We start from the raw sequence: 40473 nt of genomic DNA, 5'->3' as shown, positions 1-40473 counted from the left end.
CGCCTTCATCAACAAAGACGGCCGCGCCATCGCGCCACGCAGGTTGATCGAGCGACCCCATCCCCATTTCCTGCGCTGGCACAGGGAGCATTGTTTCAAGCCGTGAAGCGGAGGCTCCCTATGAAGCTTCCGATCACTGCACAGCAGTTCCGCCGTTCGCCTGTCGTTGCACGCTACGCTGCGAAGCGGATCGAATCCTGTTGAACCGGCCTAATATCGGGCTCTTTTAATCATCCCCGACCGGGATGAGATCGTCATGACCCCGGCATTGTCGGGGTTGAGATGGCGGCAGCACATCATCATCAGGGCTTTGCCCGCGGCGCACGGATGCTGCGCACGGCGCTGGGTCCGGCGATCGCCCGGCACCTGGAAGACCCGTCCGTCGTCGAAGTGATGCTGAACCCGGATGGGCGGCTGTGGATCGACCGGCTCTCGGAAGGGTTGGGCGACACAGGCGAGAAGCTGTCGCCCGCTGACGGCGAACGCATCGTTCGCCTCGTCGCGCATCATGTCGGCGCGGAGGTTCATGCGGGCGCCCCGCGTGTTTCGGCCGAGTTGCCCGAGACGGGAGAACGTTTCGAGGGCCTGCTGCCGCCGGTCGTGGCGGCCCCGACATTCGCCATCCGCAAGCCCGCCGTCGCGGTGTTCACGCTCGAAGACTATGTCCGCGCCGGGATCATGTCGGCGTGGCACGCCGACGCTTTGCGCCAGGGTGTTGCCTCTCGCGCCAACATTCTCGTCGCGGGCGGCACCTCGACGGGCAAGACCACGCTGACCAATGCGCTGCTCGCCGAGGTCGCGAAGACCTCCGATCGCGTTGTTCTCATCGAGGATACGCGCGAGCTGCAATGCGCGGCGCCGAACCTCGTCGCCCTGCGCACCAGAGACGGCGTCGCCTCGCTCTCGGACCTCGTCCGCTCGGCACTGCGGCTGCGGCCCGACCGTATCCCCATCGGCGAGGTGCGCGGCGCGGAGGCGCTCGACCTATTGAAGGCCTGGGGCACCGGCCATCTAGGTGGCATCGGAACCATCCATGCCGGCAGCGCGCTCGGCGCGCTGAGGCGGATGGAACAGCTCATCCAGGAAGCTGTCGTCACCGTCCCACGCGCGCTGATCGCCGAGACCATCAGTCTCGTGGCCGTGCTCTCCGGCCGCGGCTCCGCACGCCGGCTCACCGAACTCGCCCGTGTCGAGGGCCTCGGCCCCGATGGCGACTACCGCGTCACCCCTGTCCTTACCGGAGATCCCACATGATCCGATCGCTCCATCGCGCCCGTAGCGCAGCCCGGCTGGCCGCGTCTGTCACCTGCATCAGCCTGATGGCCACGGCCAGCGCTTATGCCTCCGGTTCCTCCATGCCGTGGGAAGCGCCGCTGCAATCCATCCTTCAATCGATCGAAGGGCCGGTCGCCAAGATCATCGCCGTCATCGTCATCATCTCGACCGGGCTGGCGCTGGCCTTCGGCGACACGTCGGGCGGCTTCCGCCGGCTGATCCAGATCGTGTTCGGCCTCTCGATTGCCTTCGCCGCCTCGAGCTTCTTCCTCTCGTTCTTCTCCTTCGGCGGCGGAGCGCTCGTCTGATGGGCGAGCCGATTGAGGTCCCGGGCTTCAACGTACCGGTCCACCGGGCGCTGACCGAGCCGATCCTGCTCGGCGGCGCGCCGCGTGCCATCGCCATCGTCAATGGCACGCTCGCCGGGGCCGTGGGCCTTGGCCTGCGCCTGTGGTTGGTCGGCCTCGCCATCGGAATGATCGGACATGTTGCGGCGGTGTGGGCGGCAAAGCGTGATCCGCTTTTCGTCGAGGTGGTGCGTCGGCATCTGCGCATCCCGACGCACCTCTTGGTCTGAGCGGGGTGCCATGATGATCAACCTCGCCGAATATCGCAGCCGCAATCGCCGCCTTGCCGATTTCCTCCCCTGGGCGGCACTGGTCGCGCCGGGCATCGTGCTGAACAAGGACGGCTCATTTCAGCGCACTGCGCGGTTTCGTGGGCCGGACCTCGACAGCGCCGTTCCCGTCGAGCTCGTCGCGGTCGCCGGGCGGCTGAACAACGCCTTTCGTCGCCTTGGTTCGGGATGGGCGATCTTTGTGGAGGCGCAGCGCCATGCCGCCGCGGCCTATCCGGCGAGCGCCTTCCCCGATGCCGCCTCCGCTCTGGTCGATGCCGAGCGGCGGGCCGACTTCGAGCAGGCAGGCAGCCATTTCGAGTCGAGCTACTTTCTGACCTTCACCTTCCTGCCGCCGGCGGAGGATGCGGCACGGACCGAAGGCTGGCTTTATGAAGGGCGGGACCAGGCGGGTCTCGATCCCCATGAGACATTGCGCGGCTTTACCGACCGGACCGATCGGCTCTTCAACCTTATCGACGCCTTCATGCCGGAATGCCGCTGGCTCGATGACGGCGAGACGCTGACCTACCTGCACAGCTGCGTCTCGACGCATCGGCACCGTGTCCGCGTACCGGAGACGCCGATCTATCTCGACGCGCTGCTTGCCGATCAACCGCTCACCGGCGGGCTGGAGCCGCGCCTTGGCGACCAGCATCTGCGGGTGCTGACCATCACCGGATTTCCCACGGTGACGACGCCCGGCCTGCTCGATGAGCTGAACCGGCTGGCCTTTCCCTATCGCTGGTCGACCCGGGCAATCCTGCTCGACAAGACGGATGCGGTCCGGCTGCTTACTAAGATCCGCCGCCAGTGGTTCGCCAAGCGCAAATCCATCGCCGCCATCCTGAAGGAGGTCATGACCAATGAGGCCTCCGTCCTCGTGGACTCCGATGCCGCGAACAAGGCTGAAGATGCCGACCTCGCCCTGCAGGAGCTTGGCGCAGACCATGCCGGCATCGCCTATGTCACCGCGACGGTGACGGTGTGGGATGCCGATCCGCGCATCGCCGACGAGAAGCTGCGGCGAGTCGAGAAGGTCATCCAGGGCCGCGATTTCACGGTGATGACCGAGACCATCAATGCCGTGGACGCCTGGCTGGGAGCTTTACCCGGCCACGTCTATGCCAATGTCCGCCAGCCGCCGATCTCGACGCTCAATCTCGCCCATATGATCCCGCTGTCAGCAGTGTGGGCCGGCGAGAGCCGTGATGCGCATTTTGATGCACCGCCGCTGCTGTTCGGCAAGACCGAGGGCTCGACCCCGTTCCGGTTCTGCCTCCATGTCGGCGATGTCGGCCACACCCTCGTCGTGGGCCCCACCGGCGCGGGCAAGTCCGTACTGCTGGCGCTGATGGCGCTGCAGTTTCGGCGCTATGCGGGCGCGCAGGTGTTTGCCTTTGATTTCGGCGGTTCGATCCGGGCCGCGGCGCTCGGTATGGGAGGCGACTGGCACGATCTCGGCGGCGGCCTCAGCGAGGGGAGCGCGGATAGCGTTTCGCTCCAGCCGCTTGCGCGCATCGATGAGGCTGCCGAGCGCGCCTGGGCCGCTGACTGGCTTAACGCGATCCTCACCCGCGAAGGCGTCCCCATCACGCCGCAGGTCAAGGAGCACATCTGGACGGCGCTGACCTCACTCGCCTCCGCGCCGGTGGAAGAGCGCACCCTCACAGGCCTCTGCGTCCTCCTGCAGTCCAACGACCTGAAGCAGGCACTGCGTCCCTATTGCCTGGGCGGAGCCTGGGGCCGGCTGCTGGATGCGGAGAGCGAGCATCTGGGCTCGTCCACCGTTCAGGCGTTTGAGACCGAAGGACTGATCGGGACTGAGGCCGCGCCGGCGGTGCTGGCCTATCTGTTCCACCGGATCGAGGACCGGCTCGATGGATCGCCGACCCTCCTCATCATCGATGAAGGCTGGCTGGCGCTGGATGACGAGGCCTTCGCTGGCCAGCTGCGCGAATGGCTGAAGACGCTGCGCAAGAAGAACGCCAGCGTGATCTTCGCCACGCAGTCGCTCTCCGACATCGATGGCAGCGCCATCGCCCCGGCGATCATCGAGAGCTGCCCGACACGCCTTCTGCTCCCCAATGAGCGGGCCATCGAGCCGCAGATCACCGCCATCTATCGCCGCTTCGGCCTGAACGACCGCCAGATCGAGATCCTCGCGCGGGCGACCCCAAAGCGCGACTATTACTGCCAGTCGCGGCGCGGCAACCGGCTGTTCGAGCTGGGCCTCAGCGAGGTCGCGCTGGCGCTATGCGCCGCGTCCTCCAAGACCGAACAGCAGGCCATCGGCAATCTCTTAGACGCGCATGGCCGCGACGGCTTCCTGGACGCCTGGCTGCGTCATCGCGGCCTCGGCTGGGCCGCCGACCTCCTTCCCAACCTCACCAATCTGGAGACGCAGCCATGACGCAGTCCCATCCGCGCGCGCTCACCGTCGCCGTCGCGCTGCTGACCGCGCCGCTCGCCCTCGCACCCGTGCTGTCCCCGCCCGCGCAGGCCCTCACGGTCTATGACCCGTGGAACTACGCGGAGAATATGATGTCTGCGGCCCGGGCGCTGGAGCAGATCAACAATCAGATCACCTCGCTGCAGAACGAAGCGCAGATGCTGATCAACCAGGCGCGCAATCTCGCCAGCCTGCCGCACTCCTCGCTGCAGCAGATTCAGCAATCGGTCCAGCGCACCCAGCAGTTGCTCGGGCAGGCGCAGAGCATCGCCTTCGATGTCGGCCAGATCGACCAGGCCTTCCAGCAGCGCTACGGCAACATCCCGCTCTCAGCCTCCGATGCCGATCTCGTCGCCGGTGCGCGCTCGCGCTGGCAGACGACCGTCGGGGGCCTGCAGGACGCGCTGCGGGTGCAGGCCGGCGTCGTCGGCAATGTCGATGCCAACAAGGCCGAGATGGCGACCCTCGTCGGCCAAAGCCAGGGCGCCACGGGAGCCCTTCAGGCCACCCAGGCCGGCAACCAGTTACTCGCTTTGCAGTCGCAGCAGCTTTCCGACCTGATCGCGGTGATGTCCGCCAATGGGCGCGCCGCGGCGCTGTCCGAGGCGGAACGCGCGACTGCCGCCGAGCAGGGACGCGAGCAGCGCCGGCGCTTCCTCACCCCGGGCGCCGGCTATCAGGCCGGCAATGCCCGCATGTTCAGCAACTGAGGGAGGCCGACATGGACGGAGCCATGCTGGCCCGGCTCGGCGCGGTGATCTTCGTGGCCATCGCCGGTACGGCGGCGGTTGTGGAGATGAGCCGGGAGGAAAAGGCGCCGGAGCCTTCACCCACTCGGACGGTCGAGGCCGAGCACGATCCGCTGCGCGATGAGCAGTGGCGGTGTCAGCAGCTTGGAGAAGCCGCCGCGCAGGACGCCGCGTGCATGAAGGTCTGGGCGCAGACGCGGGACCGGTTCCTCGGACGTCCCGCGCCGAATGAAGGTCGCTGAGATGGGTGGCACCGGCGTCATCGACACTTTCCTCGGGGTCTTCACCTCCTATATCGACAGCGGCTTCGGCCTGCTTGGCGGCGAGGTTGCCTTCATCGCCACCACGCTCATCGTCATCGACGTGACGCTGGCGGCGCTATTCTGGTCCTGGGGTGCGGATGACGACGTCATCGCGCGGCTCATCAAGAAGACCCTGTTCGTCGGCGTCTTCGCCTACATCATCGGCAATTGGAACAACCTCGCCCGCATCGTCTTCGAGAGCTTCGCCGGGCTGGGGCTGAAGGGCTCGGGAACGGCATTTTCCGTCAGCGACCTGATGCGTCCGGGCAAGGTGGCGCAGACCGGGCTCGAAGCCGGTCGGCCGCTACTCGACTCCATCTCCGACCTGATGGGCTGGGTCGCCTTCTTCGAGAACTTCATCCAGATCGCCTGCCTGCTGTTTGCCTGGGCGCTGGTGCTGCTCTCCTTCTTCATTCTCGCGGTCCAGCTCTTCGTCACCTTGATCGAGTTCAAGCTGACGACGCTCGCCGGCTTCGTGCTGATCCCCTTCGGCCTGTTCGGCAAAACCGCCTTCATGGCCGAGCGGGTGCTGGGAAATGTCGTCTCCTCCGGCATCAAGGTCATGGTGCTCGCGGTCATCATCGGCATCGGCTCCACCCTGTTTGGCCAGTTCACCGCGGGGTTTGGGGGACAGACGCCCACCATCGATGACGCCATGGCCATCGTGCTGGCTGCCCTGTCCCTGCTCGGCCTCGGCATCTTCGGCCCTGGCATTGCCGCGGGCCTTGTCTCCGGCGGCCCGCAGCTGAGCGCGGGGGCCGCGGTCGGCACGGGCCTCGCCGCCGGTGGCGCGCTGATGGCGGCCGGCGGTGCCGCAAGCCTCGCAATCCGGGGCGGCGGGGCCGCGCTCTCCGCGACGGCGGCTGCGGCGCGGGGTGGAGCGACAGCCTACAGCCTCGGTTCCGCCGGACAGTCCGGCATGGCGGGTGTCACCTCGGGGCTGGGTGGCGTCGCGCGAGCCGCAGGCTCCGCCGCCGTGACCCCGCTGGCGAACGCCGTCAGCGGTACGGCCTCAGCCTCCTCCGCCGGCGAGGTGCCCGATTGGGCCAAGCGCATGAAGCGCGGCCAGTCGCTTCGCCACGGCGTCTCCGCCGCCGCCCATGCTGTGCGCTCCGGTGACAGCCATGCCGGCGGCTCTTCCGTCTCCCTGTCTGAGAGCGACCGCTCATGAGCCTCTTCAAGCGACACGCGACCCATTACGGAACTTCGCCCGACCCCGTCACGCCCTATCAGAAGGCAGCACAGGTGTGGGACGAGCGCATCGGTTCGGCCCGTGTGCAGGCCAAGAACTGGCGGCTGATGGCGCTTAGTAGTCTGTTCCTCTCGGCCGGCTTTGCCTCGGCGCTGATCTGGCAGTCGACGCGGGGCACCGTCGTGCCCTGGGTGGTCGAGGTCGATCGTCTCGGCCAGACGCAGGCCGTTGGACCCGCCACCGGCGATTATCGCCCCACCGATCCGCAGATTGCCTGGCATCTCGCCCGCTTCATCGAGCAGGTGCGCAGCCTGCCGGCCGATCCCGTTATCGTGCGGCAGAACTGGCTCAGGGCCTATGAATTCACTACCGATCGGGGTGCTGCCGCGCTCAACGACTACGCCCGCGCCAATGATCCCTTCACCCGGGTCGGCAAGCAGCAGATCGCCGTTGAGCTCTCCAGCGTGATCCGGGCCTCTCCGGATTCCTTCCGCGTTGCGTGGGTCGAGCGGCGCTATGAGAACGGCCAGCTCGTCGCCACAGAGCGCTGGAGCGCGATCCTGACCCTGGTGATCCAGCCGCCACGCGATGCCGAGCGCCTGCGCACCAATCCCCTCGGCATCTATGTGAACGCCATCAGTTGGTCGCGGGAGATGAGCCAGTGAAAACACCTCTCCGTAAACCTGCATCTCCGGCTTTCCGCCGATCCGCCTTTGCGGTTCTCCTGCTCTCGGCGACGATGCTGGGCGGCTGCGCATCGGCACCGAAGCCGCCGCAGATCAGCTATGACGGTGACGTTCCGGCGCTACCGGTGGTGCCCGCCGTCGTCACTGATGAGCGGCCGCGCCCGCTCCACACGCCTCCTGCCTGGACGCCCGCCAAGGGCGGCACGGATGCGAAAACGCCCGTCGCCCGCGTCGAGAACGCCAACGCGGCAGCCCGCGTGGAGCCGCGCCGCGAGGGCTATTATAACGCCATCCAGATCTATCCCTGGAGCGAGGGTGCGCTCTATCAAGTCTATGCAGCGCCCGGCCAGATCACCAACATCGCGCTGGAGCCGGGCGAGAGCCTGACCGGCAGCGGACCCATCGCGGCGGGCGACACCGCGCGCTGGATCATCGGCGACACCGAGAGCGGCGAAGGTGCAAACCGGCGCGTGCATGTGTTGGTGAAACCGACACGGGCGGACATCTCCACCAACCTCGTCATCACCACCGACCGCCGCAGCTACATGATCGAGCTGCGCGCCGGCGAGAAGCCCTATATGCCGGCCGTCGCCTGGGCATATCCGCAGGTTCCGGGAGCGCAGCGCTCCAGTGTTCCAGCGACGCCGGTCATTCCGGCCTTCACTGTCCGCAACTACCGTTATGCGCTCACCGGCGACACGCCGCCCTGGCGGCCGATGGCCGTCTATGATGACGGGCGCAAGGTCTATGTCGAGTTCCCGCGCGGCATTGTCCAGGGCGAGATGCCGCCGCTCTTCGTCATCGGGGCAGATGGCGAAGCGCAGATCGTCAATAGCCGCATCCACCAGAACATCCTGATCGTCGACCGGCTGTTCGGTGCGGCCGAGCTCCGCCTCGGCGGCGGCGAGCGTCCGCAGAAGGTGCGGATCGAGCGCACGGACGGGAGGCCGGCATCATGAGCGGCCCCCAAAATCATGACCTCGAGGCCGATCTTGGAGCTCCGACCACCGATCACGCCGCCGCCATGCGGCTGCGTCCCGAGCCGCCGCGCGTTACGCGCCTTTCCCGCAAGGTGCTGGCCGGCGCCGGGCTGGTCGTCAGCCTCGGCATTGGTGGCGCGTTGATCTATGCGCTGCAGAGTCGCGACAAAGGAACCGGCGGCGAGGAACTTTATTCCACCCAGAACCGCTCCACGGCCGATGGCCTTGCCGGCCTGCCGCGCGACTACACCGGGCCGATCCTGGGTCCGCCTCTGCCGGGCGATCTCGGCCGGCCGATCCTTGAGGCACAGAACCGCGGCCAGCCCGTGGTGCCGCCGACATTGACAGCGCCACAGGTCGATCCCGAGCAGCAGCGGCGTCTTGCCGAACAGGAAGCCGCGCGGACCAGTCGCGTATTCTTCCAGGCTGCGCAGGCCCGCGCGCCGGCGTCGTCAGTGACGGGTGCCTCCGGCTTCAGCGGCCTTGGCGCCGTCGGGCCGGGCGGTACACCTTCAGCCCAAGACCGCCAGCTTGCCTTCCTCAATGCCGCCGTCGATCGACGCGTCGTCGCGTCCGATCGCGTCATGGCACCGGCATCGCCCTACGTGATGCAGGCCGGCGCTGTCATCCCCGCCGCGCTCATCACCGGCATTCGCTCAGACCTGCCCGGCCAGATCACCGCGCAGGTGACCGAGAATGTCTATGACAGCCCGACCGGCCGGATACTGATCATCCCGCAGGGGACCCGGCTGCTGGGCCAGTACGACAATGGCGTCGGCTTCGGACAGCGCCGCATCCTGCTGGTCTGGAACCGGCTGATCTTCCCCAATGGCCGCTCCATCGTGCTGGAGCGCCAGCCCGGCACCGATGCGCAGGGCTATGCCGGCCTCGAGGACGGCGTCGACATGCACTGGTGGGATCTCGCCAAGGCGATCGGCCTCTCGACCCTGCTCTCCGTAAGCGCCGAACTCGCCATGGACGACGAGGACGAGCTGATCCAGGCGCTGCAGAGTGGGGCGCAGGACACCATCAATAATGCCGGCCAGGAGATCATCCGCCGGCAGTTGAACGTCGCGCCGACCCTGACCATTCGGCCCGGCTTCCCGGTGCGGGTCATGGTCACGCGCGACCTCGTCCTCGAACCCTACAGGTACTGACCATGGCAAAGCTGAAGCTCGGACCGATCACGAACGACAAGCCGGTGAAGGTGGCCCTGTCACTGCCGGGCGCGCTGCACCGCGATCTTGTTGCCTATGCCGAGGTGCTCGCGCGGGAAACCGGCGAGCCCGCCCCGGATCCAGTGAAGCTCGTCGTGCCCATGCTGGAGCGCTTCATCGCCACCGATCGCGAATTCGCTAAGGCGCGCCGCGAGGCTGGCGGCGCTGCGAGCATCAGCGCGTCGCAGCCTGCTCCCGGGCCATCTTCCGTGTGAGGCTGAGCAAGGTGCGCACTGCCGGGTTGTCGTTGCGAGGCGAGTAAATCACAGAGAACGGGATCGCCTCGCCGGCGAGAGGGCGGAACACCACCTCCGGCAGACCGATGACCGTTTCCGACTCAAGCACCGGCACGATTCCGCGTCCCGTGGCGACCAGACCGAGAAGGCTATAGCGCGCGACCTGCTGCGTGCTGATGCGCGGCGAGATGTCGAGTTCCCGAAACTTCCGCTCAAGAAAACCGCGCACCTCATTGCCGGAGCCTTCGGTGCGGACCAGAAAGGTCTCATCCCCGAGATCGCGCCAGGACAGCACGTGCCTCTGGACCAGAGGATGAAGCCGCGGCAGCGCGAACAGGAGCGGTTCGCTCCACGAGGAAATCGCATCACAGTCCGGCCAGCTTTGCCGGCCCAGCACGAATGCAGCGTCGAGATCGAAGCGCCGTATCGCGGCCGCGTGACTTTCGGCAGGCGCTTCGACAAAGTCGATGTGAACGCCCGCATAGCGGCTGTCATAGGTCTGGAACAGGTCGCGCAGAAAGCCGGAGGACAGGTTCGAAAATAGCCCAACCCTCAGGTGCCCTTCTTCCGCCCGGCCGAACGCCGCGGCCTCCTCGCCGGCTTCGCGAATCTGATCCAGCGCCTGGCGTGTCCGGCTGAGATACCTTTGCCCCGCCAGAGTGAGGTTCACCCCGCTCGAATGCCGGATGAACAGCGAGACGCCGACCTCATCCTCCAGATCCCGGACGCTCCGGCTGATGGACGATTCCTTGACCTCAAGTGCCACCCCCGCCTTGCGGAAGCTCCCGTGCTCGGCGGCGGCCACGAAATAGCGCAGGTGGCGCAACTCGATCGAGGGTGACAACAGCGCAGCCATCCGGGCTCCGGCGTGTTAAAGAGCTCCTGGATATTGATACCCAAAGTTATGGGGAGGGTCGAGAGTCGCATAGCCGGCGGCACCGCCCTCGCGACGACGCCTAGACATGCTCGATATGGGGACTTTCTAAAGCGCCGCCTATCGTGGCGTTTGGGCGCTTTCTGACAGACTAAATACCGCTCGTTTTGACGGACATAGTCCCTTGAGAACCGGCGCAATCAAAAGTTGCAGTGGCGCACCCGACACGATTCGAACGTGTGGCCTCCGCCTTCGGAGGGCGGCGCTCTATCCAGCTGAGCTACGGGTGCCTGCTGCTTACGCAGTGCTTACTCGGATTTCCTGCGAAAGTGAAGCCCTCAGCCGAACGCTCGCAAGTCATTGAGTTCCAGAACGCTTTTCTTCACACTTTTCACATCGGCCGGCTTGACACGTGCCTTCTGAGGGCAGCGCTCTATCCAGCTGAGCTACGGGTGCCAGGCGCCGGTGCCAAGACCGACGCAACGCCGTTCATAGGACAAGTCGCGCCGGGCGGCAACCGGGGGCGACGGAGAGCATACCTTTCCACAGGCAAAGGTGTCGCGAACCCCGTACTCCGGGGGCTATAGCCCGGAAAAAACCGCCTGCCCCCACGCAGAGGCGCATGCCCCGCCCCATGCTGATGGGGCGCAGGGGCTCTTCGGCCCAGCGCCCTGCCGCGCCCTCACGGGGCGCGGGTGATGAGGATCTCGCGCTTGCCGGCATGGTTGGCCGCGCCGACGATGCCCTCCTGCTCCATGCGCTCCATCAGGCTGGCGGCCTTATTGTAGCCGATCTGCAGGCGGCGCTGGATATAGGAGGTGGAGGCCTTGCGGTCGCGCAGCACCAGCGCGATGGCCTGCTCGTAATGGTCGCCCTCCTCGCCCAGGGCCGATTTGTCGAACACCGCGCCATCGTCCTCGGCGGGGGCCTCCTCGTCATCCTCGGAGGTGACCGCATCGAGATATTCCGGCCGCCCCTGCAACTTCAGGTGCGCCACAACCTTCTCCACCTCATTGTCTGAGACGAAGGGGCCATGTACGCGCATGGTTCGCCCGCCGGAGGCCATATAGAGCATGTCGCCCTGGCCCAGCAGCTGCTCGGCGCCCATCTCGCCGAGGATGGTGCGGCTGTCGATCTTGGAGGTCACCTGGAACGAGATCCGGGTGGGAAAATTGGCCTTGATGGTGCCGGTGATCACATCCACCGAGGGACGCTGGGTGGCCATCACCAGATGGATCCCGGCGGCCCGCGCCATCTGCGCCAGGCGCTGGATGGCGCCTTCGATTTCCTTGCCGGCTACCATCATCAGGTCGGCCATCTCATCGACGATGATGACGATGAACGGCAGCGCGGAGAGGTCCATGGCCTCTTCGTGATGCTGCATCTCGCCCGTCTCGCGGTCGAAGCCGGTCTCGATGATGCGGGTGATGATTTCGCCCTTGGCGCGGGCTTCCGCCACGCGGGCGTTGAAGCCGTCGATATTGCGCACGCCGAGGCGGCTCATCTTGCGGTAGCGGTCTTCCATCTCCCGCACCGCCCATTTCAGCGCGGTGATGGCCTTTTTCGGGTCCGTCACCACCGGGGTCAGCAGGTGCGGGATGCCCTCATAGACTGAGAGCTCGAGCATCTTCGGATCGATCATGATCATCCGGCAGGCTTCCGGCGTGTGCCGGTAGAGCAGCGACAAGATCATGGTGTTGATGGCCACCGACTTGCCCGAGCCAGTGGTGCCGGCCACCAAGAGATGCGGCATGCGGGCAAGATCGGCGATCACCGGCTCGCCGCCGATGGTCTTGCCCAGGCACAGGCCGAGCTTGGCCCGCGCCTCGCTGAAATCGGGATTGGCCAGCAGCTCGCGCAGCCACACGGTCTCGCGGACCCGGTTGGGCAGCTCGATACCGATGACATTGCGCCCCTCCACCACCGCCACGCGGGCGGAAATGGCGCTCATGGAGCGGGCGATGTCGGCGGCAAGGCCGATGACCCGGGACGACTTGGTGCCGGGCGCCGGCTCCAGTTCATAGAGCGTGACCACCGGGCCGGGATTGGCGTCGATGATTTCGCCGCGCACGCCGAAGTCGCGCAGGGTCTGCTGCAGGATGGCGGAATTCTGCTCCAGGAATTCCTCGGAGAGATCGAACGGCGGCTCGGTCACCGGCGGCTCGGCCAAGAGCTCCAGCGGCGGCAATTCATAGTCGCCGGTAAACAGCCCGGCGACGCGGGCGACCGGCTCGGCGTCCAGCTCCGGCCCGTCGGCGGCCGCGTCATCACTGTCGTCGGCGACTAGATCCGTGGCGGATGCGATGGCCTCCGGCTCCACCTCGGCGTGCGCGGCAACGATCGCGGCCACCGGCGAAACCATCGCATGGACGCTCTGGAGATAGGGCTGCCATCCCAGCGTGGCGGTCACCACCACGGCGGGAGCGGCGGCCACCGCCAGGACGGCCTGCGGCGCGGCGACGGACGCGGGCTCGGCAGCGGCTTCAGGTTCGTCCGCCGTCAGATCCATCGGGACCAGCGGCATGGACTCGGCGGCGGTGGTCTCCGTGAGATCGGGCCGAACGGGCTCAGCCCTATGCGCCGGGGCCTCAGCCTGCGCGTCGCACGCCAGTGGCGTGTCGTCGCTCAGCGCCAGCGTGGCGTCGGCCATGGGCTCGGCCACGGCTTCGGCATCTACCGACACGGCCAAGAGCGTCGAGTCATCAGCATCACGATCATCCGGGGCCGCTGCGTCGGCGGATACGATCGGATCATCGGTCAGGACATCGGTGGCCGCAGCCGGCCCGTCGGCGAGATCATCGCCCGCCGCGGCCAGATCCATTGGAGCGCTGATTTCAGACGACGCGACATCCACCATGGCGCTATCCGCCTCCAGGGCGGTACCCGGTGCCAGCGCGATCTCCGACACGTCCGCAAGCCCGGAGGCGAGCTCCGCCCCGCCCGCGGCAAGCGCCATCGGCAGAAGATCCTGATCGGCGGCGACGGGCGGGTAGGCGCCATCCCCCACCACGATCAGACGGGACAGCCGTCGCAGCTGCTGCGGCATCACCGGCGGAACCGGGGAAGGGGCTGCGGCCACCGCCTCACCCAAGGCGGTGGCCGTATCCAGCGCGGCGTTCCGCGAGAGGTCGACGTCTGAAGGCGCATCGGCAGCCACGGGCGTCTTGAGCGACACGGCGCCGGCGCCGCCATCAGCGGTTTCCGGCGCAGCCGCCTCGGCGGCGCCAAGAGGAGCCAGAGCCCCAACATCCGCAAGGGCATCAAGAGCGTCATCTGATGCGGCCTCGTCCGAAGCGCCACTATCGTCATGGGCACCAAGCGCAGGTTCCGCGTCGTCCGACGTCGCCGGCACTGCGGCGATCGCCTCCTCGGCAGGCGGCGCCATCGCCAGGTCCGGGGCGAGATCCCCATCGCGGGGCGCCTGGATCGATGCGGCGATCTCGGTCATCTCCGCCATTTCCTCCGGCGCCGGCTCCCAGTCCGGGCCCAAAGTGGTGGCGGCGATGGCCATGGGAACGCTGTCGATGGGCTCGTCGCCGCTCTCCACCGCCAGGAACGACCAGGGCCGCATGCCGAAACCGAAGGTATCGGGAGGCGAGGCCTTGCGCGGCGGCAGCGGCGGCATGGGCGGCATGTCCAGCGCGTCGCCGGGCCGGCGGCTGCGCAGCAAATGGTCGGGCGTGCGGGTGAAGCGGGTGTTCTCGTCCAGGGTGAACGGCACCAGCCAGCTGGGCACCAGATCGCTGGCGATCCACGGCGTGACCGTCAGTTGCGCCACCACCGGCGCTTGCACGCGGAAGGACATCGGCCCGGACAGCGGCAGGCCGCGGGCGGTGCCCGCCTCGGAGCCGTTGGAAAACGAAGATGCGATCGATTTCGGAGGGTGATTCGAAGAAGGCATGTGCGTCCAGGACCCAGCAGGCCGCGCGGATGGAGCGGCCGGTTCCCCAAAGCCATAGCCGCCGGTGCGTTAAAAGGAGGTTTGGACCGGCCGGCGAAGCGCACCTTTGCTGTGGGTGGGATCGGCACGCCGGCGCAAAAGCGGCATCTGATACCTCCTTAAGAGATAACCCAAAGAGGTTCCCCACAGGCCCCCGGCCCGATCGGACGAGACCCGAAGCGTTGCCATGGCAGGCGTTCGGCACTGCGACCTTGGACGTGGGACTGTGACGTTTGGACAGAGGCCGGCAGGTCCGTCCCTAAAAGCACAGGGGCAGGAATTTATGAGCGCCGCCCCAGCGCAGGCCAAGCCGGGCACGCAGGACAGGCGACCGGCCCCCGCGCGCCCATCGAGCGGGAAGAGGTCATTGCGCGCCGTTTCCCATGGGGGCCGCGGGATCTTGCCGGGACCGAAGAGCCCGCCCGACTCACCCTCGCGCGGTCGCATCGAGGCGGCGGCGCCTTTCAGGTGCGGGCGTGGCGCGACCAGAAGGCGGTGAGCGCCGCCCCGTCCTTGTCGCCGAGGCCGGCGCGGGAGGCGGCGTCATAGACCTCCAGCGTGCGGGCGGTGACCGGCAGCTCCATATTCTGCTTGGCGGCTTCCGCGATCATAGTGCGCAGGTCCTTGCGGATGGCGTCCACCGCAAAGCTCGCCGGCCCGATGTCCTCGCCGGCCAGGGCCTTGGCGATGGGATCGCGCCGGGCCTTCAGCACATTGGCGCCGCCGGAGGTGTCGGAGAAGAAGTCCACCAGCCATTCGGTGCTCAGCCCCAGATGCCGGCACAAGGTGAAGGCCTCGCCGAAGGCCTGGTAGAACACCAGCAGCGGCAGATTGATGGCCAGCTTCATGCTGGCCCCCGCCCCCACCGGCCCCACATGCTCCACCCGCCGGCACAGCTGATCCAGCATCGGTCGGGCGCGCACGAAGTCCGCCGCCTCGCCGCCGGCAAGCCCCAGCAGCTTGCCGGTGCGCGCCGGCCCCACCGTGCCGCCCACGGGACATTCCAGGAACGCGCCGCCCTGGGCGCGCACCTTGGCCGCCAAGGCGATCTCGTCATCGGGCAGCACCGTGCTCATTTCGATGATGAGCTTGCCATTCAGCGACACCGAGAGCAGGCCCTGCGCCCCCTCATAGACCTCGGCCAGAGCGGAGGCGTCCAGCAGGCTAGAGATGATCACCTCCACCGCGCCGGCCAGGGCGGCCGGCGTCGCGGCGGCCTGGGCACCGGCCTCCAGCAGCGGGGCAAGGCGGGCCTGCGAGCGGTTCCACACATGGACCTCATGATCCAGCTCCAGCAGCCGCAGCACCATCGCGCCGCCCATCCGTCCAGCACCGGCGATTCCGATCTTCATGGCGACCTCCCCCGTTGGGCTTCAAGCCTCGCGTTTTGGGCTTGTAAATTATCGAACGATCATTAGCATGCTGGATGTAAGCGCAAAAGCATAAGGCGCGACCAAGACCAAAAAATCTCAAGGAGGATCTGCCCGTGCGGATGACCGAACCCGGCATCGCCGCGCCGTTGGCGCACACGCCATCCCCTCTCCGCACCCGCACGGATTTGCGTGACGGCATGCGGATCATTTGGGACTTGCCCATCCCCATGGACGACGGACTGGTGGTCCGCGCCGATGTGTTCCTGCCGCCGGACGAGGGCACCTATCCGGTCCTGCTCACCTATGGCCCCTACGCCAAGGGCCTTTCGTTCCAGGAAGGCTATCCCAGCGCCTGGGAGCGCATGGCGCAGAAACATCCCGATGTGCCCGCCGGCTCCAGCAACATCCATCAGGCCTGGGAAGTGGTGGATCCGGAGAAATGGGTGCCGGAAGGCTATGCCTGCGTGCGGGTGGATTCCCGTGGCTGCGGCACCTCGCCGGGCTTCATCGACCCCTTTTCGCCGCGCGAGCAGAAGGACTTTTACGACTGCATCGAGTGGGCGGCCCAGCAACCCTGGAGCAATGGCAAGGTCGGACTCAACGGCATCTCCTATTTCGGCTCCAACCAGTGGCACGTGGCCAAGCACAAGCCGCCGCATCTAGCCGCCATGTGCATCTGGGAGGGCTCCGCCGACTGGTATCGGGACATGACCCACCACGGCGGCATCCTCTCCACCTTCTGGGCCAATTGGTACGACATGCAGGTGAAGACGGTGCAATACGGCATCGGCGAGCGCGGCCGGCGCTCCAAGGCGCACGGGCAATTGGTCTGCGGGCCGGAGATCCTCTCGGAGGAGGAACTGGCCGCCAACCGCATCGATTTCGGCGCCGACATCCGCGCCCATCCCCTCGATGACGCCTATCACCAGGATCGCTCGCCGGTCTGGGCCGATATCGAGGTGCCGTTTCTCTCCGCCGCCAATTGGGGCGGCCAGGGCCTGCATCCGCGCGGCAATTTCGAAGCCTTCGTGCGCGCCGCCTCCAAGGACAAATGGCTGGAGGTCCATGGCATCGAGCACTGGACCCATTTCTACACCGACTATGGCCGCTCCCTGCAGTTGCGCTTCTTCGACCATTTCCTGAAGGGCGCGGACAATGGCTGGAACCGCCAGCCCAAGGTGCTGCTGCAGGTGCGCCATCCCGGCGAAGTGTTCGTGCAGCGGGCGGAGCACGAATGGCCCCTCGCCCGCACCCAATGGACCAAGCTCCATCTGCATCCGCGCACCGCGCGGCTGGCGCCGGAGCCGGTGGCCAACACGACCGAGGTCTCGTTCGCCGCTCTGGGCGAGGGCCTCACCTTCCTGACCCCGCCGCTGGATCAGGACACCGAGATCACCGGCCCCATCGCCGCCAAGCTGTTCGTCTCCTCCTCCACGGCGGATGCGGATCTGTTCCTGGTGCTGCGGGTGTTCTCGGCGGACCTGAAGGAAGTCACCTTCCAGGGCGCCATCGATCCGCATACGCCGGTGGCGCAGGGCTGGCTGCGGGCCTCGCACCGCAAGCTGGATCCCACACTCTCCGAGCCCTATCGGCCCTACCACAGCCACGACGAAGCGCAGCCCCTCACCCCCGGCGTGCCGGTAGAGCTGGACATCGAGATCTGGCCCACCTGCATCGTGGTGCCGAAGGGCTATCGCATCGCCTTGTCCGTGCGCGGCAAGGATTACGAATGGCCCGGCGGCTCCGGCGGCAAGCTGTCCAACTTCAAGAACGAGCTGACCGGCTGCGGGCCGTTCCTGCACAACGACCAGCTGGACCGGCCGGAGGCCATCTTCGGCGGCACCACCACCCTGCACTTCGACCCGCAGCATGAAAGCTATGTGCTGCTGCCGGTGATCCCGCAGGCCTGACCCGCCGCCGGCCGGGTGCCGGCGGCCCCCACCCGATCCCGCCCCGCGCGCCAACGCCGGGCGGGCGAAGGCAACGGCCCGCGCCAACGGGCCGCAAACACCAAACAGAACGATCCCCGGCCCCTGCCCGCGCCCGAGGCAAAAACGGCCCGCACGCGCAAGATGCCGGAGCAATCGTCCAGAGCAGACAGAGGCGGACCAATCCGCCCGTTGGGGAAACGCCAGGGAGACAGACCATGACTTTTGATCGCAGAAGCGTTCTGAAAGGGATCGGCGCCGGGGTCGGCGTGGCGGCCATCGGCATGCCCGCGGTGCTGCGGGCCCAGACCAAGCCGTTCCGCATCGGCTTCATGACCGTGAAGACCGGCCCGCTGGCCTCCGGCGGCATCCAGCTGGAGCAGGGCCTCAATATCTATATGAAGGAGCGCAACAACATCCTCGCGGGCATTCCGGTGGAGGTGTTCACGGTGGATACCGGCGGCGCGCCGGCGGTGGCCTTGACCAAGATGCAGGAACTGGTGGAACGCAACCAGATCTCCTGCCTGATCGGCCCGCTCTCCACCCAGGAGGCGCTCGCCCTCGACGACGTGATCCGCCAGACCAAGACCCCGACCGTGAGCGTGGCCGCCGCCGACGACATGACCCAGCGCCGCGCCAATCCCTGGTTCGTGCGCGTGACCGCCACCTCCTCGCAATGCAGCCATGTGATGGGCGACTATGCGGCCAAGGACCTGAAATATAAGCGCGCGGTGACCATCGCCGACGACATCGCCTATGGCCACGAGCAGAACGCCGGCTTCCAGCAGGTGTTCGAGGCCGACGGCGGCAAGGTGGTGCAGAAGCTGTGGCCGCCCTTGGCCGTGCCCGACTACGGCACCTATATCGCCCAGCTGAAGACCAATGTGGACTGCGTGTTCGCCGCCTTCGCCGGCTCCAACGGCTTCCGCTTCTTCCGCCAGTTCAATGAGTATGGGCTCAAGGGCAAGGTGCCGCTGCTGGGCGGCATGACCGCCTTCGACGAGGCTTTGCTGCAGCAGATGGGCGATGACGCCATCGGCCTGCTCTCGGTGAACTACTATTCCGCCGAATTGGATAATCCGGCCAACAAGAAATTCGTCGAGGCCATGCGCCGCGACTACAAGGTGGACCCCGGCTATTACGGCGCCGCCACTTATACCGCCGCCGCCGTGCTGGAAGCCGCATTGAAGACCGTCGGCCCCAAGGGCATGGACGACAAGGAGGCGCTGATGAAGGCGCTGCGCACCAACAAGGTGGAGGACACCTGCCGCGGGCCGGTGAGCTTCGATACCTACGGCAATGTGGTCGGCAACGTCTACATCCGCAAGGTGGAGAAGAAGGGCGGGCGGCTGGTGAATTCCGTGATCAAGACCTACGAGAATGTCTCGCAATTCTGGAATTACGGCCCCGAGGCGTTCCTGAAGAACCCGGTCTATTCCCGCGACTATCCGCCGGCCAAGAATCTGGAGCCGTGACCGACGCGTGAGCGGGCGGCGTGCGCTTGCGCCCGCCGCCCCTCCGGCACCGCCCCCATCCGCATTTGGCCTTGGCCCGTCCTTGGAACGGAGCGCGCAATGCAATTCTGGCTGATCCAGACCTTGAACAGTGTCGCCTTCGGCGGCCTGCTGTTCCTGCTGTCGTCGGGCTTCTCGCTGATCTTCGGATTAATGCGCATGCCCAATCTCGCCCATGGCGCCTTCTTCATGCTGGGGGCCTATTTCGGCGCCAGCTTCCTGGCGTGGGGGATCAATTTCTGGCTGGCGGCGCTGCTCTCGGGCCTGGCGGTGGGCGCGCTGGGCCTGATCATGGAGCGCGGCCTGCTGCGGCGGCTGGCCGGAAACGGCCAGGGCCAGGTGCTGGTGACGCTGGGCATCTCCTTCATCATCGCCGATGTGTGCCTGATGGTGTGGACCGGCGACCCGGTGCCGGTGCCGGCGCCGCAGGGGCTGCGGGCGCCCACCTTCTTCATCGGCTATGCCTTTCCCACCTATCGGCTGGTGGTGCTTGGGGTCGCCATCCTTGCCGCCATCGCGCTGCACGTATTGATGGAGCGCACCCGCCTGGGCGCCATGATCCGCGCCGGGGTGGACGACATGGAAATGGCCCGCGGCGTCGGCATTCCGGTGTCGCGGCTGTTCATGCTGGTGTTCCTGCTGGGGGCGGCGCTGGCCGGTCTCGGCGGCACTATCGGCGGCCCGATCATGTCCGCCTATCCGGGCCTGGACGCGGACATGCTGCCGCTGGCGCTGGTGGTGGTGATCCTCGGCGGGGTGGGCAGTCTGGCGGGGGCGTTCGTCGGCTCGTTCATCGTCGGCTTCATCTATAATTTCGGCACCGCGCTGTTCCCCGATTTTGCCTATGTGATCCTGTTCCTGCCCATGGTTCTGGTGCTGGTGCTGATGCCGCAGGGTCTGTTCGCGGGGGCCGCCCGATGAACCGCCCCCTCCTCGCCTGCCTGATCGCCCTGGTATTGCTGGTGGTGCTGCCGCACCTCGGCATGGGTGACTACTATATCAACCTGTTCAGCCAGATTCTGATCTTCGCTTTATTCGCCGCCAGCGTGAACCTGATCGTCGGCTATGGCGGCATGATCTCGCTCGGCCATGCGGCCTATCTCGGCATCGCCGCCTATAGCTGCACCTGGTTGGTGACCCACGGCTACGGCCAGCTCACCGCCGCGCTGGGGGCATTAATGCTCACCACCCTGGTGGCGGCGGTCTTCGGCATGCTGGCGCTGCGGGCCACCGGGCTGAGCTTCCTGATGATCACCCTGGCCTTGGGCCAGATCGTCTGGGGGCTGGCCTATCGCTGGGTGGCCCTGACCAATGGCGACAACGGAATGGCGCTGCCCGCGCGCCCGGCCCCCTTCGGCATCTCGCTGAACGGAGCCACCAGCTTCTATTATTTCGCTTTGCTGGTGTTCGCCTGCGCCATCTTCTGCATCTGGCGGATGGTGCATTCGCCCTTCGGCGCCGCGCTGAAGGGCGCCCGCGACCAGCCCCGGCGCATGAGCATGCTGGGCCATGACGTGTGGATGATCCGCTGGCTGGCTTTCATCCTGTCCGGCTTCTGGGCCGGGGTGGCCGGGCTGCTGTTCATCTACTACCAGAAGTTCGTCAGCCCCTACGCGCTCTCGCTCCAGCAATCCGCCGAAGTGCTGCTGATGACCATTCTGGGCGGCGCGGGCACGCTCTCCGGCCCGGTGGTGGGGGCGGTGATCGTCACCTTGGTGAAGAATGTGGCCAGCTCCTATGTGGAGCGCTGGAACGCTCTGCTGGGCCTCATCTTCGTGGTGGCGGTGATGTTCATGCCCCACGGCATAGTGCCCGGCCTGGTGCAGTGGCGCCGCGCCGCGACCCGGCGCAAGGCCAAGGCGGTGGGGCTGGTCCCACCAACCGCTGAGCCGCCGCGTGCCGATACCCCACGCCCCGCCCCCGACGCCAAGCTGGAGCGCTCCGCATGACCGGCCCCGCTCTGGAGATCACCGGCCTCAACAAGCGCTTCGGCGGCCTTCCGGTGACGCGGGACGTCACCATCACCGTGGCGCCCGGTGAACGGCGGCTCATCATCGGGCCGAACGGCGCCGGCAAGACCACCTTGTTCAACCAGATCACCGGCGACCTGCGCCCGGACAGCGGCTCCATCCGCCTGTTCGGGGAGGAATTGGTGAAGGTGAAGACCAGCACGCGGGTGGCCAAGGGCCTGTCGCGCACCTACCAGATCCTCACCTTGTTCCCGCAGGATACCCTGCGGCACAATGTGGTGCTCTCCCTGCTGGGGCTGCGCGGCGTGCGCTGGAACCCCTGGATCTCGCTCAGCGGTCGGCGCGATTTGTTCGCCTTGGCGGAAGAGGCGCTGGCCTCGGTCGGCCTGGGCGACGGCGGCACGCGCCTCGTGGGCGAGACCTCCTATGGCGAGCGCCGCCGGCTGGAACTGGCCATGGCGCTGGCCCAGCGCCCCAAGGTGCTGCTGCTGGACGAGCCTTTGGCCGGCCTGTCCCAGAATGAGCGCAACGGGGTGAGCGAACTGCTCACCACCATTCCCCGCGACGTGGCCATCGTGATGATCGAGCACGACATGGACGTGGCGCTGGCCTTTGCCGAGCAGATCACCGTGCTGCACTTCGGGCAGGTGATCGTCCAGGGCACCCGTGCCGACGTGGTGGCCGATCCGCGCACCCGGGAGATCTATCTTGGCGAGTGAGATCCTCGAACTCAGCGACGTGGACGCCTATTATGGCGACAGCCATGTGCTGCACGGCATCGCCCTCTCGCTGCGCGAGGGCCGGCTGCTGGGACTCTTGGGGCGCAACGGCGCCGGCAAGACCACCTGCATGAGCACCATCATGGGCTTCCTCACCCCCCGGCGCGGCACCATCCTGCTGGACGGCGCGCGGGTGTCCGGCGCCACGCCGGAGGCCATCGCCGCCAAGGGCATCAGCCTGGTGCCCCAGGGGCGGCGGGTGTTCCGCAGCCTGTCGGTGAAGGAAAATCTCCAGGTCGCGGCGCAGCGGGCCAGCCGCATCGCCGCCGCCCGCAACACCCCGGCCTGGTCGCTGGAGCGGGTGTTCGAGATCTTCCCCCGCCTCAAGGAGCGCCAGGCCCAGGGCGCCGGCCTGCTCTCCGGCGGCGAGCAGCAGATGCTGGCCATCGGCCGCGCGCTGATGGGCAATCCCCGCGTGCTGCTCATGGACGAGCCCTCGGAGGGGCTGGCGCCGCAGATCGTCGCCGATGTCGCCCGCATCATCGCCATGCTGAAGGGCGAGGGCCTGTCCATCATCCTGGTGGAGCAGAACATCAAGATGACCCTGAACCTCGCCGACGAGGTCATCATCATCAATACCGGCGCCGTCGCCTTCGCCGGCACCGCCGCCCAGGTGGCCGCCGACCAGGAACTGGTCGCCCATCATCTCGGCGTGTTCTGAAATCCACCCTCCCCGTCAAGGAAAGTCGCGATGACACAGGTCTGGAACAGCTACGGCCCCACCGCCGCCCGCGCCCATGGCAAGCCCGGCCGGGAGATCCGGCCCAAAAGCCTGACGCTCGACATCCACTCCCATGTGGCGGTGCCGGCGGCGGCGAAGATCGTGGAGGGCCATATCGACTGGTCGCAGATTCCGCTGGCCCATTTCGCCAATGCGGACACCAAGGCGCTGAACCAGCAGCAGGACGCGGACCGCACCAGCCGCATCACCCAATATGATGAGCGCCTGCGCGACATGGACGAGGCCGGCCTCGACATGCAGCTGGTGATGCCGCCGCCGCCGCAATGCTATTACACCGTGCCGGTGGAGATCGGCATCAAGGCCATCGAGGTGGTCAACGACGGCCTCGCCGAATATGTGGCCCGCCGGCCCGATCGCTTCCGCGCCTTCGGCACCGTGCCCATGCAGGATGGGCACGCGGCGGCGGCGGAACTGGAGCGGATCACCAAGACCCACGGCTTCAAGGGGGTGCAGATCCTCACCACCATCGCCGGCAAGGAACTCTCCGACCCCGCCTTCGCGCCGTTCTGGGCCAAGGCGGAGGAACTGGGCACTGTGGTGGTGCTGCATCCCAACGGCTTCACCCACGCCGAGCGAATGACGCGGTTCTATTTCAACAATGTCATCGGCAATCCGCTCGAAACCACCATGGCGCTGCATTATCTGATCTTCGACGGCGTACTGGAGCGGCACCCGAACCTGAAGATCCTCTCGGTCCATGGCGGCGGGTTCGTGGCCGCCTATTCCGGGCGCATGGACCACGCCTGGGGGGCGCGCTCGGACACGAGAGGCACCTTGCCCCACGCCCCCACCACCTATCTCAAGCGGCTCTATTTCGACACCGTGGTGTTCACCCCCGAGCAACTGGAGGCGCTGGTGCGGCTGGTGGGGCCGGACCATGTGTTGATGGGCACCGATTATCCCTATGATATGGCCGACAGCGACCCCATCGGCCATGTGGTCGGCTCGGCGCTCGATGCCGATGCCATCGCCGCCATCTGCGGCGGCAATGCCCGGCGGCTGCTGGGGCTCTAGAGCACGCGCCGATCAGCTTGCATCGCAAGCTGATCGGATAACGCGTTCTCTATCAATAGATGAGCCGCAACCTTGGCGCGGACGGATACGGGAGAGGGATCATGGGCATGCGGCTCTATGGCTTCTGGCGCTCCATCGCCACGTTCCGCGTCCGCGTCGCCCTGAACCTGAAGGGGCTCGCCTTCGAGGAGGTGTCGGTCAACATCCTCGACGGCACCCAGTTTGCCGCCGGCTATGATGCGGTGAACCCGGCCCATGCGGTGCCAACCCTGGTGCACGATGGCCATCGCCTCACCCAGTCCCTGGCGATCCTGGACTATCTCGACGACATTCAGCCCGAGCCCGCGTTGCTGCCGCGCGCGCCGGCGGAGCGGGCCTATGTGCGGGCGCTGGCCCTGCTCACGGTGGCCGACACCCACCCCTTGATGGTGCCACGGGTGCGCGACTATCTGCGCGCCGAGCTGGGCGCGGACGGTGAGGCGGTCAATGCCTGGGTCCGCCATTGGATCAGCACCACACTGAGCACCTACGAGCGCCTGCTCAGTGCCCGGCCCCCGGCCCCGTTCGTGGTCGGGGAAACACCGGGGCTGGCGGACATCTGCATCGCCGGGCATATGTTGAGCGCGCGCATGTTCGCGGTGGATCTGGCCCTCGCCCCCAGGGTCGCGACCCTGGCGGACCGGTGTCTCACGCTGCCCGCCTTCGCCGATGCCCACCCCTTGCGCCAGACCGGCGCTCCGGACGCCTGAGCCACCACTCAAGGCCGCGCGGTGCGCCGGGAACGGCGGATCGCCCGGCGGTGGGCGCGGGACAGGCCCGCCATCAACGCATATCACTCCACCGAACAACAGTTGCTTCATCGCCCGCAAACCGAGCATGGTGGGAGATATTCCGCGTCATCGGCCGGGCGCGAGCGCCAGTCTCGGCCCTATCCGAAAGTATGATTTTATTAATCTATAGCTCAAGATGTATTGACTATGTTGTCAATAGATCCACTTGGAGGTAATTGTAGCTCCGGGCGCCCGTGGAGGCGCCTGAACGACAGGCAAGGACCCTTCCCGTGGCCATCCGTAAATCTCCCGCCCCGCGCGCTTCCGTCAAGGCCCGGACCGCGAAAACTCCAGCGGCCGAGGCTTCGGTGAAGGTTCCGGCAGCAGCTCCGGTGACGGCGCCCGTGGCCAAGGTCGCCTCGGCCAAGTCCGCGCCGGCCAAGTCTGCGCCCGCCAAGTCCGCACCCGCCAAGTCTGCACCGGCCACGGCGGCCCCCCCCAAGACCCAGAGCCCGAAGGCGCCAGCGAAGCCCGTCATCGCCAAGCCCATCGTTGCCAAGCCCATCGTTGCCAAGCGGCCTGCAGCCAAAACAGTGGTTGCCAAAGCCGCGATTGCCAAAGCCGCGATTGCCAAAGCCCCGGCGGCGAAAGCTCCCGCATCCAAGGCCCTCCCCGCGAAGGCCCTCGCCGTAAAGGCCCCTGTCGCGAAGGCCCCGGTCGCGGTGACCGCCGCACCTGAGGTGGCGCCCCCGAAGCCGCTGCGCGGCAAGGCGCCCAAGGTCGCCGCCGCCACCAGCGCGCCGACTCCCACGCCCGCCGCCGCTCCCACCGCCAAGGCAGCGGCAAAGCCGGCCGCCAAGCGGGCGAAGACCGCGCCGGTTGCCGCCCCCGCACTGCAGGCCCCCACGCCCCCGGCGCAGCCCGCCGCTGCCAAGGCCACACCCGCCAAGACCGCAGCGCCGCGCGCCGCCCGCACGGCCGCCCCGGCTGCCCCGGCTGCCCGTCGCCCGCTGGTCGCCCGCCCCGCCCCCAAGGTCATGGCCCCCGCCGCCGCGAAGGCGCGGCTGCCCAAGGTCGCAGCGCCCAAGGCCGTCGTGGCCCAGGCCAATGAGCCGCGCCGCAGCCGGCTGGCCCCGCAGCTGCGCGAGCAGATGATCCTGGAAGCCGCGGTGGACTTCTTCGCCGAGCACGGCTTCGAAGCGCAGACCCGGGATCTGGCCGCCCGCCTCGGCATCTCGCAGGGCCTGATTTTCCGCTACTTCAAGACCAAGCAGGTGCTCATTGAGCAGGTCTATCAGAAGGTGTTCGTGCAGCGCTGGTCCAAGGAATGGGAAGCCGGCCTGAAGGATCGCGACGTGCCGCTGCAGGTGCGGCTGGAGCGCTTCTACCTGTCCTATTTCCAGGCGGTGGACGAGAGCCACTGGATCCGGGTGTCGCTCTATGCCGGCCTCTCCGGCAGCGACATCATCACCACTTATATCGAAACCCATGTGAACCGGCTGCTGAAGGTCATCCAGCGCGAATTGCGGGTGCATCGCGGCCTGTCGGACCGGGTGACCACGGACCCGCTGGAGTTCGAGCTGGTCTGGCACCTGCACTCCACCTTCATTTACTTCCTGGTGCGCAAGCACATCCACCATCAGCCGGTGATGGAGGACAAGGCGACCTTGGTGGCCCGCATCGTCTCCACCGTGCTGAACGGCCTGCCCACCGAGGCGGACGCGACGGCTCCGGTGGCGGCGATCCCGGCGGCGGAGGCGCCCGTCGCGGCGATCGCGGCCCCCGTGCCCGCCAAGGGCAAGGCCAAGGCCGCGCCCAAGGCTGAGATCAAGGCTCCGGTACCCGCCGTGACTGTCGCCCCCAAGGGTGTCGCCAAGGCCGCTGTGGCCAAGGCACCCGCTGCCAAGGCTCCTGCGACCAAGGCACCCGCCGCCAAGGCCACCCGCCCGGCCGCAGCCGTGACGGCTTCGGCCAAGCCGGCAGCCAAGGCCGCGCCCGCGGCAGCCCCGACCAAGGGGAAGACGGCTGCGGCACCCGCCGCCTCTGCCAAGCCCGCCGCCAAGCCGGCGGCGCCGGCGCGGGGCAAGCGCCGCTGAGCGCGGACGCAGCAGCGGCCGCAGGCCGGATGCACGCGCGGCGCAGTTGAACTGCGCCGCGAACCAGGGTTCCATGGGGGCAAATCGGAGCCCCCATGACCACTCCTCACCTCTCCTCTTCTCACCTGCCCCGTCCCGTCCTGACCCTGTACGAACTGGCCGGCGCCGACGCGGCGCTGCGCTTCAGCCCCCATTGCTGGAAGAGCCGCATGGCGCTCGCCCACAAGGGGTTGGAGGTGGAGCGCCTGCCCTGGCGCTTCACCGACAAGGCCGAGATCGCCTTTTCCGGCCAGGGGATGGTGCCGGTGCTGCGCGATGGCGACGACAGCATCGCGGATTCCTGGCGCATCGCGCTCTATCTGGAACAGCGCTATCCGGATCGCCCGTCCTTGTTCGGCGGCGACCAAGGTCAGGCGCTCACGCGTTTCATCAATGCCTGGGCCGATACCGCAATGGCGCCCCTGCTGGCGCCGGTGCTGGTGCTGGAGATCCTCTCGCGCCTGGATGCCAAGGACCGCGACTATTTCCGCACCACCCGGGAAGCCCGCTACGGCCGGCGGCTGGAAGAGGTCTGCGCCGATCGCGAGGCCCGCGTCGCCGACTTCCGCAAGGCCCTGACGCCGCTGCGCACCCTGCTGAAGGAGCAGCCCTTCCTCGCCGGGGCGACCCCGGCCTATGCGGATTATTGCGTGTTCGGCATGTTCATGTGGGCGCGCTGCATCAGCGACGTGCAGCTGCTGGAGGCGGACGATACCGTCTATGCTTGGCGCGAGCGGCTGCTGGATGCGTTCGACGGCCTCGCCCGCGGCGCACCCGCCGTGGGCGCCATCGCCGCCTGACGACGACCCCGCCGGCTCACGGCGGGGTCATCAACTCCTGCGCCTCGGCGGTACCGCCGGCCTTGCCGTAGAGGCAGGCAAAGGTCGCCTTGGCATTCTTCATGTGCGGCTGCGGCCAGCGGCCCGACACCAGCACCAGAACGCGGTCGGAAAAGTCCGTGGGCTTGCCGATGGCGCGGGTGTCCTTGAGGCCGCTGGCCTTGAAACAGGCCGTCTGCGCCTTGGCGAACAGCTCGGCCCAGGCGTCGGGGCTGGAGGCCGCTGCGGGCGCTGCCGTCAGCATCAGGCCGGCGGCGAGCAGCGCGGGGATGGTGCATCTCATGCGCGGGCGTCCTCCAAGATCATGCGCGCCCCCTTCTCGCCGATCATGATGGTCGGCGAATTGGTATTGCCCGAGGTGATGGTGGGCATGATGGAGGCATCCACCACCCGCAGGCCGGCGATGCCGAACACCCGCAGCCGCGCATCCACCACCGCCATGGGGTCGCTCTCCAAGCCCATCTTGGCCGTGCCCACGGGGTGGAAGATGGTGGTCCCCACATCTCCCGCCGCCTTTCCCAAGGCCACGTCGTCATCGCTGGAAATGCTGGCGCCGGGCAGAAGTTCCTCCGGCGCATAGGGCCGCAGCGCCGGCTGGGCGACGATGCGGCGGGCGACGCGGATGGAATCCGCCGCCACCTGCCGGTCTTCCGCCGTGGTGAGATAATGCGGCGCGATCTCCGGCGCCGCGCGCGGATCGGCGCTCTTCAGCCGGATGCTGCCGCGGGAGGTGGGGCGCAGGTTGCACACGCTCATGGTGAAGGCCGGGAAGCGATGCAGCGGATCGCCGAACTTGTCCAGCGACAGCGGCTGCACGTGGAATTCCAGATTGGCCCGCTCCTGGCCGGGATCGGACTTTGTAAAGATGCCCATCTGCGAGGGCGCCATGGTGAGGGGGCCGCGCCGCAGGAAGGCGAACTCCAGCCCCATGCCCATGCGCCCCAGCAGCGAATGATAGCGCTGGTTCAGGGTGCCGATGCCCGCCACCTTGTAGATCAGCCGCAACTGCAGATGGTCCTGGAGGTTGGAGCCGACGCCCGGCTTGTCCAGCACCAGATCGATGCCGCGGGCCGCCAGATGTTCCGCCGGCCCGATGCCGGACAGCATGAGCAACTGCGGCGAGCCCAAGGCGCCGGCGGCGAGGATCACCTCGCGCCGGGCATGCAGGGTGCGGCGGCCGCCGGGGCCGGAGAGGGTGACGCCGGTGGCCCGGCGATCCTTGGTCTCCACCTTCTCCACATGGCCGGCGGTGATGAGGTCGAGATTGCGCCGGTTCAGTACCGGCTTGAGGAAGCCGCGTGCCGCGCTCCAGCGCAGGCCGCGCTTCTGGTTCACATGGAAATAGGAGGCGCCTTCATTGTCGCCGGTATTGAAATCATCGATGGAAGCGATGCCCTCCTGCCCCGCCGCCTGGCGCACCACATCCAGCAGCGGCCAGGTGATGCGGGGGAATTCCACATGCCATTCCCCGCCCTTGCCATGATGGGCATTGGGGCCGAGGAAATGGTCCTCATGGCCCTTGAACAGCGGCGCCACGTCGTCCCAGCCCCAGCCCGGCAGGCCGAGCTGGCGCCAGTGGTCATAATCCGCCGCCTGCCCGCGCATGTTGATCATGGCGTTGATGGCCGACGAGCCGCCGATGGTCTTGCCCCTGGGATAGGACAGCGCGCGCCCGTTCAATCCGGCTTCCGGCTCGGTCTTGAAGCACCAGTCGGCGCGGGGATTGCCGATGGCGAACAGATAGCCCACCGGGATGTGAAACCAGATCCAGTTGTCCTTGCCGCCGGCCTCGACGATGGCCACCCGCACATTGGGGTCGGCAGAGAGCCGATTGGCCAGGACACAGCCGGCGGATCCCGCGCCGACGATCACATAATCATAGGTATCCGATCCCTGGGCTGCCTCAGGCATGCCACGTCCCTTCCCAAGCCGCCGGCTTGCTGCCGGCCTTGGGCGTGACAGTGACCGGGCATCGCCAGCGCGGCAAGTCCTACCATGGGAGGCCTCCTGCCGCAGGCCGGGGGCGACCCGCGCCCCCGTCGCACCGGATGCCGCGGTCCTAGATGATCAGGTAGCCGGAGGTGTCGTGGACCGCGAACACCACGTCCTGGAAGTCATTGTCGCCGGAACTGCGCGCCAGATCCTCAAAGCCGATCAGCAGCGAACTCCCATCCGCTGAAACACCGCTCAGCACGTGATCCAGGCCATCGGCATTATAGGCGGAATCGGCGTGATAGATGGTGGCATCCGACAATGCGCCGCGGCTCTGGCTGAACAGGGTGGGGATCGTCCCGTCGCTCTGAAGGAACGACAGGTCGTTGGCCAACCCGCCGAAGCGGCCGAAGCCGTCCTGGATCAGGAAGAAGCCCACGTGGCTGCCATCGGCCGGCGTGCCCAGGTCGACGGTTGCCCCCTGGCTCACCGCCAGCGTGTCGGAAAACAGGATCCGGACGTTGGAAATGGTCCCGTCCACCGAGATGTTATAGGCGCCGACCGTGTTGTGGTAGGCGGACCCCGCCGACTGGAACTGCACCGAGAAGCCCACCTCGCCGTCGCCGGTGAGGAAGTCCGTATTGTCGATGCCGTTGATGCTGTCGGACTGGACCTGCACGGATTCGGACAGGCTCGGCAAGAAGGTCTCGAAACTGAAGGATGTGTGGCCCGCGTCCTTGGCCCCACGGGCCACCGACATGAATGTGCCGGTGGCGAATTCGCCATGGATCTGGAAGCTGGTGCCGCCGGAGCTGAGGGTGGCAAACCCGGCGCCCTTGGCAATCGAGAAGCCGGTATGGGCAATCTCGGAGCCCACGACCTCGATCTTGGTGGTCAGCGAGAAGCCTTGGACCACATCGCCATTGAGGTCGGCGAGCGTGTCGAACAGCACATCGCGGCCGCTGCCGAACACGATGGTATCGGCACCCGCCCCGCCGCTGACGCGATCATTGCCCGCGCCGCTGAAGATATAGTCCGTTCCGCCATTGGCGCGGATGATGTTGTCGAAATCATTGCCGGTGATGGTGTCGTTGCCATTCCCGGTGATGAGGTTGCTGATGGCCGAGCGCGCGTCACCATTATAGAGCAGGGAATTATAGACGTTGCCCCGCGCCTGATATTCCGGCGTGCCTTCGGCCGCCGCGGAGTTCAGGTCCGCGATCTGCGCCCGGGAAAAGGTCAGCCACTGGCCGGGCCGCATGTCGTCGACCTGATTTTCGTTGAACGCGCTCAGGTCATAGGTGGTCAGCGCGCCCTGGGTCCAGACGGTGCTGAAGATCTTGCCGGTATCGGTGACCCCCATAAGGGGCGCGGCCACGCCATTGATGCTTTGCTGGCCGGTGGTCGGGTCCCAGGTATAGACCGCGGTGGTGCCGACCTTGGAGAAGTTCGCGCCGTAATAGGCCTGCAGCGCGGCAATATCGTACATCATGAAGCTGATGGGCGAGGAGCCGACCCAAGTTGTTGTGGCGCCTGCGGTATCGGCGCCGAGATAGGCGGCATAGGTCATGGCCGAGAATTCGTAATCGTTGAAGCCGGCCGCCAGGGCTCCGTTGTAGTCGGGATCGTGGCCATGCTTCAGGCCGAAGGCGTGGCCCATCTCATGGGCAATGGTCAGGAACTCGTCGGTGCCGAAGAAATTGCCCGCCGTGTTGCCGTTTTGACCGAGCCAGGTGTCCGCCGCATTGCCGCTGTCCGAGGGCGCATAGGTCCCTTGATTGGCGGGGAAATCCGATTCCGAGCCGCCGGCGGTATAATTGGCGAAACGGAAAGTGGCATCGGTCGCCGAAGCCGAGGCGGCCTCGGAAAAAGTCACCCCGGTGTAGGCGGTGATGAGGCCGAAGACGGTGAGGACCGCCTGTTTCTGCGAGGCGCTCAGTTCCGTCGCCGTTGAGGCCAAGGCAGGGCCGACATATCCACCCGGGACGTCGGTATAGTCGCTGGGGCCGGTGGCGAACGCATAGGTGAAGTGGCCCGCCGCCTGCGTGCCTCCCAGGCTCGTGGTCCAGCGATAGTCCATCATCACCGAACGCACGTTCGGGTCCAGCTGGCTGGAGTCATACCATCCGCCGTAGAGCCCGCCCTTGGGGTCGGAGACGTTCGGCTGGCTTGAGGGTTGGCCGGTGTCCGAGTCGCTCATCTTTAGCCTCGCTTCGATCCCCACCACGACGCCGCCCCCTCTGGCCTGCTGCCCGCGCCCGCACGAAAGGCGGATCGGCAGGCTGCTCAGGCCAGCATGGGACGTGGCAACGTCATCTCACCGGCGGCACGGCGAAGCCGAGTCTGACCTCGGCGCGCTCGCCACCCGCGCGGGTCCAGCTTACGCGGCGGCGATGCGCATTTCATTGTTCCCACGTCCCAGAGATAGCCGATGCATCCCAAAATGCGGGCCGAGCCAGCGCGGCGCAGCTCGCATGGGGCGTGGCAGTGGCGCAACGGCCACCGCAGGTCTGTGGCGGTCGGGAGGGAATGACATTGCGGGAGATGTCGGCATGCCCCGGACATCGGCAACGCCCTGCGGAACGACCGCCGTGCGTTTTTGCAAATAATTCGCAATTGCATTGACAGGGAAGCGTGGCTTCCGCATCTTAATGAGAAGAATTTCAGTCTAGGACCGAACCATGCTGGACCACGTGACCAAAAACGCCGACGGCTGGCGCAATCCGCGCGGCGAACCGGCGCTGTCGGATGTGCATGGCTCAGTTCCGGTGTCCCACCGCAGCAAGATCGGCCGGATGTTCGCCTTCATCGGCCCCGGCTATCTGGTGGCCACGGGCTATATGGACCCCGGCAATTGGGCGACGTCCTTGGCCGGTGGCTCGCGCTTCGGCTATGCGCTCTTGTTCGTGGCGCTATTGTCCAATGTCATCGCCATCCTGTTGCAGGCGCTGTGCTCGCGCCTCGGAGTGGCCAGCGGCCGCGATCTCGCCCAGGCCTGCCGTGACAGCTTCCCGCGCCCGGTGTCCTTCGTGCTGTGGATCCTGGCGGAATTCGCCATCTGCGCCACGGATCTGGCGGAAGTGATCGGCACCGCCATCGGGCTCAATCTCCTGTTCGGCATTCCGCTGGAACTGGGCGTCATCATCACCGCGTTGGATGTGTTCCTGATCCTCGGGCTGCAGAAGCTGGGCTTCCGCTTCGTGGAGGCGCTGGTCATCGCTTTGCTGGCGGTGATCGCCGCCTGTTTCTTCGTGCAGATCGGCTTGGCGGACCCGGACTGGGGCGCGGTGATCCGGGGCTTTGCGCCCACCACGGAGATCGTCACCAATCCCGACATGCTCTATCTGGCCCTGGGCATCCTCGGGGCGACGGTGATGCCGCATAATCTCTATCTGCACTCGGCCATCGTGCAGACCCGCAAGCATGACACCAGCGAGCGCGGCATCCGCGAGGCGATCCGCTTCGCCACCTGGGATTCCACCTTCGCTCTGATGTTCGCTCTGACCATCAATGCCTCGATCCTGATCCTCGCCGCCGCCGCCTTCCACGGCAACGGCTCGGGCGAGGTGGCGGACCTGGGCAAGGCGCACGAATTGCTGAACCCGCTGCTGGGCAGTTCGCTGGCGCCCACCTTGTTCGCGGTGGCGCTGATCTGCTGCGGGCTGAACTCCACGGTCACCGCCACCATTGCCGGCCAGGCGGTGATGGAGGGCTTCATCCACATCAAGCTGCAACCCTGGCTGCGGCGGCTGATCACCCGCTGCATCGCCATCGTGCCCGCCGCCATCGTCACCATCGCCTATGGCGAACAGGGGGCCGGCACGCTGCTGATCCTCAGCCAGGTGGTGCTGTCGCTGCAATTGCCCTTCGCCATCGTGCCGCTGGTGATGTTCACCGCCGACAAGCGCAAGATGGGCGCGTTCGTGGCCCCGCGCTGGCAGACCATCGGCGCCAGCGCCGCCAGCATCCTGATCATCACCTTGAACATCAAGCTGGTGGTGGACTTCTTCACCGGCGCCTGAGGCGACCGCGACCGGCGATCAACCGGCGCGGGCCAGGGCCTCGGCTTCGTCCTGAAGCGCGGTGAGCAAGGTGAGGAAGCGCTCTCCCTGCACCAGCACATGGGCGCGCAGCCGCTCGGCGGCGAGATCCCCCTGCCCCGTCACCAGGGCGTCCAAAATGCCCTGGTGCTCGGCAAACGAGGCGTCCATCCGCCGGGGCACCCGCAACTGCAGCCGGCGATAGGGCTGGAGCAGGCGCTGGTGCCGCAGCGCCTCCGCCGCCAGGGTGCGGTTGGCGGTGGCGGCATAGATGGCGGCGTGGAAGCGGGCATTTTCGATATAATAGGTCTCGATGTCGCCGCAGGACACTGCATGGGCGCAGTCCGCATGGGCCACTTCCAGCGCGGTGCGGTCCTCCGGCGTCATGCGCCGCGCCGCCAGCCGGCCGCAGGCCGCTTCCAGCTCCGACATCAATTCGAACGACTCGATCAATTGGCGCGGCCCCAGCAGGGCCACATAGGCCCCGCGCCGGGGCCGGATCTCCACCATGCCGGAGGCGGCCAGTTGGATCAGCGCCTCGCGGATCGGCGTGCGCGACACGCCGAAGCGCTCGGCGAGCCCCACCTCGTCGAGCCGCTGGCCGGGCTTCAGCCGGCCGGCCAGGATGTCGTCTTCCAGGGCTTCCCGCAGCCGCGGGGTCGCATCGCCGCGCATGGCGCCTCTCAAATGCAACGCTTGCGATCTTGCATACATGATTATTGACAGCTGATGCAAGTCACCTTCTTATAAGCTCAGAAGGGTTGAGACCCCTGCCGCATGCTGTGTGCGCCAGGGATCGAAAGGCGGATACGTCGCCGTGCCTTGCCAGGGCCGGAATGACGCTGTCCCATGTCTCATTCCTCAACCGACGAGACCGGCGCCATGAGTTCCAACAGCTCGTTCTTCGGCGATCTCCTGACCACCATCGCCGACCGTGGCCGCGCATTGCTCGACCGCTCCGGCCGCACCACCGGCGCCACCCGCGCCGCCACCCTCGTGGATCGCTGCGAGGAATTGCTCACCGGCCGCGGTGAAGCCTCCGGCGTCGCCTTGGCGGCCGAGATCCTCTCCCGCTACGGCCAGATGAAGACCGGCGACCGCATCGCCTTCTTCGAGGCGCTGCTGGAGACCTTCGGCCCCGATGCGGATCGCCTGTCCAAGGCCATCGCCGCTTACACCGCCAATCCCACCGAGGCCGCCGTCTCCGAACTGCACGGCGCCAGCGAGCCGCGCCGGCAGGAATTGTTCCGCCGCCTGAACATGGCGCCGGGCGCCACCGCCGATCTGGTGCACATGCGTGAGCACCTGATGGACGCGCTCAGCCGCCGCCGCGACCTGGGACCGGTGGATCGCGATTTTGGCCATCTGTTCTCATCCTGGTTCAACCGCGGCTTCCTGGTGCTGCGGCGGATCGACTGGGCCACCCCGGCCAATGTGCTGGAGAAGATCATCCGCTACGAAGCGGTGCATGCCATCCGCGACTGGAACGATCTGCGCGCCCGCGTGGACAGCCCCGACCGGCATTGCTACGCCTTCTTCCATCCGGCCCTGGTGGACGAGCCGCTGATCTTCGTGGAAGTGGCCCTCACCCGCGAGACGCCCGGTGCCATTGCCCCGATCCTCGACCAGTCCCGCGATCCCATCGCGCCGGGCACCGCCACCACCGCGGTGTTCTATTCCATCTCCAATTGCCAGCGCGGACTGGCGGGGGTGAGCTTCGGCCATTTCCTCATCAAGCAGGTGGTGGAGGAAATCTCCCGCGAGATCCCCTCGCTCACCACCTTTGTCACCCTCTCCCCGGTGCCCGGCTTCCGCAAATGGCTGGAGGGCGAGCGCCGCTCGGAATCCTCCATCGCGGTCACCGCGGCGGATCGCCAGTTGCTGGAACTGCTCGACACCCCGGAATGGGTGGAGCAGGAGGCGGTGCGGGCGGAACTCACGCCGCTGATGAACGCGCTCGCCGCCCATTATTTCCTGATGGCCAAGACCGCCAAGGGCCGCCCGGTGGATCCGGTGGCGCGCTTTCATCTGGGCAACGGCGCCCGGCTGGAGCGCCTCAACCCCATGGGTGACCTGTCCGAGAAGGGCATCGATCAGGCGCTCGGCCTGATGGTCAATTATCGCTACGTGCTCAGCGACATCGAGAAGAACCACGAAGCCTTCGCCGGCAAGGGCGAGGTGGTGGCCTCCTCGGCCGTGAAGAAACTCCTGCGCGGCGAAGCCGCCGCGCGCTCTCTGGTGCCCATCCCATGACCACGTCCACTCCCACCGAAAACCACTTCTTCGCCGCCATACGCGCAGCCATGCCGGATCTGGCCAAGCCGCTGGCCATCCATCCCGATGGCGCGCACGAGAGCTATGGCGATGCCCTCGCCCTCTCGGCGCGGCTGGCCAACCTCCTGGTGGCGCGCGGCGTGAAGCCCGGTGACCGGGTGGCGGTGCAGGTGGAGAAGTCCTGGACCGCATTCGTGCTCTATCTGGCGGCGCTGCGGGCCGGCGCGGTCTATCTGCCGCTCAACACCGCTTACACCTTGTCGGAGCTGAGCTATTTCCTCTCCGACGCCGAGCCGACCGTGGTGGTGGTGCGCCCGGAAACCGCCGAGGCGGTGAAGACGCTCGCCGCCAGCCTCAACGTGCCCCATGTGGAGACCTTAGGCACCGACGGCGCCGGCTCCCTGACCCAGGCCGCCGCCGGCCTGCCCGAGACCTTCACCGACGTGCCGCGCGGCCCGGACGATCTGGCCGGCATCCTCTACACCTCCGGCACCACCGGTCGCGCCAAGGGCGCCATGCTCACCCACGCCAATCTGTTGTCGAACGCGGAAACGCTGCGGGATTACTGGCGCTTCACCTCCGACGACGTGCTGATCCACGCTTTGCCGATCTTCCACACCCACGGATTGTTCGTGGCCGGCGACATCGTGCTGATGGCCGGCGCCACCATGATCTTCTGCCCGAAGTTCGATGCCGCCGAAGTGCTGCGCCTGCTGCCCAAGGCCACCACCCTCATGGGCGTGCCCACCTTCTACACCCGCCTGCTGGACCAGGCTGGCCTCACGCGCGAGGCGACCGCGCACATGCGCCTGTTCGTCTCCGGCTCGGCCCCCTTGCTGGCAGAGACCCATCGCGCCTTCCAGGCGCGCACCGGCCAAGCGATCCTGGAACGCTACGGCATGACCGAAACCGGCATGAACACCTCCAACCCCTATGACGGCGCCCGCATCGCCGGCACCGTGGGCTTCCCACTGCCGGGCATCTCCGTGCGCATCACCAATCCCGAGGATGGCACGGTCCTGGGGGCCGATGAGATCGGCTCCATCGAGGTGAAGGGCCCCAACGTGTTCAAGGGCTATTGGAAACTGCCGGAGAAGACCGCCTCCGAATTCCACGATGGCTATTTCATCACCGGCGACCTCGGCAAGATCGATCCGGCGGGCTATGTGCACATCGTCGGCCGCGGCAAGGACCTGGTGATCACCGGCGGCTTCAACGTCTATCCCAAGGAAGTGGAAGGCGAGATCGACGCGCTCCCCGGCGTGGTGGAGAGCGCGGTGATCGGCGTGCCGCACAAGGATTTCGGCGAGGGCGTGACGGCGGTGATCGTGCGCACACCGGGCGCCGGCCTCACCGAGGCGCAGGTGCATGCGGCGCTGGAAGAGAAGCTCGCCAAGTTCAAATTGCCCAAGAAGGTCTTCTTCGTGGACGAACTGCCGCGCAATACCATGGGCAAGGTGCAGAAGAACGTGCTGCGCGACACCTACAAGGACATCTACACCCCCGCCGCCTGACGCCGACCCGGCGCGACCTTCCGGTCGCGCCGCAAAGACATCCGGTCCAAGACCCCGATCAATCGGGGCGACCGGGAGGAAACGCCAATGAAGGCCGCGCCGCCCGCGCCGGCCGCAAGGAGGATACGCCATGATTCTGTCCCGTCGCCATATGCTTGCCGGCGCGCTTGCCGCCCCCGCCGTGCTCAGCTTCTCCCGGCTCGGCCACGCCGCCACCACGCTGAAGATCTCGCACCAGTTTCCCGGCTCCACCGGCGATGACGGCGACTTCCGCGACCGCCTGGTGCGCCGCTTCGCCGCCGAAGTGGAGAAGCGCTCCAATGGCGATCTGAAGTTCGAGATCTATCCCGGCTCGTCGCTGATGAAGACCAACGCCCAGTTCTCGGCGTTGCGCAAGGGCGCGCTGGATTTCTCGCTCTACCCCATCTCCTATGCGGGCGGCGAAGCCCCCGAGTGCAACATCGGCCTGATGCCCTGCCTGGTGTCGTCCTATGCCCAGGGCCTGGCGTGGAAGACCAAGCCGGTGGGCGAGGAATTCACCGCCTATCTGGAGACCAAGGGCGTCAAGATGATCACCTGGGTCTGGCAGGCGGGCGGCGCGGCCAGCCGCGAACGGCCGCTGGTGACGCCGGAGGATGCCAAGGGCATGAAGATCCGCGGCGGCTCGCGCGAGATGGATCTGATGCTCCAGGCGGCGGGCGCGGCGGTGCTGAACCTGCCGTCCAACGAACTCTATGTGGCCATGCAGACCGGCGCCTGCGATGCGGGCATCACCTCGTCCACCAGCCTGATTTCGTTCCGCCTGGAAGAACTTTCCAAGCAACTGGCGGCCGGCAAGGGCACGTCCTACTGGTTCATGCTTGAGCCGCTGATCATGTCGAAGGCCATCTTCGACAAATTGCCCAAGGCGCAGCAGGACCTCATCACCACCGTGGGCGCGGAGATGGAGCCGTTCGGCCTCAAGGGCGCGCAGGAAGACGATCTCAAGGTGATCGAGGTGTTCTCCAAGGCCGGCGCCAAGATCAGCGATCTCACGCCGGCGGTGATCGAGAAGTGGCGGGTTCTGGCGCGCGAGACCGCGTGGAAGGACTATGCCGCCAAGACCCCCCTCTCCGCCAAGCTGCTGAAGCTGGCCGAAGAGGTCCAGGCATGAGCGCTCACGGCTTCGAAATCGGGGGAGCGACCGTCTCCCCCGAGGCACGGGCGCTGGCCGCCGCCCAGGCGGCCCATCCCGTGCTGGGGGTGCTGCAAGGCGCCCTCACCCTGCTGAACCGGCTGATCGTGCTCCTCGCGTCCATCGCCTTGGTGCTGGCCAGCCTGATCCTGTCCTATTCGGTGCTCACGCGCCTGGCGTTCCATTCCCCCACCTATTGGCAGGATGAGGCCTCGGTGTTCCTGCTGGTGGGCGCCACCTTCATGACCACCGCTTATGTGCAGGGCCGGCGCGGCCATGTGGCCATCGAGGCGCTCTCCGCTCTGCTGCCGCCGAAGGTGAATGGCGTGCGCCTGCTGCTGGTGGATGTGGCCAGTTGTGCCTTCTGCGCCTTCTTCACCTGGAAATCCTACGTGCTGCTGCATGAGGCCTGGGAGGATGGCCACGTCTCCTCCTCCACCTGGGGTCCGCCATTGTGGATTCCCTATTCGGTCATGATGCTCGGCATGGCCCTTTTGACCGTGCAGATCGCCCTTCAGGTGGCCTGCGCTTTGGCCGGAGGACGCCGCCCATGAGCACCCTGGTTATCGGCCTGATGTATGGCGGCGCCACGCTCGCCACCATGTTCAGCGGCATGCCCATCGCCTTCGCCCTCGGCGCCGTGGCGGTGCTGTTCATGTTCGGCTTCATGCCGTCCGCCTCGCTCGATACGGTGACGCAGAACGTCTATGAGGAGATGTCCTCCATCACCTTGCTGTCGATCCCGCTGTTCATCCTGAAGGGTGCGGCCATCGGCAAGTCGCGGGCGGGACAGGATCTCTATTCGGCGCTGCATGCCTGGATGCATCGCATTCCCGGTGGCCTCGGCATCGCCAATGTGTTCGCCTGCGCCTTGTTCGCCGCCATGGCGGGGTCCTCGCCCGCCACCTGCTCGGCCATCGGCTCGGCGGGCATTCCGGAGATGCGCAAGCGCGGCTATTCCGGTGCCTTCGCCGCCGGCATCATCGCCGCCGGCGGCACGCTGGGCATCCTGCTGCCGCCGTCCATCACCATGATCCTCTATGCGGTGGCCGCCGAGCAGTCGCTGGGCCGGCTGTTCCTCGCCGGCCTCGGACCGGGGCTGCTGCTGGTGATCCTGTTCGCCGGCTACGCCATGGTGCGCTTCCGCCAGGAGTATGCGGCGGCCAAGATCGCCTATGAGCGTACCGGGGTGGAGTCCGAGTTGCTGCGGGTGGAGACCATGACCATGCGGGATCGCTTCGCGGTGCTGCCGCGGGTGCTCCCCTTCGTGGTCCTGCTCACCGGCGTGATGATCGCGCTCTATGGTGGCTATGCCACGCCCTCCGAAACCGCCGGGCTCGGCGGCATCCTGGCGCTGGTGCTGATCGCGGTGATCTACGGGGTATGGACCCCCAAGGATCTCGCGCCCATCCTCACCTCCACCTTGCGCGAATCCACCATGCTGATGCTGATCATCGGCATGTCGCTGCTCTATTCCTATGTGATGAGCTATCTGCACATCAGCCAGGCGGCGGCGGAAGCCATCGTGGCGCTGCATCTGTCGAAATGGCTGCTGCTGGCCACCATCTTGATGCTGGTGATGGTGCTCGGCTTCTTCCTGCCGCCGGTGTCCATCATCCTGATGACCGCGCCCATCATCCTGCCGCCGTTGCGGGCGGCGGGGTTCGACCTGATCTGGTTCGGCGTGGTGATGACCATCGTCATGGAGATGGGGCTGATCCATCCGCCCGTCGGGCTCAACATCTTCGTCATCAAGAACATCGCCCCCGACATTCCGCTGAAGGACGTGATCTGGGGCACGGTGCCGTTCGTGCTGCTGATGCTGGTGGCGGTGATCCTGCTGTGCATCTTCCCGCAGATCTCCACCGGCTTCCCGGACCTGGTGATGGGCAAGGGGCGGTGAGCCCTGGTGCCGCGCCCCCCGGCGCGGCAGGAGCGAAAAGAATGAAGGGCGGG

General features: G+C 66.9%; 35 protein-coding genes, 1 tRNA gene and 1 pseudogene. 28 read left to right on the top strand and 9 right to left on the bottom strand.

The genetic code is table 11. From position 1 onward, the window contains the following. From AAG816_RS24025 to AAG816_RS23970, 12 genes and pseudogenes are all read left to right on the top strand, one after another. A pseudogene (locus AAG816_RS24025) lies at positions 1 to 106 on the top strand (restriction endonuclease); the annotation flags it as partial. A gap of 176 nt (positions 107 to 282) precedes the next feature. After that, positions 283 to 1254 (top strand): P-type conjugative transfer ATPase TrbB, encoded by a 972-nt coding sequence (trbB, locus tag AAG816_RS24020; RefSeq protein WP_341992225.1) that lies wholly within the window; start codon positions 283 to 285, stop codon positions 1252 to 1254. After that, positions 1251 to 1583 (top strand): TrbC/VirB2 family protein, encoded by a 333-nt coding sequence (locus tag AAG816_RS24015; protein WP_341992224.1) that lies wholly within the window; start codon positions 1251 to 1253, stop codon positions 1581 to 1583. The genes trbB and AAG816_RS24015 overlap by 4 nt, the downstream gene beginning before the upstream one ends. Further along, positions 1583 to 1852 (top strand): VirB3 family type IV secretion system protein, encoded by a 270-nt coding sequence (locus AAG816_RS24010; protein ID WP_341992223.1) that lies wholly within the window; start codon positions 1583 to 1585, stop codon positions 1850 to 1852. The genes AAG816_RS24015 and AAG816_RS24010 overlap by 1 nt, the downstream gene beginning before the upstream one ends. A gap of 13 nt (positions 1853 to 1865) precedes the next feature. Further along, on the top strand, positions 1866 to 4304 hold the full coding sequence (trbE, locus tag AAG816_RS24005; RefSeq protein WP_341992231.1) for a conjugal transfer protein TrbE: 2439 nt from the start codon (positions 1866 to 1868) through the stop codon (positions 4302 to 4304). After that, positions 4301 to 5053, top strand: a complete 753-nt coding sequence (gene trbJ / locus AAG816_RS24000; RefSeq protein ID WP_341992222.1) for a P-type conjugative transfer protein TrbJ — start codon at positions 4301 to 4303, stop codon at positions 5051 to 5053. Before trbE ends, trbJ begins: the two co-directional genes overlap by 4 nt. An 11-nt stretch (positions 5054 to 5064) precedes the next feature. After that, on the top strand, positions 5065 to 5334 hold the full coding sequence (trbK-alt, locus tag AAG816_RS23995) for a putative entry exclusion protein TrbK-alt (protein ID WP_341992221.1): 270 nt from the start codon (positions 5065 to 5067) through the stop codon (positions 5332 to 5334). A gap of 1 nt (position 5335) precedes the next feature. Continuing rightward, positions 5336 to 6565, top strand: coding sequence for a P-type conjugative transfer protein TrbL (gene trbL, locus AAG816_RS23990; protein WP_341992230.1), 1230 nt, complete (start codon positions 5336 to 5338; stop codon positions 6563 to 6565). Next, the gene (gene trbF / locus AAG816_RS23985; RefSeq protein WP_341992220.1) at positions 6562 to 7251 is read left to right on the top strand and encodes a conjugal transfer protein TrbF; all 690 of its coding nucleotides are present in this window, start codon (positions 6562 to 6564) and stop codon (positions 7249 to 7251) included. Before trbL ends, trbF begins: the two co-directional genes overlap by 4 nt. A 74-nt stretch (positions 7252 to 7325) precedes the next feature. Next, positions 7326 to 8231: a P-type conjugative transfer protein TrbG gene (gene trbG, locus AAG816_RS23980; RefSeq protein WP_341992219.1), complete on the top strand. Its 906-nt coding sequence runs from the start codon at positions 7326 to 7328 to the stop codon at positions 8229 to 8231. After that, positions 8228 to 9409, top strand: coding sequence for a TrbI/VirB10 family protein (locus AAG816_RS23975; protein ID WP_341992218.1), 1182 nt, complete (start codon positions 8228 to 8230; stop codon positions 9407 to 9409). The genes trbG and AAG816_RS23975 overlap by 4 nt, the downstream gene beginning before the upstream one ends. A 2-nt stretch (positions 9410 to 9411) precedes the next feature. After that, positions 9412 to 9684 carry a DUF2274 domain-containing protein gene (locus AAG816_RS23970; RefSeq protein WP_341992217.1) on the top strand — a complete coding sequence of 91 codons (273 nt, stop codon included), beginning with the start codon at positions 9412 to 9414 and terminating at the stop codon, positions 9682 to 9684. Here the strand turns inward: AAG816_RS23970 and AAG816_RS23965 are convergent. The 4 genes from AAG816_RS23965 to AAG816_RS23950 form a co-directional block, all read right to left on the bottom strand. Further along, positions 9644 to 10561, bottom strand: a complete 918-nt coding sequence (locus tag AAG816_RS23965; protein WP_341992216.1) for a LysR substrate-binding domain-containing protein — start codon at positions 10559 to 10561, stop codon at positions 9644 to 9646. The genes AAG816_RS23970 and AAG816_RS23965 overlap by 41 nt on opposite strands. Before the next feature lie 231 nt (positions 10562 to 10792). Then, positions 10793 to 10869, bottom strand: a tRNA-Arg gene (locus tag AAG816_RS23960). Positions 10870 to 11261: 392 nt separating this feature from the next. Beyond that, positions 11262 to 14480 carry a DNA translocase FtsK gene (locus tag AAG816_RS23955; protein ID WP_341992215.1) on the bottom strand — a complete coding sequence of 1073 codons (3219 nt, stop codon included), beginning with the start codon at positions 14478 to 14480 and terminating at the stop codon, positions 11262 to 11264. Positions 14481 to 14983: 503 nt separating this feature from the next. Further along, positions 14984 to 15871 (bottom strand): NAD(P)-dependent oxidoreductase, encoded by an 888-nt coding sequence (locus tag AAG816_RS23950; protein WP_341992214.1) that lies wholly within the window; start codon positions 15869 to 15871, stop codon positions 14984 to 14986. Between the two features lie 140 nt (positions 15872 to 16011). Here AAG816_RS23950 and AAG816_RS23945 point away from each other — a divergent pair, with 140 nt between their 5' ends. From AAG816_RS23945 to maiA, 8 genes are all read left to right on the top strand, one after another. Continuing rightward, entirely contained in the window at positions 16012 to 17802 is a 1791-nt protein-coding gene (locus AAG816_RS23945) for a CocE/NonD family hydrolase (RefSeq protein ID WP_341992228.1), read from the top strand. Between the two features lie 236 nt (positions 17803 to 18038). Further along, on the top strand, positions 18039 to 19295 hold the full coding sequence (locus AAG816_RS23940; RefSeq protein WP_341992213.1) for an ABC transporter substrate-binding protein: 1257 nt from the start codon (positions 18039 to 18041) through the stop codon (positions 19293 to 19295). 99 nt (positions 19296 to 19394) lie between these two features. After that, positions 19395 to 20255 carry a branched-chain amino acid ABC transporter permease gene (locus tag AAG816_RS23935; protein ID WP_341992212.1) on the top strand — a complete coding sequence of 287 codons (861 nt, stop codon included), beginning with the start codon at positions 19395 to 19397 and terminating at the stop codon, positions 20253 to 20255. Next, the gene (locus tag AAG816_RS23930; protein ID WP_341992211.1) at positions 20252 to 21283 is read left to right on the top strand and encodes a branched-chain amino acid ABC transporter permease; all 1032 of its coding nucleotides are present in this window, start codon (positions 20252 to 20254) and stop codon (positions 21281 to 21283) included. Before AAG816_RS23935 ends, AAG816_RS23930 begins: the two co-directional genes overlap by 4 nt. After that, a complete protein-coding gene (locus AAG816_RS23925) occupies positions 21280 to 22023 on the top strand; it encodes an ABC transporter ATP-binding protein (RefSeq protein WP_341992210.1) in 744 nt (247 codons plus the stop codon). Before AAG816_RS23930 ends, AAG816_RS23925 begins: the two co-directional genes overlap by 4 nt. Further along, positions 22013 to 22744, top strand: a complete 732-nt coding sequence (locus AAG816_RS23920; protein WP_341992209.1) for an ABC transporter ATP-binding protein — start codon at positions 22013 to 22015, stop codon at positions 22742 to 22744. Before AAG816_RS23925 ends, AAG816_RS23920 begins: the two co-directional genes overlap by 11 nt. Positions 22745 to 22774: 30 nt before the next feature. Then, positions 22775 to 23839: an amidohydrolase family protein gene (locus tag AAG816_RS23915; RefSeq protein WP_341992208.1), complete on the top strand. Its 1065-nt coding sequence runs from the start codon at positions 22775 to 22777 to the stop codon at positions 23837 to 23839. Between the two features lie 101 nt (positions 23840 to 23940). Next, complete coding sequence (maiA, locus tag AAG816_RS23910; RefSeq protein ID WP_341992207.1) at positions 23941 to 24588, top strand: maleylacetoacetate isomerase; 648 nt, start codon at positions 23941 to 23943, stop codon at positions 24586 to 24588. A gap of 226 nt (positions 24589 to 24814) precedes the next feature. On the opposite strand, the gene AAG816_RS23905 is transcribed toward maiA, so the two are convergent. Further along, positions 24815 to 25096, bottom strand: coding sequence for a pentapeptide repeat-containing protein (locus tag AAG816_RS23905; protein WP_341992206.1), 282 nt, complete (start codon positions 25094 to 25096; stop codon positions 24815 to 24817). On the opposite strand from AAG816_RS23905, the gene AAG816_RS23900 reads away from it, so the two are divergent. Together AAG816_RS23900 and AAG816_RS23895 are read left to right on the top strand one after the other, a co-directional pair. Then, positions 24978 to 26705, top strand: coding sequence for a TetR family transcriptional regulator (locus AAG816_RS23900; protein ID WP_341992205.1), 1728 nt, complete (start codon positions 24978 to 24980; stop codon positions 26703 to 26705). The genes AAG816_RS23905 and AAG816_RS23900 overlap by 119 nt on opposite strands. 95 nt (positions 26706 to 26800) lie before the next feature. Beyond that, positions 26801 to 27544 carry a glutathione S-transferase family protein gene (locus AAG816_RS23895; protein WP_341992204.1) on the top strand — a complete coding sequence of 248 codons (744 nt, stop codon included), beginning with the start codon at positions 26801 to 26803 and terminating at the stop codon, positions 27542 to 27544. Positions 27545 to 27560: 16 nt separating this feature from the next. On the opposite strand, the gene AAG816_RS23890 is transcribed toward AAG816_RS23895, so the two are convergent. The 3 genes from AAG816_RS23890 to AAG816_RS23880 form a co-directional block, all read right to left on the bottom strand. Next, positions 27561 to 27866: a hypothetical protein gene (locus tag AAG816_RS23890; protein ID WP_341992203.1), complete on the bottom strand. Its 306-nt coding sequence runs from the start codon at positions 27864 to 27866 to the stop codon at positions 27561 to 27563. Continuing rightward, positions 27863 to 29494 carry a GMC family oxidoreductase N-terminal domain-containing protein gene (locus tag AAG816_RS23885; RefSeq protein ID WP_341992202.1) on the bottom strand — a complete coding sequence of 544 codons (1632 nt, stop codon included), beginning with the start codon at positions 29492 to 29494 and terminating at the stop codon, positions 27863 to 27865. Before AAG816_RS23885 ends, AAG816_RS23890 begins: the two co-directional genes overlap by 4 nt. 148 nt (positions 29495 to 29642) lie before the next feature. Continuing rightward, the gene (locus tag AAG816_RS23880) at positions 29643 to 31715 is read right to left on the bottom strand and encodes a DUF4114 domain-containing protein (protein ID WP_341992201.1); all 2073 of its coding nucleotides are present in this window, start codon (positions 31713 to 31715) and stop codon (positions 29643 to 29645) included. A 481-nt stretch (positions 31716 to 32196) separates the two neighbouring features. Here AAG816_RS23880 and AAG816_RS23875 point away from each other — a divergent pair, with 481 nt between their 5' ends. Further along, a complete protein-coding gene (locus AAG816_RS23875) occupies positions 32197 to 33537 on the top strand; it encodes an Nramp family divalent metal transporter (RefSeq protein WP_341992200.1) in 1341 nt (446 codons plus the stop codon). 18 nt (positions 33538 to 33555) lie between these two features. On the opposite strand, the gene AAG816_RS23870 is transcribed toward AAG816_RS23875, so the two are convergent. Beyond that, positions 33556 to 34230 carry a GntR family transcriptional regulator gene (locus AAG816_RS23870; protein WP_341992199.1) on the bottom strand — a complete coding sequence of 225 codons (675 nt, stop codon included), beginning with the start codon at positions 34228 to 34230 and terminating at the stop codon, positions 33556 to 33558. 207 nt (positions 34231 to 34437) lie between these two features. Between AAG816_RS23870 and AAG816_RS23865 the strand changes: the two genes are divergently transcribed. From AAG816_RS23865 to AAG816_RS23845, 5 genes are all read left to right on the top strand, one after another. Beyond that, entirely contained in the window at positions 34438 to 35808 is a 1371-nt protein-coding gene (locus tag AAG816_RS23865) for a malonyl-CoA decarboxylase (protein ID WP_341992227.1), read from the top strand. Further along, the gene (locus AAG816_RS23860) at positions 35805 to 37343 is read left to right on the top strand and encodes a malonyl-CoA synthase (protein WP_341992198.1); all 1539 of its coding nucleotides are present in this window, start codon (positions 35805 to 35807) and stop codon (positions 37341 to 37343) included. Before AAG816_RS23865 ends, AAG816_RS23860 begins: the two co-directional genes overlap by 4 nt. A 133-nt stretch (positions 37344 to 37476) precedes the next feature. Beyond that, on the top strand, positions 37477 to 38496 hold the full coding sequence (dctP, locus tag AAG816_RS23855; protein WP_341992226.1) for a TRAP transporter substrate-binding protein DctP: 1020 nt from the start codon (positions 37477 to 37479) through the stop codon (positions 38494 to 38496). Next, positions 38493 to 39071, top strand: coding sequence for a TRAP transporter small permease (locus AAG816_RS23850; RefSeq protein WP_341992197.1), 579 nt, complete (start codon positions 38493 to 38495; stop codon positions 39069 to 39071). The genes dctP and AAG816_RS23850 overlap by 4 nt, the downstream gene beginning before the upstream one ends. Next, entirely contained in the window at positions 39068 to 40420 is a 1353-nt protein-coding gene (locus AAG816_RS23845) for a TRAP transporter large permease subunit (protein ID WP_341992196.1), read from the top strand. Before AAG816_RS23850 ends, AAG816_RS23845 begins: the two co-directional genes overlap by 4 nt. Positions 40421 to 40473 lie beyond the last annotated feature (53 nt).

It is taken from the genome of Azorhizobium sp. AG788 (genome assembly GCF_943371865.1).
Taxonomy (GTDB): Bacteria; Pseudomonadota; Alphaproteobacteria; order Rhizobiales; family Xanthobacteraceae; genus Azorhizobium.
This window is presented reverse-complemented; position numbering and strand designations above follow the sequence as displayed.

What these genes read in the sequence shown, in the direction of transcription:
- trbB (WP_341992225.1), top strand. Translation starts at nt 283, where the DNA reads ATGGCGGCAGCACATCATCATCAGGGCTTTGCCCGCGGCGCACGGATG.
- AAG816_RS24015 (WP_341992224.1), top strand. Translation starts at nt 1,251, where the DNA reads ATGATCCGATCGCTCCATCGCGCCCGTAGCGCAGCCCGGCTGGCCGCG.
- AAG816_RS24010 (WP_341992223.1), top strand. Translation starts at nt 1,583, where the DNA reads ATGGGCGAGCCGATTGAGGTCCCGGGCTTCAACGTACCGGTCCACCGG.
- trbE (WP_341992231.1), top strand. Translation starts at nt 1,866, where the DNA reads ATGATCAACCTCGCCGAATATCGCAGCCGCAATCGCCGCCTTGCCGAT.
- trbJ (WP_341992222.1), top strand. Translation starts at nt 4,301, where the DNA reads ATGACGCAGTCCCATCCGCGCGCGCTCACCGTCGCCGTCGCGCTGCTG.
- trbK-alt (WP_341992221.1), top strand. Translation starts at nt 5,065, where the DNA reads ATGGACGGAGCCATGCTGGCCCGGCTCGGCGCGGTGATCTTCGTGGCC.
- trbL (WP_341992230.1), top strand. Translation starts at nt 5,336, where the DNA reads ATGGGTGGCACCGGCGTCATCGACACTTTCCTCGGGGTCTTCACCTCC.
- trbF (WP_341992220.1), top strand. Translation starts at nt 6,562, where the DNA reads ATGAGCCTCTTCAAGCGACACGCGACCCATTACGGAACTTCGCCCGAC.
- trbG (WP_341992219.1), top strand. Translation starts at nt 7,326, where the DNA reads ATGCTGGGCGGCTGCGCATCGGCACCGAAGCCGCCGCAGATCAGCTAT.
- AAG816_RS23975 (WP_341992218.1), top strand. Translation starts at nt 8,228, where the DNA reads ATGAGCGGCCCCCAAAATCATGACCTCGAGGCCGATCTTGGAGCTCCG.
- AAG816_RS23970 (WP_341992217.1), top strand. Translation starts at nt 9,412, where the DNA reads ATGGCAAAGCTGAAGCTCGGACCGATCACGAACGACAAGCCGGTGAAG.
- AAG816_RS23965 (WP_341992216.1), bottom strand. Translation starts at nt 10,561, where the DNA reads ATGGCTGCGCTGTTGTCACCCTCGATCGAGTTGCGCCACCTGCGCTAT.
- AAG816_RS23955 (WP_341992215.1), bottom strand. Translation starts at nt 14,480, where the DNA reads ATGCCTTCTTCGAATCACCCTCCGAAATCGATCGCATCTTCGTTTTCC.
- AAG816_RS23950 (WP_341992214.1), bottom strand. Translation starts at nt 15,871, where the DNA reads ATGAAGATCGGAATCGCCGGTGCTGGACGGATGGGCGGCGCGATGGTG.
- AAG816_RS23945 (WP_341992228.1), top strand. Translation starts at nt 16,012, where the DNA reads ATGACCGAACCCGGCATCGCCGCGCCGTTGGCGCACACGCCATCCCCT.
- AAG816_RS23940 (WP_341992213.1), top strand. Translation starts at nt 18,039, where the DNA reads ATGACTTTTGATCGCAGAAGCGTTCTGAAAGGGATCGGCGCCGGGGTC.
- AAG816_RS23935 (WP_341992212.1), top strand. Translation starts at nt 19,395, where the DNA reads ATGCAATTCTGGCTGATCCAGACCTTGAACAGTGTCGCCTTCGGCGGC.
- AAG816_RS23930 (WP_341992211.1), top strand. Translation starts at nt 20,252, where the DNA reads ATGAACCGCCCCCTCCTCGCCTGCCTGATCGCCCTGGTATTGCTGGTG.
- AAG816_RS23925 (WP_341992210.1), top strand. Translation starts at nt 21,280, where the DNA reads ATGACCGGCCCCGCTCTGGAGATCACCGGCCTCAACAAGCGCTTCGGC.
- AAG816_RS23915 (WP_341992208.1), top strand. Translation starts at nt 22,775, where the DNA reads ATGACACAGGTCTGGAACAGCTACGGCCCCACCGCCGCCCGCGCCCAT.
- maiA (WP_341992207.1), top strand. Translation starts at nt 23,941, where the DNA reads ATGGGCATGCGGCTCTATGGCTTCTGGCGCTCCATCGCCACGTTCCGC.
- AAG816_RS23895 (WP_341992204.1), top strand. Translation starts at nt 26,801, where the DNA reads ATGACCACTCCTCACCTCTCCTCTTCTCACCTGCCCCGTCCCGTCCTG.
- AAG816_RS23890 (WP_341992203.1), bottom strand. Translation starts at nt 27,866, where the DNA reads ATGAGATGCACCATCCCCGCGCTGCTCGCCGCCGGCCTGATGCTGACG.
- AAG816_RS23885 (WP_341992202.1), bottom strand. Translation starts at nt 29,494, where the DNA reads ATGCCTGAGGCAGCCCAGGGATCGGATACCTATGATTATGTGATCGTC.
- AAG816_RS23880 (WP_341992201.1), bottom strand. Translation starts at nt 31,715, where the DNA reads ATGAGCGACTCGGACACCGGCCAACCCTCAAGCCAGCCGAACGTCTCC.
- AAG816_RS23875 (WP_341992200.1), top strand. Translation starts at nt 32,197, where the DNA reads ATGCTGGACCACGTGACCAAAAACGCCGACGGCTGGCGCAATCCGCGC.
- AAG816_RS23870 (WP_341992199.1), bottom strand. Translation starts at nt 34,230, where the DNA reads ATGCGCGGCGATGCGACCCCGCGGCTGCGGGAAGCCCTGGAAGACGAC.
- AAG816_RS23865 (WP_341992227.1), top strand. Translation starts at nt 34,438, where the DNA reads ATGAGTTCCAACAGCTCGTTCTTCGGCGATCTCCTGACCACCATCGCC.
- AAG816_RS23860 (WP_341992198.1), top strand. Translation starts at nt 35,805, where the DNA reads ATGACCACGTCCACTCCCACCGAAAACCACTTCTTCGCCGCCATACGC.
- AAG816_RS23850 (WP_341992197.1), top strand. Translation starts at nt 38,493, where the DNA reads ATGAGCGCTCACGGCTTCGAAATCGGGGGAGCGACCGTCTCCCCCGAG.
- AAG816_RS23845 (WP_341992196.1), top strand. Translation starts at nt 39,068, where the DNA reads ATGAGCACCCTGGTTATCGGCCTGATGTATGGCGGCGCCACGCTCGCC.